Annotated in this window: 56 protein-coding genes, 1 tRNA gene and 1 riboswitch (1 of these 58 only partly in view); of the genes, 47 read left to right on the forward strand and 10 right to left on the reverse strand. The window is 63.1% G+C overall.

All coding sequences use genetic code 11. The features are described 5' to 3' along the window. From HPY58_07230 to HPY58_07310, 17 genes are all read left to right on the forward strand, one after another. Window positions 1-41, forward strand: partial view of a spore maturation protein gene (locus tag HPY58_07230; protein ID NPV29435.1) — the 3' end only. The gene continues 547 nt to the left of window position 1, outside the view; only the last 41 of its 588 coding nucleotides appear in the window; its start codon lies off the left edge, out of view; the stop codon is at window positions 39-41. Beyond that, window positions 42-572: a spore maturation protein gene (locus HPY58_07235; GenBank protein NPV29436.1), complete on the forward strand. Its 531-nt coding sequence runs from the start codon at window positions 42-44 to the stop codon at window positions 570-572. 223 nt (window positions 573-795) lie between these two features. Continuing rightward, on the forward strand, window positions 796-1,617 hold the full coding sequence (locus HPY58_07240) for a phosphate ABC transporter substrate-binding protein (protein NPV29437.1): 822 nt from the start codon (window positions 796-798) through the stop codon (window positions 1,615-1,617). 129 nt (window positions 1,618-1,746) lie between these two features. Continuing rightward, on the forward strand, window positions 1,747-2,640 hold the full coding sequence (gene pstC, locus HPY58_07245) for a phosphate ABC transporter permease subunit PstC (protein NPV29438.1): 894 nt from the start codon (window positions 1,747-1,749) through the stop codon (window positions 2,638-2,640). Beyond that, on the forward strand, window positions 2,637-3,497 hold the full coding sequence (pstA, locus tag HPY58_07250) for a phosphate ABC transporter permease PstA (protein ID NPV29439.1): 861 nt from the start codon (window positions 2,637-2,639) through the stop codon (window positions 3,495-3,497). Before pstC ends, pstA begins: the two co-directional genes overlap by 4 nt. A gap of 71 nt (window positions 3,498-3,568) precedes the next feature. Beyond that, a riboswitch (cobalamin riboswitch) is annotated at window positions 3,569-3,941 on the forward strand. A gap of 137 nt (window positions 3,942-4,078) precedes the next feature. After that, entirely contained in the window at window positions 4,079-4,780 is a 702-nt protein-coding gene (locus HPY58_07255; GenBank protein ID NPV29440.1) for an energy-coupling factor ABC transporter permease, read from the forward strand. Beyond that, complete coding sequence (locus HPY58_07260; protein NPV29441.1) at window positions 4,777-5,097, forward strand: cobalt transporter; 321 nt, start codon at window positions 4,777-4,779, stop codon at window positions 5,095-5,097. The genes HPY58_07255 and HPY58_07260 overlap by 4 nt, the downstream gene beginning before the upstream one ends. A 9-nt stretch (window positions 5,098-5,106) precedes the next feature. Beyond that, window positions 5,107-5,907 (forward strand): cobalt ECF transporter T component CbiQ, encoded by an 801-nt coding sequence (cbiQ, locus tag HPY58_07265; protein ID NPV29442.1) that lies wholly within the window; start codon window positions 5,107-5,109, stop codon window positions 5,905-5,907. A gap of 850 nt (window positions 5,908-6,757) precedes the next feature. Continuing rightward, window positions 6,758-7,915, forward strand: coding sequence for a cobalamin biosynthesis protein CbiD (cbiD, locus tag HPY58_07270; protein NPV29443.1), 1,158 nt, complete (start codon window positions 6,758-6,760; stop codon window positions 7,913-7,915). A 71-nt stretch (window positions 7,916-7,986) separates the two neighbouring features. Beyond that, window positions 7,987-9,225 (forward strand): precorrin-6y C5,15-methyltransferase (decarboxylating) subunit CbiE, encoded by a 1,239-nt coding sequence (gene cbiE, locus HPY58_07275; protein ID NPV29444.1) that lies wholly within the window; start codon window positions 7,987-7,989, stop codon window positions 9,223-9,225. Then, window positions 9,218-9,943 carry a precorrin-2 C(20)-methyltransferase gene (cobI, locus tag HPY58_07280; GenBank protein NPV29445.1) on the forward strand — a complete coding sequence of 242 codons (726 nt, stop codon included), beginning with the start codon at window positions 9,218-9,220 and terminating at the stop codon, window positions 9,941-9,943. Before cbiE ends, cobI begins: the two co-directional genes overlap by 8 nt. A 93-nt stretch (window positions 9,944-10,036) precedes the next feature. Beyond that, a complete protein-coding gene (gene cobM, locus HPY58_07285; protein NPV29446.1) occupies window positions 10,037-10,816 on the forward strand; it encodes a precorrin-4 C(11)-methyltransferase in 780 nt (259 codons plus the stop codon). Window positions 10,817-10,820: 4 nt separating this feature from the next. Further along, the gene (locus tag HPY58_07290) at window positions 10,821-11,933 is read left to right on the forward strand and encodes a cobalt-precorrin 5A hydrolase (protein ID NPV29447.1); all 1,113 of its coding nucleotides are present in this window, start codon (window positions 10,821-10,823) and stop codon (window positions 11,931-11,933) included. Beyond that, the gene (gene cobJ, locus HPY58_07295; protein ID NPV29448.1) at window positions 11,897-13,435 is read left to right on the forward strand and encodes a precorrin-3B C(17)-methyltransferase; all 1,539 of its coding nucleotides are present in this window, start codon (window positions 11,897-11,899) and stop codon (window positions 13,433-13,435) included. Before HPY58_07290 ends, cobJ begins: the two co-directional genes overlap by 37 nt. A gap of 51 nt (window positions 13,436-13,486) precedes the next feature. Further along, window positions 13,487-14,536, forward strand: coding sequence for a precorrin isomerase (locus HPY58_07300; GenBank protein ID NPV29449.1), 1,050 nt, complete (start codon window positions 13,487-13,489; stop codon window positions 14,534-14,536). A 19-nt stretch (window positions 14,537-14,555) separates the two neighbouring features. Further along, window positions 14,556-16,115: a cobyric acid synthase gene (locus HPY58_07305; GenBank protein NPV29450.1), complete on the forward strand. Its 1,560-nt coding sequence runs from the start codon at window positions 14,556-14,558 to the stop codon at window positions 16,113-16,115. Continuing rightward, entirely contained in the window at window positions 16,112-17,545 is a 1,434-nt protein-coding gene (locus HPY58_07310; protein NPV29451.1) for a cobyrinate a,c-diamide synthase, read from the forward strand. Before HPY58_07305 ends, HPY58_07310 begins: the two co-directional genes overlap by 4 nt. Before the next feature lie 81 nt (window positions 17,546-17,626). On the opposite strand, the gene HPY58_07315 is transcribed toward HPY58_07310, so the two are convergent. Beyond that, complete coding sequence (locus tag HPY58_07315; protein ID NPV29452.1) at window positions 17,627-18,058, reverse strand: aspartyl protease; 432 nt, start codon at window positions 18,056-18,058, stop codon at window positions 17,627-17,629. Between the two features lie 285 nt (window positions 18,059-18,343). Between HPY58_07315 and HPY58_07320 the strand changes: the two genes are divergently transcribed. Both HPY58_07320 and HPY58_07325 read left to right on the forward strand, forming a co-directional pair. Then, window positions 18,344-19,414: an Ldh family oxidoreductase gene (locus HPY58_07320; protein NPV29453.1), complete on the forward strand. Its 1,071-nt coding sequence runs from the start codon at window positions 18,344-18,346 to the stop codon at window positions 19,412-19,414. Window positions 19,415-19,539: 125 nt separating this feature from the next. Continuing rightward, a complete protein-coding gene (locus HPY58_07325; protein NPV29454.1) occupies window positions 19,540-19,815 on the forward strand; it encodes a hypothetical protein in 276 nt (91 codons plus the stop codon). Between the two features lie 44 nt (window positions 19,816-19,859). Here HPY58_07325 and HPY58_07330 read toward each other — a convergent pair whose 3' ends face one another. Continuing rightward, window positions 19,860-20,228: a helix-turn-helix transcriptional regulator gene (locus tag HPY58_07330; protein NPV29455.1), complete on the reverse strand. Its 369-nt coding sequence runs from the start codon at window positions 20,226-20,228 to the stop codon at window positions 19,860-19,862. A gap of 216 nt (window positions 20,229-20,444) precedes the next feature. Between HPY58_07330 and HPY58_07335 the strand changes: the two genes are divergently transcribed. The 7 genes from HPY58_07335 (at window position 20,445) to HPY58_07365 (ending at window position 25,667) form a co-directional block, all read left to right on the forward strand. Continuing rightward, window positions 20,445-21,161 carry a hypothetical protein gene (locus HPY58_07335; protein ID NPV29456.1) on the forward strand — a complete coding sequence of 239 codons (717 nt, stop codon included), beginning with the start codon at window positions 20,445-20,447 and terminating at the stop codon, window positions 21,159-21,161. Between the two features lie 27 nt (window positions 21,162-21,188). Then, window positions 21,189-22,244, forward strand: a complete 1,056-nt coding sequence (selD, locus tag HPY58_07340) for a selenide, water dikinase SelD (GenBank protein NPV29457.1) — start codon at window positions 21,189-21,191, stop codon at window positions 22,242-22,244. Between the two features lie 7 nt (window positions 22,245-22,251). After that, window positions 22,252-22,836, forward strand: a complete 585-nt coding sequence (yedF, locus tag HPY58_07345) for a sulfurtransferase-like selenium metabolism protein YedF (GenBank protein NPV29458.1) — start codon at window positions 22,252-22,254, stop codon at window positions 22,834-22,836. A 72-nt stretch (window positions 22,837-22,908) separates the two neighbouring features. Then, window positions 22,909-23,808, forward strand: coding sequence for a mechanosensitive ion channel family protein (locus HPY58_07350; GenBank protein NPV29459.1), 900 nt, complete (start codon window positions 22,909-22,911; stop codon window positions 23,806-23,808). Next, entirely contained in the window at window positions 23,789-24,013 is a 225-nt protein-coding gene (locus HPY58_07355; protein ID NPV29460.1) for a DUF951 domain-containing protein, read from the forward strand. The genes HPY58_07350 and HPY58_07355 overlap by 20 nt, the downstream gene beginning before the upstream one ends. 4 nt (window positions 24,014-24,017) lie before the next feature. Continuing rightward, window positions 24,018-25,094, forward strand: a complete 1,077-nt coding sequence (ychF, locus tag HPY58_07360) for a redox-regulated ATPase YchF (protein NPV29461.1) — start codon at window positions 24,018-24,020, stop codon at window positions 25,092-25,094. A 120-nt stretch (window positions 25,095-25,214) separates the two neighbouring features. Next, window positions 25,215-25,667 carry an EamA family transporter gene (locus tag HPY58_07365; protein NPV29462.1) on the forward strand — a complete coding sequence of 151 codons (453 nt, stop codon included), beginning with the start codon at window positions 25,215-25,217 and terminating at the stop codon, window positions 25,665-25,667. Window positions 25,668-25,727: 60 nt separating this feature from the next. On the opposite strand, the gene HPY58_07370 is transcribed toward HPY58_07365, so the two are convergent. Next, complete coding sequence (locus tag HPY58_07370) at window positions 25,728-26,705, reverse strand: hypothetical protein (protein ID NPV29463.1); 978 nt, start codon at window positions 26,703-26,705, stop codon at window positions 25,728-25,730. A gap of 182 nt (window positions 26,706-26,887) precedes the next feature. Here HPY58_07370 and HPY58_07375 point away from each other — a divergent pair, with 182 nt between their 5' ends. The 3 genes from HPY58_07375 (at window position 26,888) to HPY58_07385 (ending at window position 27,942) form a co-directional block, all read left to right on the forward strand. Beyond that, the gene (locus HPY58_07375) at window positions 26,888-27,178 is read left to right on the forward strand and encodes a 30S ribosomal protein S6 (protein NPV29464.1); all 291 of its coding nucleotides are present in this window, start codon (window positions 26,888-26,890) and stop codon (window positions 27,176-27,178) included. A 41-nt stretch (window positions 27,179-27,219) separates the two neighbouring features. Next, window positions 27,220-27,642, forward strand: a complete 423-nt coding sequence (locus tag HPY58_07380; protein ID NPV29465.1) for a single-stranded DNA-binding protein — start codon at window positions 27,220-27,222, stop codon at window positions 27,640-27,642. A gap of 72 nt (window positions 27,643-27,714) precedes the next feature. Next, window positions 27,715-27,942, forward strand: a complete 228-nt coding sequence (locus tag HPY58_07385; protein ID NPV29466.1) for a 30S ribosomal protein S18 — start codon at window positions 27,715-27,717, stop codon at window positions 27,940-27,942. A 201-nt stretch (window positions 27,943-28,143) separates the two neighbouring features. On the opposite strand, the gene HPY58_07390 is transcribed toward HPY58_07385, so the two are convergent. Continuing rightward, a complete protein-coding gene (locus tag HPY58_07390; GenBank protein ID NPV29467.1) occupies window positions 28,144-28,536 on the reverse strand; it encodes a hypothetical protein in 393 nt (130 codons plus the stop codon). 144 nt (window positions 28,537-28,680) lie between these two features. On the opposite strand from HPY58_07390, the gene HPY58_07395 reads away from it, so the two are divergent. From HPY58_07395 to HPY58_07440, 10 genes are all read left to right on the forward strand, one after another. Further along, window positions 28,681-28,956: a hypothetical protein gene (locus HPY58_07395; protein NPV29468.1), complete on the forward strand. Its 276-nt coding sequence runs from the start codon at window positions 28,681-28,683 to the stop codon at window positions 28,954-28,956. 225 nt (window positions 28,957-29,181) lie between these two features. Then, window positions 29,182-30,894 (forward strand): methyl-accepting chemotaxis protein, encoded by a 1,713-nt coding sequence (locus HPY58_07400; protein ID NPV29469.1) that lies wholly within the window; start codon window positions 29,182-29,184, stop codon window positions 30,892-30,894. 249 nt (window positions 30,895-31,143) lie between these two features. Beyond that, window positions 31,144-32,853, forward strand: a complete 1,710-nt coding sequence (locus HPY58_07405; protein ID NPV29470.1) for a recombinase RecJ — start codon at window positions 31,144-31,146, stop codon at window positions 32,851-32,853. Continuing rightward, on the forward strand, window positions 32,850-33,302 hold the full coding sequence (locus tag HPY58_07410) for a 50S ribosomal protein L9 (GenBank protein NPV29471.1): 453 nt from the start codon (window positions 32,850-32,852) through the stop codon (window positions 33,300-33,302). The genes HPY58_07405 and HPY58_07410 overlap by 4 nt, the downstream gene beginning before the upstream one ends. A gap of 33 nt (window positions 33,303-33,335) precedes the next feature. Then, complete coding sequence (lonC, locus tag HPY58_07415; GenBank protein NPV29472.1) at window positions 33,336-35,285, forward strand: ATP-dependent protease, Lon family; 1,950 nt, start codon at window positions 33,336-33,338, stop codon at window positions 35,283-35,285. Next, window positions 35,285-36,700, forward strand: coding sequence for a replicative DNA helicase (gene dnaB / locus HPY58_07420; protein NPV29473.1), 1,416 nt, complete (start codon window positions 35,285-35,287; stop codon window positions 36,698-36,700). The genes lonC and dnaB overlap by 1 nt, the downstream gene beginning before the upstream one ends. A gap of 205 nt (window positions 36,701-36,905) precedes the next feature. Further along, window positions 36,906-38,315 (forward strand): NAD(P)/FAD-dependent oxidoreductase, encoded by a 1,410-nt coding sequence (locus tag HPY58_07425; protein ID NPV29474.1) that lies wholly within the window; start codon window positions 36,906-36,908, stop codon window positions 38,313-38,315. Between the two features lie 63 nt (window positions 38,316-38,378). Next, window positions 38,379-39,692 carry an adenylosuccinate synthase gene (locus tag HPY58_07430; GenBank protein ID NPV29475.1) on the forward strand — a complete coding sequence of 438 codons (1,314 nt, stop codon included), beginning with the start codon at window positions 38,379-38,381 and terminating at the stop codon, window positions 39,690-39,692. A gap of 13 nt (window positions 39,693-39,705) precedes the next feature. After that, window positions 39,706-39,945, forward strand: a complete 240-nt coding sequence (locus HPY58_07435) for a hypothetical protein (GenBank protein ID NPV29476.1) — start codon at window positions 39,706-39,708, stop codon at window positions 39,943-39,945. Then, window positions 39,936-40,011 (forward strand) — tRNA-Lys (locus HPY58_07440). The genes HPY58_07435 and HPY58_07440 overlap by 10 nt, the downstream gene beginning before the upstream one ends. 89 nt (window positions 40,012-40,100) lie before the next feature. Here the strand turns inward: HPY58_07440 and HPY58_07445 are convergent. Further along, complete coding sequence (locus tag HPY58_07445) at window positions 40,101-40,928, reverse strand: site-specific integrase (GenBank protein ID NPV29477.1); 828 nt, start codon at window positions 40,926-40,928, stop codon at window positions 40,101-40,103. Next, on the reverse strand, window positions 40,925-41,320 hold the full coding sequence (locus HPY58_07450; protein ID NPV29478.1) for a hypothetical protein: 396 nt from the start codon (window positions 41,318-41,320) through the stop codon (window positions 40,925-40,927). Before HPY58_07450 ends, HPY58_07445 begins: the two co-directional genes overlap by 4 nt. A 176-nt stretch (window positions 41,321-41,496) precedes the next feature. Between HPY58_07450 and HPY58_07455 the strand changes: the two genes are divergently transcribed. Then, window positions 41,497-42,219, forward strand: coding sequence for a CfrBI family restriction endonuclease (locus HPY58_07455; GenBank protein ID NPV29479.1), 723 nt, complete (start codon window positions 41,497-41,499; stop codon window positions 42,217-42,219). Window positions 42,220-42,481: 262 nt separating this feature from the next. Here HPY58_07455 and HPY58_07460 read toward each other — a convergent pair whose 3' ends face one another. Beyond that, window positions 42,482-42,862: a DUF5615 family PIN-like protein gene (locus HPY58_07460; protein NPV29480.1), complete on the reverse strand. Its 381-nt coding sequence runs from the start codon at window positions 42,860-42,862 to the stop codon at window positions 42,482-42,484. Further along, window positions 42,859-43,098 carry a DUF433 domain-containing protein gene (locus HPY58_07465; protein ID NPV29481.1) on the reverse strand — a complete coding sequence of 80 codons (240 nt, stop codon included), beginning with the start codon at window positions 43,096-43,098 and terminating at the stop codon, window positions 42,859-42,861. The genes HPY58_07460 and HPY58_07465 overlap by 4 nt, the downstream gene beginning before the upstream one ends. Window positions 43,099-43,374: 276 nt before the next feature. On the opposite strand from HPY58_07465, the gene HPY58_07470 reads away from it, so the two are divergent. Further along, complete coding sequence (locus HPY58_07470; GenBank protein NPV29482.1) at window positions 43,375-43,797, forward strand: hypothetical protein; 423 nt, start codon at window positions 43,375-43,377, stop codon at window positions 43,795-43,797. A 2-nt stretch (window positions 43,798-43,799) separates the two neighbouring features. After that, window positions 43,800-44,552: a sensor domain-containing diguanylate cyclase gene (locus tag HPY58_07475; protein ID NPV29483.1), complete on the forward strand. Its 753-nt coding sequence runs from the start codon at window positions 43,800-43,802 to the stop codon at window positions 44,550-44,552. Window positions 44,553-44,559: 7 nt separating this feature from the next. Here the strand turns inward: HPY58_07475 and HPY58_07480 are convergent, their stop codons facing one another. Continuing rightward, window positions 44,560-45,333: a response regulator gene (locus HPY58_07480; protein NPV29484.1), complete on the reverse strand. Its 774-nt coding sequence runs from the start codon at window positions 45,331-45,333 to the stop codon at window positions 44,560-44,562. Between the two features lie 499 nt (window positions 45,334-45,832). On the opposite strand from HPY58_07480, the gene HPY58_07485 reads away from it, so the two are divergent. From HPY58_07485 to HPY58_07505, 5 genes are all read left to right on the forward strand, one after another. Further along, window positions 45,833-47,944, forward strand: coding sequence for a diguanylate cyclase (locus tag HPY58_07485; GenBank protein NPV29485.1), 2,112 nt, complete (start codon window positions 45,833-45,835; stop codon window positions 47,942-47,944). A gap of 218 nt (window positions 47,945-48,162) precedes the next feature. Next, window positions 48,163-49,179 carry a histidine kinase gene (locus HPY58_07490; GenBank protein ID NPV29486.1) on the forward strand — a complete coding sequence of 339 codons (1,017 nt, stop codon included), beginning with the start codon at window positions 48,163-48,165 and terminating at the stop codon, window positions 49,177-49,179. A gap of 93 nt (window positions 49,180-49,272) precedes the next feature. Then, entirely contained in the window at window positions 49,273-51,378 is a 2,106-nt protein-coding gene (locus tag HPY58_07495; protein ID NPV29487.1) for an EAL domain-containing protein, read from the forward strand. Between the two features lie 43 nt (window positions 51,379-51,421). Continuing rightward, the gene (gene malQ, locus HPY58_07500; protein NPV29488.1) at window positions 51,422-53,503 is read left to right on the forward strand and encodes a 4-alpha-glucanotransferase; all 2,082 of its coding nucleotides are present in this window, start codon (window positions 51,422-51,424) and stop codon (window positions 53,501-53,503) included. 95 nt (window positions 53,504-53,598) lie between these two features. Next, window positions 53,599-54,690, forward strand: coding sequence for a tetraprenyl-beta-curcumene synthase family protein (locus HPY58_07505; GenBank protein ID NPV29489.1), 1,092 nt, complete (start codon window positions 53,599-53,601; stop codon window positions 54,688-54,690). A 50-nt stretch (window positions 54,691-54,740) separates the two neighbouring features. On the opposite strand, the gene HPY58_07510 is transcribed toward HPY58_07505, so the two are convergent. Then, window positions 54,741-55,763: a polyprenyl synthetase family protein gene (locus HPY58_07510; GenBank protein NPV29490.1), complete on the reverse strand. Its 1,023-nt coding sequence runs from the start codon at window positions 55,761-55,763 to the stop codon at window positions 54,741-54,743. Window positions 55,764-55,875: the final 112 nt, after the last annotated feature.

Here is a 55,875-nt window from a genome sequence, read left to right on the forward strand (position 1 = left end):
GGTGCTGCCGGCGGTGGGCGAAGAGGCGTGGAGGCTTTTGAATGGGCGTTTTGACGGCGCTCTCTTACTGGATGCTCTTTCTTTTTATCGGCGGGGTCCTGCTGGCTGCCTCCCTGCGGGGGGTTAAAGTCTACCGGGTCTTTTTAGAAGGGGCGGCCGAAGGGTTTGCCCTGGGCGTCCGGATCCTTCCTTACATCGTCGGGATTTTTGTGGCGGTAAACGTCTTCCGGGAGGGAGGCGCCCTGCTCTGGCTGACGCGGCTCCTTGCGCCGGTGCTCAAAATCCTTGCCCTTCCCCCTCCGGTTTTCCCCCTGCTTCTCGTCCGGCCGCTGTCGGGCCCCGCCTCCCTGGGGCTGGCCCTGGAGATCTTCGCCCGGGAGGGGGTTGACTCCCTGGCGGGGCGGACTGCAGCCGCCGTGTACGGCTGCACGGAAACGACCCTCTACGTGCTCGCCCTCTACTTTGCCTCCGTTGGGGTGAAGCACCCCCGCTACAGCGTGGTCGTGGGGCTCCTCGCCGATCTCGCCGGTTTCCTGACGGCAGTCTGGCTCTGCAGGGCGCTGTTTGGCTGAAAAACCCCCCGAGAAGCCTTTCCGAAAAAGCTCCCTCGACGCCTGGCTGAAAGCGAGCAGGCCCGTCCGCGGGAAAAGGGGGTTTTACAAATTTTACAAAACCTTAACAAAGTTTTATTAAAACCTTTACACGGGGACAACGAACTTTTAACATTCAGCCTGTATCATCTTCTCAGGCGGGCATGCAGTATACTCAAAGAGAGGGTTGAAGGAGGATTTCAGGATGAGATCTGTGGTGCAGGTTAAGTGGGTGGCGCTGCCTCTCGCGGTTTTCTTTGTGCTTGGGGCCGCGGCGGGGTGCGCGAAGCGGACTCAAGGGTTGAGCGGCTCCATCAGCATCGCGGGTTCGACTTCGGTGCAGCCGCTCTCCGAAGAGCTGGCAAACGCCTTTATGGAGAAGAACCCGGGTGTCAGAGTCATTGTTGCCGGAGGCGGTTCCGGTGCAGGCATTAAGGCCGCCCAGGAGGGAACCGCAGACATCGGCTCCTCCTCCCGGGAGCTGAAACCCGAGGAAAAGGGCACTGTTAAGGAATTCATGATTGCGAAGGACGGAATTGCAGTTGTCGTCCACCCCGGGAATCCCGTGAAAGAGCTGACCCTGGATCAGGTGCGGAAGATCTTCGCCGGGGAGATCACCAACTGGAAGGATGTCGGAGGAAAGGACGCGGCCATTAACGTTTTTACCCGGGAAGAGGGGTCGGGAACGCGTGGCGCCTTTGAAGAGATTGTGATGAAAGACAGGAAGATCAGCGGCAAGGCCGCCGTTCAGCAGTCGACCGGGGCCGTCCGGACCGCGGTTGCCGGAGATCCCAACGGGATCGGGTACATTTCCCTGGGGAGCGTCAACGAAGCGGTGAAGGTCCTCGCCGTTGATGGAGTAAAGCCCGGCAAGGAGACGGTTCTCGACGGCTCCTACAAGATTTCCCGTCCCTTCCTCTACCTGACGAAGGATGAGCCTGCCGGTCTGACCAGGGCGTTTATCGATTTCGTGCTCGGCCCCGAGGGCCAGGCAATTGTGGGGCAGGAATTCATCCCGGTCAGGTAGCACTTAAAGATGCGGGCTTGTAAAAAATACATTTCCCCGCCTGGGGGAAAGCAGCCTCCTGCTTTCCCCCGCAAGCTCTGCTTCAGGCAGGGACGCCCGGGACTGTTGAGGAAATTCAGGAGGTTGAAAATGAGGCGCCGTTTTTGCGAACAGGTTTACCCCTTCTTGCTCCTTCTCTGCGCCTTTACTTCGATCGTTGTGGTGGTGCTGGTAGGGGTTTTTGTCTTTCTTGAGGGGTATCCGGTGCTCCAGAAAACAGGTTTTTTTCCTTTTCTCTTCGGCCAGAGGTGGCTCCCCAGAGAGGAAGTATTCGGGATTCTCCCAATGGTTGTGGGCACCCTTGCGGTGACCTTCGGCGCTCTCCTGCTGGGGGTCCCTCTTGCCCTGGCGACGGCGATTTTTCTGGCCGAGTTTGCCCCTCCCCTCGCCGCCCTCTGGACGCGCCGGGCGATTGAGCTTCTGGCAGGAATTCCCTCGGTTGTTTACGGCCTTTTCGGAATGACGGTGATTGTGCCCCTGGTGCGCTGCGCTGCCGTGAACTGGTTTGGCCCCTGGCTTGCCCCGGAGATGAAGATGGGGTACGGGATTGTCGCAGCCTCCCTGGTCCTTGCCATCATGATTCTCCCGACGGTTGTAAACATTTCGGAGGATGCCCTCCGCGCCGTTCCCCGCGAGTATGCCGAAGGCTCCTTTGCCCTTGGTGCAACCCACTGGCAGACCATTGTGCACTGCCTGCTCCCGGCGGCGCGCTCCGGGATCACGGCAGGCGTTATGCTGGGGATGGGGCGGGCGATCGGCGAAACGATGGCCGTTTTAATGGTGGCCGGAAACGCCCCGGCCCTGCCGCGCTCGATCTTTTCCCCGGTGCGCACCCTGAGCGGGAACATCGGGCTTGAGATGGGGTACGCCTCGGGCTCCCACGCCCAGGCCCTCTTCGCCACAGGGGTTGTCTTGTTTCTCGTGATCATGCTCCTGAACAGCTTTGCCCTGCTGCTCACGGGAAGGAGGGCGAGAACGGCATGATCGGGGCGAGGGCCCAGGAGAGGCTGGCGAAGATCGCCGTCTGGACGGCGGCGATGCTGACGGTGCTCGTTCTGATTCTGATTCTCGGCTACATTCTGGTTCAGGGCGCGGGCCGGCTCAGCCTCTCCTTCCTCCTGGAGAACCCCCGGCGCATGGGGAGCGAGGGAGGGATCTTCTCCCCGCTGGTCGGCACCCTTTACTTTACGCTTCTCACCATCCTCCTGGCAGCCCCGGTGGGGGTGGGGGCGGCCATTTTCCTCACCGAATACACCCGCCCCGGGCCTTTCGTGAAGGCAGTTCGCTTCGCCACCGATGCCCTTGCGGGGATTCCTTCGATCGTCATCGGCCTCTTCGGCTTTGCCTTCTTCGTCGTTCTGCTCAAGCCCTACACCGGGGGCTGGTCGATTCTCTCCGGCGCCCTCACCGCCTTCTGCATGATTCTCCCGACCATCGTCCGCACCGCCGAGGAGGCAATTCAAGCCGTACCCGACAGCTACCGGGAGGGGAGCCTTGCCCTCGGCGTGAGCAGGTGGCAGACGGTTGTCTGGGTTGTTTTGCCCAGCGCCCTGCCGGGAATCCTGACGGGGATTCTCCTGAGCGTGGGCCGGATTGTTGGGGAAACCGCTCCTCTCCTCCTGACCCTGGGCGGCTCGCTCCTGCTTCCCCATACCATCTTCGATCCCGCAAGGACGCTTTCCATGCACCTCTACCTTGTGGCGATGGAAACCGGCTGCTTCCCGGTGGCTTTCGGGACCGGAGCGGTTCTCATCTTCGTCATCCTCTCTTTGAACATTTTCAGCTACCTGCTCGTCCGGCATCTGGTCAGGCGGGCGGGCGGGGCCCTGCACGGAAAATGATGATTTTTTTGGTCTGGAAGCAGGAGATCGACCCTGCAGGGCGAATAGATTTCATACGGCAAATTATATAGCAAAAAAAACAGGGAACAGGTGCCCTTTGCACGGGCTGAAAAGGGAAGTCCGGACCCCTGCACTCAATGAGAATGCAGCTCTTTTAATATGCTTGCAGCCCAACGCACCTGGAAGTCGATGCAGGTCCTGGTGCGCTGCGTTGAGTGCGGGGGGAAAGGCGCGGTCCCGCCACTGTGAGGGGGAGCCTCTCTACAAAAGCCACTGCCTCACACTCAATGCAGCTTGGGCAGAAGGACGGATTCTTGCCGCAGCCCAAATTCGTGCTGCAGCAAAACTGTTTTATGTCTCGAGCACCGCTGAGTGCGGGGTGGGAAGGGGTAGAGAGGGCGAGGAACCCGAGCCAGGAGACCTGCCTGTTTCCTCACACCGAAACCCTACGCGCGATAGGGAGGTGGGATGGATGGCGCTGTCGATCTGCCTCAGTCCGTAGGGCTGGGGCTTTCAATTTCTGCGCTGAATCAGATGCCGGGTTGAACAAGTGCTGGATCACTACAAAGGAGGCTTTAAAAATGCACATTGCCGAAGGAATGCTGCCCCTCGGCTGGGCGGCTGCCTATTCAGGGGTTGCCGTGCCTTTTCTGGCCAGGGGGATTTGGGATTACGTGCGCCTCGCGGCGCGGGAGCCCTCCGTCAGGCAGATGGTGGGGGCGCTTACGGCAGCGGTTTTTATTATTTCCCTCCTGCCGGTTCCCGTCCCGATCACCGGCACCTGCTCGCACCCGGGGGGAACCCCCCTTGCCGCGATTCTGGCCGGCCCCTGGCTCGCGACGGTGATGGCCTTCATCGCCCTGCTTTTTCAGGCGCTTTTTCTTGCCCACGGCGGCCTCACCACCCTGGGGGCGAACACCCTGACGATGGGGCTCTTCGGGGGGCTGGTGGGCTACCTGGTTTTCCGGGGGCTGCGGCGGCTCGGCCTTAACCTGACCTGGGCAGCCGGCTGCGCGGGTTTCCTGGGGGATTTGAGCATTTACGTGGGAAGCTCTTTCCAGCTCGCCCTCGCCATTCACGGCACCACACCCTGGCCCCGGGTCTGGGGGGTTATCTTTGCGGCCTACCTTCCCACCCAGCTGCCCCTCGCCCTGCTGGAGGGGATCTTTACGGGGCTGGTGGTCGGCTACGTGGCGGCCCGCCGGTCGGATCTGCTGGTCCGGCTCGGCTATGCCCTGGCGCCGTTGCAGGCCCCGGTTCCGGAAGGAGGGAAGCCCTCGTGAGCAAAAACCGGATTGCCCTGGTCCTGCTGGCGGGAATCGCGGCGCTGCTGCTGGGAGCCGTTTTTTACAGCAGCCACGAGTTTCCGGGTGCAGACGAGCAGATCGGCGCGGTTGCAGAAAAGTACGCCCGGGAGGTGGGAGTTGGGGAGCATCCTCCCCTCATCAACACCGACCGGGGAGACCTGCTCCTCTTCCTTTTCGCCCTTTCGGGGCTCACGGCGGGGTTTTACCTGGGCTACCAGTGGCGGGAGCTTTTCGGCAGGGAGGGAGCGGACGGGGGCTCCTGCGGGGGCCTGTCGGCCCCGGGAAGGGAGTAGTGGTTTGCGGTGGAAGAGTTTTTTGGAGATGAGCAGAAGAGCCTTTTTTGGGAAAAGGTGGACGCCAGGGCGAAGCTTTTCCTGGTCGTGCTTTTGCTGGGGATCGTTGTGAGCGCAAGAAACTTTTGTGCTCCGGCAGCCTGCTGCCTTTTCATGCTGCTGCTCCTCTCCTTTCAGGTGCCCCTGCCTCTTCTTCTGCGGCGGCAGCTGCCGGTTCTCTTGATGGCCTTCTTTCTCTTCGTGACCCAGGTGTTCTGGTACGGCACAACCCCCCTCTTTAACCTGGGCTGGGGCGGGGCGGCGCTGACCGGCTACCGGGAGGGGATCGAACGGGGGGTTCTCCTGGCGGCGCGCCTCCTGGGAGGCTTTTCTCTGCTTCTTTTCCTGAACACGACCACCCAGGTGAAGGATCTCCTGGCGGCAGCCCGGTGGTTCCGGGTGCCGCCTCCCTGCCTGGAAATCGCAGTTTCCGCCTACCGGGCGGTGCACCTCCTGGCGGAGGAGATCCCCCTTGTCTACCGCGCCCAGCGCCTCAGGTTAAACTACGTCGGGTGGCGCCGGGGGCTGCGCAGCATCGGGATGCTGGGGGGAATTGTTCTCACGCGCGCCCTCGACCGGGGCGAGGCGCTGGCCCGCGCCCTGGAGAGCCGGGGGTGCCGGGAGCTCTGGCCGGGAGCGCCGGGAGAAGGGAGGGGCGCGGCCGGGGCAACCCTTCTGGTTTTGGGGCTGGGGGCCTGCCTGGGCCTTGCCCTGATCCTCCTGGGATTCTGCCAGCCCAGCCCCGGTCCCGGGCCTTGCAGGATTTTTTGAAAAAACTGAGGAATCAAGGTGAAGGATTTTGGAGGTTCAGGATCGTGCTTTTTTAGAGGTGCAGGATGCCTGGTACCGTTACCCCAACGGCCGGACTGCCCTGCAGGGGATCAACCTGGAGCTTTACCGGGGGGAGCTTGTGGTCCTGCTGGGCGCCAACGGCTCGGGAAAAACAACCCTTTTGATGCTGCTTCAGGGGCTGCTTGCCCCGAGCCGGGGCCGGGTCTGCCTGGAGGGCCGGCCCCTCCTGAAAATCCCCGAGGCGGTGCGCTTCCGGAGGATCGGCCTGGTTTTTCAGGACCCCCGCGACCAGCTTTTTGCCCCCACCGTCTACGAGGATGTGGCGATGGGCCCGGCCAACCTCGGCCTCCCGCAGGAGGCGATCAGGGAGCGGGTGAGGCAGGCCCTGGAGGCGGTGGAGATCTGGGACCTCCGGCAGGCGGCACCCCACCAGCTCAGCTTCGGGGAGCAGAAGAGGGCGGCCCTTGCCGGCATCCTCGCCCTGGGCCCGGAGGTGCTCCTGCTGGACGAACCGACTGCAGGCCTCGACCCCGCTGCAGCCAGCAAGATCATGCACCTCCTGCACGGCCTGAATCAGAGGCAGGGGCTGACGATCCTGATGGCAACCCACGACGTGGATCTCACCCCCCTCTGGGCGGACCGGGTAATTGTCCTGGAGCAGGGGCAGCTTCTCGCCGGGGGGAGCCCGGCCGCCGTCTTCCAGGATCCCGCCCTGGTCCGGGCGGCGCGCCTCCGCCTCCCCCGGGTTGCCCACCTTTTTGAGATCCTGGCCCGCGAGGACAGGGTCGCCCTCCCGCGCCTCCCCCTGACCATCGGCGAGGCGCGCCAGATGCTGACCGGGTACCGGCGCGCGGGGGGGAAGCTCCTGCGCCGGGGGTATACCACCGGCGCCTGCGCGGCTGCCGCGGCGCGCGCCGCAGTCCTCGCCCTGCGGGGAGAAGAGCCGGAGGTTGTTGCCATCACCCTGCCCGGCGGGCGGGTCGCCCGCCTTCCGGTGGGGGGCCTGGAGCGCACCCCGGACGGGGCGACCGCCTGGGTGGTTAAAGATGCCGGGGACGACCCGGATGTGACCCACGGCGCCCGGATCGAGGCCACCGCCAGGTTTCAGGCCGGGGGGATCACGGTCCGGGGCGGCCCGGGCGTCGGCACCGTGACCAGACCGGGCCTTGCGGTTCCGCCGGGCGGGTCTGCCATCAACCCGGTGCCGCTTCAGATGATCAAGGAAAACGTGGCTGCAGTGCTCCCCCCCGGGCAGGGCGCGGAAATCGTGATCAGCGTTCCGGACGGGGAGAAGCTGGCGCGCCAGACCCTCAACCCCCAGCTGGGGATTGTCGGCGGGATCTCCATTCTGGGGACAACGGGGATCGTTGAGCCCATGTCCGAGGAGGCCTTCAGGCTCGCCCTTGTTCCCCAGATCCAGATCGCCCGCGCCGCAGGAGTGGAGACCCTCCTCCTCACACCGGGGCGCCGGGGAAAGAGCCTTGCCCAAAAGTTTGGGGTTCCACCGGAGGCGGTGGTGCTGGTGAGCAATTTTCTGGGCTTTATGCTGGAGGAGTGCGCCCGGCACGGCCTCCGGCAGGTGGTCTTATGGGGTCATGCCGGGAAGCTGGCGAAGGTTGCCGCCGGGGCCTTTCACACCCACAACCGGACGGCCGACGGGAGGGGAGAGGTCGTGGCTGCCCTTGCGGCTGCAAGGGGAGGGGGGGCGGACCTGGTGCGCGCCCTCCTGGACTCCTCGACGGTTGAGGGGATGGCCGCCCTGCTGGCGGAGGCCGGCCTGGAGGGGGTCTGGGGGGACCTGGCAGCACGCGCCAGCCGGCGCGCCATGGCCTACACCCGGAACGCCCTGCAGGTGGGAACGGTTCTTTTCTCCTGCCGGGGGGAGGTGCTGGGCTGGGACGAAAACGCCGCCGCGCTCTTTGCCGGGGCGGGCTGGCGGCTGCCCGGCGCCTGCCCGCGTCAAGAACGGGGCGAAGTGGTGCGGTAAAAGCAATGGCGGCGCATTAAGCCGGAAAGAGATGGCAGAGGAGGCTGGTTGTCCTGGCTTATCCGGTAACTGTGGTGGGAATCGGGCCCGGGAGCAGAGAGTATCTCACCCCTGCGGCCGAGGCCGCCGTCGCGGCAGCGGAGGTGCTGGTGGGGGGCGGGCGCGCCCTCAGCCTTTTCTCCGGTTTGGGAAAAGAGTGCTACCGCATCGGCCGCAGCCTGGATGAGGCGATTTCCTTCATCGAAGCAGCCCGGCGGGAGCGGCGGGTGGCCGTGCTTCTCTCCGGCGACCCCGGGTTTTTCAGCCTTCTTCCCCGCCTTCGGGCGCGCCTGGGGGAGGCCAGCCTGAGGGTGATTCCCGGGATCAGCTCCCTGCAGCTGGCCTGTGCCCGGCTCGGCCTGAGCTGGGAGGACTTCTGCTTTGTGAGCGTGCACGGCCGCGGCCCGGAGGGGCTGGCGGCGGCCTGCGCTTCTTCCAGGGTGGCGGTGCTCACCGACCCCTCCTTCACCCCGGCGCTTGTCTGCAGGTATTTTCTGGAGCGGGGGAGGAGGTTCCGGCAGGTCTGGGTGCTCACCGATCTGGGGCTGCCGGGCGAGATGGTGACCGCAGTGAGCCTTGAGGAGGGAGCGCAGCTTCCGGGCCGGGGGAACAGCGTCGTGATCCTGCTCGGGGAAGAGGCGCCGCAGGGTTCCGGGCAACAGGAGTGGCCCCGGATCCTGACGCCGGGGCTGCCGGACGAGCTTTTCGTCCGGGGGGAGGCGGCGATGTCCCAGGCGGAGGTCCGCGCCCTCACTCTTTGCAAAGCCCAGCTGCGGAAGGGAATGGTCGTCTACGAGATCGGGGCAGGCACCGGGTCCTGGACGGTGGAGGTGGCGCGCCTGATCGCTCCGGGGCAGATTTTTGCGGTTGAAAAGAGCCCCGCCGCCCTCGCCCTGGTGCGCGCCAACCTGGAAAAATTTCAGATTTCCAACGCCGTGCTGGTGCCCGGGGAGGCTCCCGCGGCGTGCGCCGGCCTTCCCCCGGCGGACCTTGTCCTGGTCGGGGGGAGCGGCGGGAGGCTCCGGGAGATCCTGGCTGCCGCAAGGGGGTGGCTGCGCGGGCAGGGGCTGCTCGTGATCACGGCCGTTACCCCTGACACCTTCGGCACCGCCTGGCAGGTCCTGCATGAAGGCGGGTGGCAGGAGCAGGAGGCGGTGCTGGTCAGCCTGGCGCGGGTTGCCCCCCGGGGGAGGGTGCAGATCTGGCAGGGGGAAAACCCCGTTTTCATCCTGCGCGCCCGGAGGCAGGAAGGAGGCTCAAGTAATGCCTGAAAGGGGGAAGCTTTACGGCATCGGGGTGGGCCCCGGGGCCCCGGAGCTGCTGACCCTCAAGGCGGCCCGGATCTTGCAGGAGGTCGCGGTGGTTTTCGTCCCCCGGGGAGATAAGGGGGAGCAGAGCCTGGCCCTGCACGTCATCAGCCCCTTGCTGCGCCCGGGCCAGGAACTGCGGGAGGTGACCTTCCCGATGACCAGGCAGCGCCGGAAACTGGAGGCGGCCTGGCGGGAGGCGGCGCGAACCGTCGCGGCGGTGCTCGACGCGGGCCGGGATGCCGCCTTCGTCACGCTGGGTGACAGCACCCTCTACAGCACCTGTTTTTACCTGGGCGAAGCCCTCCGGGCAATGAGGCCCGAACTGGAGGTGGAGGTGGTTCCCGGGGTCACCTCCTTCAGCGCGGCGGCCGCCCTCCTGAACCGCCCCCTGGCCTGCGGCCGGGAGGGCCTGGCGGTGGTCCCCGCCACGAAGGGCCGTGCCTTTCTCCGCCAGGTGCTGGCTGCCTTCGAGAATGTCGTCATCCTCAAGGCGGGGCCGGTGCTGGAGGAGTTGCGGGATCTCCTGGCAGAGGCGGGCCGCCTGGAGGAGGCCGCCTATGTCTGCCGTGCGGGGATGCCCGGGCAGGTCCTGGAGGAGAACCTGGCTGTGGCCGGGGAGCTTCCGGAGGACTACTTTTCCCTGATCCTGGTGCGGGGTTGTTCGAAAACCGATTTCTGAGCTCCGGTGCCCGGCAGTGTGGGCTTCTCAGCGAAGGGAGTGGCCTGCCTGGAAACAGGCTGAGCGCCGGACTGTTGGCGAGGAGGATGCATTGTGGCCGAGCAGGGACGAAAGGGGATTGTCTATTTTGTAGGAGCGGGGCCCGGGGACCCCGAACTGATCACGGTGAGGGGCCTGCGCCTCCTCCAGGAGGCGGATCTGGTTCTTTACGCAGGCTCCCTGGTGAACCCGGCGCTGCTCCAGCATGTGCGGGCAGGGGTTCCCTGTTACGATACGGCGGGCCTGACCCTTGAGAAGATCGTCGGGTTGATGGCAGAAGCGGCTGCTGCGGGAAAGAGGGTGGTGCGCCTCCACTCGGGGGACCCGGCTCTTTACGGCGCCCTGCAGGAGCAGCTCGATGCCCTTGCGGCGCGGGGGATTTCTTTCGAGATCGTGCCCGGCGTGAGCTCTTTCCTGGCGGCGGCAGCCCTTTTAGAGCGGGAACTGACGGTCCCCGGGGGGACCCAGACGGTGATCCTGACCCGCCAGGGAGGGAGGACCCCCGTCCCCCCTTCCGAGTCGCTCCGGGAGCTGTCCCGCCACCGGGCCACCACCTGCCTTTTTTTGAGCGCGCACCTGCTTCCCCAGGCGGTGGAGGGCCTGAGGGCGCACTTCCCCCCCGAAACGCCGGCCGCCGTCGTGGCGCGGGCATCCTGGCCCGACGCCCGCGTCGTTCGGGCGACTCTGGGGGACCTGGAGGCAAAGGCGCGCCAGGCAGGAATTTCCAGGACGGCGCTGGTCTTCGTCGGGGACTTCCTGGCGGCGCGGGGGGAGCGCTCCCTCCTCTACGACCCGAATTTCGAGCACGGCTACCGCGCCCGGGGTAAGGGGTAGGGAAATGGCGGGGGAGGTTCTGCGGCAGGGAGCAGGAGAGGTCGGGGATCTTGCCGTTGTCGCCCTGACCCCGGCCGGGAAGGCCCTCGCGGGGAGGCTGGCGGCGGCCTGGAACGAGGCCGGGGGAAGCGCCCGCGTCTACCACCCCTCCTCCTCTCTCGGCAGCCTGGTCCGCACTTTATGGGGCCGGCACGAGGGGCTTGTCTTTGTCATGGCCGTGGGGATTGTGGTCCGGGTGCTTGCCCCCCTGCTGAGAGACAAGTGGCGCGACCCTGCGGTTGTGGTGGTGGATGAGGGAGGGAGGTTTGCCGTCAGCCTGCTCGGGGGGCACTGGGGGGGAGCCAACGGCCTTGCCCGGCGGGTGGCCGCCCTGCTGGGGGCGGTCCCGGTGGTCACCACCGCCACCGATGTGCAGGGAAAAACTGCGGTGGACCTCCTGGCCCGGCAGTGGGGGTTTCTCCCCGTCCCGCGGGAGGGGGTGAAGGCGGTCAACCGCGCCCTGCTGGAGGGGAAGCGGCTCGTTTTCTACACCGAGTGGCAGCTCCCCGCAGAAGGGGAAGCGCCGCCTTTTGACAGGGTGCGGCCTCTCCGGGAAGGCCCGGGGCCCGGCCCGGGCAACCCGGAGGAGGTTCCCGTTTTTGTGACGAGCAGGGAGGTCTCCCCCCTTCCCGCGGCCGCCTGCTGCCTCTGCCCGCCCAGCCTCGCGGCGGGGATCGGCTGCCGGCGGGGGGTTTCCGCCGGGGAGATCGAGGCCGCCCTGGCCGAGGCCTGCCGGCGGGCGGGGCGGCGCCGGGAGAGTCTGGGGGTGCTTGCTACCCACAGCGCAAAGCTGAACGAAAGAGGGCTGCGGGAGGCGGCCCGGAGCCTGGGGGTTCCCCTCTTCTTTTTCACTTCACAGATTCTGCAGGGCATCCTGGACCGGGTGCCCGGCCTCCGGGATGTGGAGTTTGTGCGGAGGCAGATGGGGGTGGGAAATGTATGCGAAACAGCAGCCCTGGCGGCAGTCCCGGAGGGGACGCTCGTTTTGCCCAAGCTGAAGCTGGGGAGGGTTACCGTTGCCCTCGCCGAGGCCGGCTTGCTGTGGTCGGCATCGGGCCGGGAGATGCGGCGGATTTGAGCCGCCGCGCCCGCGAGGTCCTGCGGGAGGCGGAAGTAGTCGTGGGGTACCGTCCCTACCTCCGCCTCCTGGAGGGGGTTCTCCTTCCGGAGCAGGAGCAAGTGGGGAGCGGGATGCGGGAGGAGGTGGACCGCGCCAGGCGCGCCGTGGCGCTTGCCCTTGCCGGCCGGAAGGTGGCGGTGGTGAGCAGCGGAGACGCGGGGATTTACGGGATGGCCGGCCTCGTCCTGGAGGTGCTCCTGAGCACGGGGCGGCAGGATCAGGTTGACTTCCAGGTGGTGCCCGGGATCACCGCCGCTTCAGCCGCGGCGGCGCTGCTGGGAGCGCCGCTGATGCACGACTTTGCGGTGATCAGCCTGAGCGACCTCCTGACCCCCTGGGAGGCGATCTTGAGGAGGATTGAGGCCGCGGCGCGGGGGGATTTTGTCGTGGTCTTTTACAATCCCAGGAGCAGGAAGCGGGCGCACCAGCTGCTGGTAGCAAGGGAGGTTCTGCTCAGGCACCGGAAGCCGGAAACGCCGGTCGGGGTTGTTACAGGTGCGGGGCGGCCCGGGCAGCAGGTAGTGCTCACCGACCTGGCGCGCCTCCCCTCGGTTGAGGTCAACATGCAGTCCCTGGTGCTGGTGGGAAACAGCCAGAGCTACGTGAAGGACGGGTACCTGATCACTCCCCGGGGCTACCCGCTTTCCGGCCGCTCCGCCGGGGGCGGTGCCATCCTTGTGCTGGCGGGGACGAGGGAGGGAAGGGAGCTGGCAGTAGCCCTCGCGGCTGCCGGTCACAGGGTGATTGCCAGCGCCGCCACTCCTTACGGAGGGGAACTCCTCCGCAGGCCGGGGCTTTCCGTCCGGCAGGGGCCGCTCGACGCGGCCGGGCTGCGGGAACTGATTGAGGCGGAGGGGGTGGAGGGGATCCTCGACGCCACCCACCCCTTTGCCCTGGAAGTCACCCGCCTCGCCCGGGAGGCCGCCTGCGCCTCGGGCATTTCCTACCTGCGCTGGGAACGGCCCTCTGTTTCCCTCCCGGCGGCCGATCCTCTCGTCCACCGGGCGCGGGATTGGGAGGAGGCGGCAGAATGCCTTGCCGCCTCGGGAAGGGAGAGGGTTTTTCTTGCCGTAGGGGTGAAGCCCCTTTCGTTCTTCCTGACCCACCCCGCCCTGCAGCACTGCCGCTTTCTGGTGCGGGTGCTTCCCGTGCCCGGTTCTCTCCAGGCCTGCCTGCAACTCGGCCTGCGGCCGGATCAGATCATCGCCCTCCAGGGCCCCGGGACGCAGAAATTCAACGAGGCCCTGCTGGAGGAGTACCGGGCCGAGATCCTGGTGACCAAGGAGAGCGGCGCGGCCGGGGGGGCCGGGGAGAAAATTGCGGCCGCCCGCGCCCGGAAGATTCCGGTGGTTGTGGTAGAGCGCCCGCCTGCCGCCTCTGGTAATGGGGAAAGCTGGAGAACTGCCGCCTCCCCGGAGGAGGTGCTCCGCTGGGCGGCCGGTTTGAGGCGCGGGGAATGAGTGCTTTAGCGCGACCTTGCGGATTTGGCGCGATCAAAGGGGGAATTGAAGTTGAAAAGAGGAGTTCTGCTCCTCGGCCACGGCAGCCGGCGCGCCGCGGCGAACGCCGGGCTGGAGGCGCTGGGGGGTCTTGTTCAGGAGAGCCTGGGGCTTCCGACCCTCCCGGTTTTCTTTCAGTTCGGCAGGCCCACCCTGGCTGAGGGGGTCGCCCGGCTTGCCTCCGAGGGGGTTCAGGAAATCATTATCGTCCCGGTTTTTCTCTTTCCCGGCGTGCACCTTGAGAAGGATGTGCCGGAGGCGGTTGCCGGCCTGGCGGCGCGGTACGGGGAAGAGCCCCGGCTCGTGCTGACGCCCAGCCTGGGCCCCGATCCCCGCCTCGCGGAGATCATCGTGGAGAGGGTGCAGGCGGCAGGCTCCCTTTTGCCCGGCGGGGACGGCGCCGGGGGGCCGGCGGGGGCGCAAGACCTGACCGACCCCGGGGCGATTGCGGCCCGGAGCCGCGAACTGATCGAGGAGCTTTTAGGGAAGGAGTTTTTTCAAAGGAGGTTCCCCGGCCCGGAGGGGGAGGTGGTGCGGAGGGTGGTCCACGCCACCGGAAACCCCCATACCGCCTACCTGCTCCGGTTTCACCCCGGTGCGGTGCAGGCAGGGATCGCTGCCCTGCGCCGGGGCGCCCTGATCTTCACCGACGTCCGGATGGTGAAGATGGGAATCAGCAGGGCGGCGCTGCGGGAGCTGGGAGGAAGGGTTTTCTGCCCGATCCACCACCCGCGGGTGCGCGCCCTTGCGGAGGCGCGGGGGATGACCCGCGCCCTCGCGGCAGTGCGCCTCTTCCGGGAGCACCTCAGGGACAACATCGTGGTAGTGGGAAACGCCCCGACGGCGCTGGCCGAGGTGATCCGGCAGCTTGAGCAGGGCTTCCGGCCGGCTTTGATCGTCGGGACTCCCGTCGGCTTCGTCGGGGCGGCCGAGGTGAAGGCGCGCCTGCAGGCTCAGCAGGTGCCCTACCTCACGCTGGTCGGCCCCCAGGGGGGAAGCGCCATCGCAGTGGCGATGGTCAACGCTTTAATCGCCCTCGCCCGGGGCCGGGCGGGGCTGTAGGAAGGATTGGTGTGGGCAAATGGCAAGAGCGATCATGGTGCAGGGAACGGCGTCAAATGTCGGGAAGAGCATCCTTGTCACCGCCCTCTGCCGCATTTTTCGCCAGGACGGCTACCGGGTCGTCCCCTTCAAGGCCCAGAACATGGCCCTGAATTCCTTTGTCACGGCAGACGGAGGGGAGATGGGGCGCGCCCAGGTCCTGCAGGCCCAGGCGGCGGGGCTTGAGCCTGCCGTTGAGATGAACCCCGTTCTCCTTAAGCCCACCGGAAACGCCGCCTCCCAGGTCATCGTGCTGGGCAGGCCGGTGGGGAACATGAGCGCCCGGGACTACCACCTGGGGAAGAACCTGGAGCTTTTAAAAGTGATCGAGGGGGCCCTGCAGCGGCTCCACGCGGAGTACGAGATCATCGTTCTGGAGGGAGCCGGGAGCCCGGCCGAGGTGAATCTCAAGGAGCGCGACCTGGCCAACATGCGGGCCGCCCGGCTGGCGGGGGCGCCGGTGCTCCTGGTGGCGGACATCGACCGGGGAGGCGCCCTCGCCGCGGTTGTGGGAACCCTCGCCCTCCTGGACCGCGAAGAGGTGGAGCAGGTGCAGGGGATCGTGATCAATAAATTCCGGGGGGACCGCTCCCTGCTGGAGCCCGCCCTGGCGTTTCTGGAAGCCAGGACCGGGAAGCCGGTGCTGGGCGTCCTTCCTTACCTGCGCGAGCTTCGCCTTCCCGCGGAGGACTCCGTCTGCCTGGAGGAGGCCGGCCCCGCAGGAGAGGGCGAGATCGAGATCGCGGTGCTCTACCTCCCCCGGATCTCCAACTTTACCGACTTCGACTGTCTTGCCCTCGAACCGGGGGTCCGCCTCCGGTACGTGAAGGATGGGGAGCCCCTGGGAACACCCGATCTGGTGATCATTCCGGGGACGAAGAACACGGTCGAAGACCTTCTCTACCTGTACGAAACGGGTTACGCCGCTGCGGTGAGAAGAGCCGCAGGGCGGGGGGTTCCGGTCTGCGGGATCTGCGGGGGCTTCCAGATGCTGGGCCGGGAACTGCGGGACCCCGAGCACACCGAGTCCTTCCGGGATGAAATCCCCGGACTGGGGCTTCTGGATGCGGTGACAACCTTCAGCAGGGAGAAGGTCCTCGCCCAGGCCTGCGGGGAGATCTGCGGCGGCGGGCCCCTCTTTGCGGAGCTTGCCGGGCTCCGGGTTACGGGATACGAGATCCACATGGGGCGGACGGTGCTGGGGGAGGGGGCGCGCCCCCTTTTGCGGGTGCTCGAGCGCCGGGGAAGCAGCGAAGCAGGGTTTGACGGGGCGGTCGCGGCCTCGGGGCTGGTCTGGGGGACCTACTTCCACGGCATCTTCGACAACGACCTTCTGCGCGCCCACCTGCTCCGCTGGCTCCGCAGGCGCCGGGGGCTTCCCGAGCGGGCCCGGGAGAGAGAAGGCTCCCGCCTGGAGCGGGAGCTGGACCGGCTGGCCGAAGTGTGCCGCGCCCACCTGGATCTGGAAAAAATTTACGCTCTGCTGGGGCTGCCGGGGCCGCGTCTCCCCCGGCCGGGCATGCGGGGTGAGCCGGAATGAAAGACAGGCCCCGCGTGATGATCGCCGCAGTCCGGAGCGGAGCGGGCAAGACCAGCGTCGCAACCGGGATCATGGGCGCCCTTGCCAGGCGGGGGTGCCGCGTTCAGGGCTTCAAGGTGGGGCCCGATTTCATCGACCCCAGCTACCACACGGCCGCTACCGGGCGCTGGGCGCGCAACCTGGACACCTGGCTCCTCCCCCCGGGGCGGGTGAGGAAGCTCTTCCGGGCGGCGACGGCAGATGCGGACCTGGCGGTGATCGAGGGGGTGATGGGCCTTTTCGACGGGCTGCGGGGGAGGGGGGAAAGAGCGAGCAGCGCGGAAATCGCCAAGCTGCTGGGCTGCCCCGTCGCCCTGGTGGTGGATGCGCGCGCCCAGGCGCGCAGCGCCCTCGTGGAATTCCTGGGCTGCCGCGCCCTGGACCCCGAACTCCCCCTTGCCGGGGTGATCCTCAACCGCGTCCAGGGCCCCCGGCACCTGGAGATGCTGCGGGAAGGCTTTGAGGAGCGGGAGATCCCGGTCCTGGGCGCGATCCAGGAGGGGAGCCTCCCCCGCTTCGCGGAGCGTCACCTCGGCCTTGTCCCCGTTCCGGAGCAGCGGGGGGTGGAGGCCGCGCTTGCCAGGCTTGCGGAGGTGGTCGCCCGGCAGGTTGACCTGGAGGGGATCTTACGGGTTGCCCGCGCCGCCGGCGGCCTTCCGGCCGGGGCCGGGAGGGAGGAGCAGGTTCCTGACGAAGAGGAGGGCCCGGTCCGGTTCGCGGCGGAAGGCGGCCCGGGTGCGGTGCGGATCGCCTATGCCTGGGACGAGGCCTTCAACTTTTACTACCGGGATGGGCTTGATGCCCTCGCGGAGTTCGGGGTCGAACTCGTGCCCTTCAGCCCCCTGCACGATTCCGCTCTCCCTCCCGGGATCGGGGGTGTCATCATCGGGGGCGGTTTCCCCGAACTCTTTGCAGAGCAGCTCGCCGCGAACCGGAAAATGCTGGAGAGCCTGCGGCTTGCCCACAGGCGGGGGCTTCCCATCTACGCGGAGTGCGGGGGGTTCATGTACCTCTGCGAAAGGCTCGTGGATCAGGAGGGCCGCTCCCACGCCCTGGCGGGGCTCGTGCCGGGCGTCTGCCGGATGGAGAAGCGCCTCGTCGGGATGGGCTACGTGACGGCGCGCGCCCTCGCGCCCAGCGTTCTCTGTGAGGCCGGGGAAACCCTGCGGGGGCACGAGTTCCACTACTCCTCTTTTGCGCCCCGCACCGCGCCCTTCCCCTGGGCCTTTTCCTTCATCAAAGGGGAGCAGGAGGAGAGGCCCGACGGCTACGCCCGGGGGAGCCTCCTTGCCTCCTACCTCCACTTCCACTTTGCCTCCTCCCCGCGGGCGGCGGCCCGCTTTGCCGCCGCCTGCCGCGCCCGGCACTCGGATAAGTTAACTCCTGCCTGAGAAAGCTCCAAAATTATGGGTTTATTTGGTTGCCACAAATCCTTTTGCGAACTGCTGAGTGCCGGGGCGCCTCCCGCGATCTTAGGTGCGGCCTGCCGGTTTGTCCGGTAGCTGTTGCAGAACTCCGCATTCGAACAGGTGGGACCGGCAGAGCTTTGCCGGCATCAAGACCATCTTCATCGGTTGGAGGGTACGGGTAAAGGGATTTAAGATAAGCCCCAAGTTCTCCAGGGTGACCACGCCCAGCAGGGGTTCATCCCCCTCCTCCCCTAAGATAACCGGGCTGTGGCCTTCTCCTTGGGGCAAGATAATATAGCATTCAGAAATATTTCTTTCAATATTGGTGCCATCAGCAAGGACGAAGGTCGCCTTACGCTTCGGTTTAAGCTCTAAGGCCTGCCAGACATCTGGAGGAAGAAGAGAATAAGTCGCTCCACTATCCACCAGGAACCGCACCTCCCGGGTAATCCCGGTGGGGCCTACTGCCTTGCCTTCAATATGGATAAGACCCATCGCAAACCTCCTTTCCCCTTCTTGTTTCCCCTGGAGAATTATCCCTTTCTGCTATCATACCAGATCAAAGCATAACGCACCACTTGCCACCTGTTCCCTGGCCATTGGGCGTTTTTTGCAAAAGGCGGCCAAACGGAATTATGAGCACTGTGCTGCCGAATTTGCCGGATAAACGAAGCCGCAGAGCGGGCTTCAGGCTTCAGGAGGGCAGCAGCCCGGACGTGCTGTTAGCGTAGCAGGGTGCGCGGGGGGCGGCTTTGTGGTAGAATCGGGGGTGGGAAGGAGATGAAGGAATTGGCTCAAGAAAAGGCCCAAGAGGTTTTTCCTGCCGGGACCCTCGAAGCCTTTGCGCGCCGGGTGCTGGAGGCCGCCGGGGTGGACGCGGAGGAGAGCAGGGTGGTTGCGGAGAACCTGGTAGCCGCGAATTTGCGGGGGATCGACTCCCACGGGGTGGTCCGCCTCCCCCTCTACGTGGCGCGCCTGGAGGCGGGGCTCGTGGCGCCCCGGACGAAGCTGGAAATTGTGCGGGAGGCCCCCGCCGCCTGCGTGCTGGATGCCCACAACGGCTGGGGGGCGGTGGCGGGCCGGGCCGGGATGCAGGAGGCGGTGAAGCGCGCCCGCCGCGCCGGGGTCGGGGTTGCGGTGGTAAGGCGCTCCAACCACTTCGGGATCGCGGCCTTTTACGCCCAGCCGGCGCTCGCGGAAAACATGATTGGAATCGTTCTCACCAACGCCTCGGCGGCGATGCCCCCCTGGGGCGGGAGGGACCCTTATTTCGGCACAAACCCGATCTGCGTGGCGGTTCCGGCCGGGCGGGAGAGGCCGGTGATTTACGACGGGGCGACCAGCGTGGCGGCCATCGGCAAGATCGTTCTGGCGGCGAAGAAAGGAGAAAAAATCCCCCCCACCTGGGCGACCGACCGGGAGGGAAGGCCGACCACAGACCCTGCTGCGGCCGTGTCGGGGGCGCTGCTTCCGATGGGGGGGTACAAAGGCTACGGGCTCGCCCTGATGGTTGACGTGCTTTCCGGGATCCTGGCCGGCGCGGCCTTCGGCCCCTACGTCGGCAACCTGCGGCGCCTGGAGGCTCCCCAGAATGTGGGGCACTTTTTTGCAGCCCTCAACATCTCCGCCTTCCTCGAGCTGGAGGAGTTCTTCGAGGGGATGGAGCGCCTCGTCGGGGACGTCAGGCAGGCGCCCCGCGCCGCCGGGGAGAGGCGGATCTACCTGCCCGGGGAAATCGAGTGGGAATGGGAGGAAAGGCGGAAGAGGGAGGGGATCCCCGTCCCTGCGGAGGTCCTTGAGGAGCTGCGCGCCCTCGGGGAGCGCTACGGGGTCCCCCTGCAATCCGCCTGAGGCAGCCAGGGGCGGCCCGGAGGCGCCCCGCTGGAGCGCCCCAAAGCCGGGCAGGGTCCGGTCTTGAAGGGAGGAAAAGCCGCATAAAGATTAGGGATCGAATTTTTCGCGAGGGGGAGAAGCCCTTGGAAAGGCCTATGGAGGCCCTCCAGACCCTGGTCTTTATGTCGGTTGTGGTGGAATTTCTGGTGGCGGTTTTCCGGCACCTGGTGAGCAAAAAGGGGAGCGATCTCGTATCGATCCTGGTGGGAATCACCCTTTGTTTCGCTTACGAGGTCGGCATTTTCTCCAGCCTGGGCCTCCGGACAAAGTACCCCTTTATCGACTACTTCTTCTCGGGCATCATCATTTCCCGGGGCTCAAACGCCCTTTCCGAACTTTTTAAGCTGCGCCACAGGTGAGGGAATTCTGTTTCAGGCAAAGGCGAGAGGACGGGAGGGCGGGTTCAGGTTTCGGCGTCCCTGCCGTCCAGAAACCGAAGGATCAGCCTGATGAGATCCAGGCAGAGCCGGATTTCGGCAGGGCTGCGGCCCTGCAGGAGGGTTTTCACGGCGGCCAGGTCGTCCGGTGCGGGGTTTTCTGTCGTTTGGTAGGGAACAGGCTCTTCTAGAAGGTAGTGCAGGTCTACGTTCAGGGCTGCCGCCAGGTTCTTTAAGGTGCGGAGGGAGGGCATCTTGTCTCCGCGTTCTACCTGCCCGACGTAGGAGTAGTGGATGTGGGCGCGTTCGCCCAGCTCTTCCTGGGTCAAACCCAGCTGCTGGCGCAATCTCCGGATCTTTCTTCCAAGCTGGCTTGATCCTCTTTTCGTCGTCATGCAATTTCCTCCTCTTCGCAATATACTGCGGGAGAAGGGCTGAAGTGTAAAGAAACTAAAGGTATTTTTTCCTGGTTTATAGGTATTAACCGGCCTGTTTTCAGGGTGCCGCCGGCGGTCCGGCTGGCGGCATTGACATCTCCCGGCAGTTCGGTTAAGCTAGAGCCAGGCGTGGAGCCTGCACTGGCAGGTTGCCGGGAGGGAGGAGGATTTGCCTTGAATCTTTTGGATGCGGTGATCTTGCTGCTTCTGGCGGCAGGCGCCTGGGGGGGCTGCCGCCGGGGCCTGATCGGCACGGCCGGCGGCCTGCTGGGCTTTTTTGGAGGAATCTGGCTGGCCGGGAGGTGGTACCTCCCCCTGGCAGAGTTTCTGGGTGAGCGGCTGGGCCTCGAAGGGCTCCTGGCCCGGGCTCTCATCCCTTTTTGCGCAGGCGTTCCCGGGGGCGGGTTCCCGGCGGGCGTTCCTGCCGGGGGAAGCGGGCCGCCCCAGACGGCTTTCCCCCACTTTCTCTGGGAGCCCTGGCTCGGTCTGGCCTCCGGTGTCGGGGGAGTTGCCCTGGCGCACCTGCTTGCCGGCACCCTGGTGAAGCTGGGCGCCTTTTTCCTGATCTGGGCGGTTTTCAGCAACCTGGTGGGGTTCCTTGCGGCCCTGCTCACAAGGATCGCCCACCTCTTTTTCCTGGGGGGGATCAACCGCCTGGGGGGCCTGGGCCTGGGGCTTGTGAACAGGCTGCTGGTGCTGGTTGTGGTGATCGGGATGCTGAACCCCCTCGTGCTCAGCCTCGCCTCCGGCCTGCCGGCCGCAGGGGGCTGGGGAGAGGCCTTTGTCAGCGCCTGGCGCACCTCCCTGCTCGTCCCCTATTTCACGCAGGGCTGGAATGCAGCCGCCCCTGCCCTCGAGTTTCTTTTTAAAAGATCTGAAAGCGGGATTTAATTTAAAGAGTGAGGCGAGGTGAAAGAGATGGAGGAGAGAAGGCAGATCAGGTTGACAGGCTTCACGCGGGCTGCCGGTTGAGCGGCAAAACTGGGGCCGGGCGCCCTGGCGGAAATTTTACAGGATCTTCCGGTGTTTGAACACCCGGATCTGCTGGTGGGCTGCGGAACTCCTGATGATGCCGGCGTCTTCCGGATCCGTCCGGACCTCGCCCTCGTCCAGACGGTGGACTTTTTCACACCTGTTGTGGACGATCCGTACCTCTTCGGGCAGATCGCTGCGGCAAATGCCCTGAGCGATATTTACGCGATGGGGGCGGCGCCCCTCACCGCTCTGAATATCGTGGCCTACCCGGCCTGCGCCCTGGGGACGGAGCCCCTGCGGGAGATCCTCCGGGGAGGGAGCGAAAAGGTGGCCGAGGCGGGCGCGGTGGTGCTGGGGGGGCACTCCGTCGAGGACCAGGAGCCGAAGTACGGGCTGGCCGTGACGGGAACCGTTCACCCCGATGAGATCATCACCAAGCAGGGAGCGGCGGCCGGGGATTGTCTCGTCCTCACGAAGCCCCTCGGGATTGGGGTCCTGGTGACCGCCCTTAAAGGAGAACTGCTGGGTGCCCGCGAGGAAAAGGCCCTGGTCGAGGTGATGGCCGCCCTGAACGCCGCCGCGGCGCGGGCGATGCGGCAGGTGGGGGTGAGCGCCTGCACCGATGTCACGGGTTTTGGGCTGCTGGGGCACCTCCGGGAGATGGCCTTGAGCAGCCGGGTTGATGTGGAGGTCGACGTCGGCTCTCTGCCCCTTCTGCCCCGGGCGCGGGAGCTGGCCGGGGAAGGGATTGTCCCTGGCGGAGCCTACCGGAACAGGGAGCACTTTGCCCCCTTCGTGGAGCTTGCCGGAGAGGTTGCGCCTGCAGAACTCGACCTCCTCTACGACCCGCAGACCTCCGGGGGGCTGCTGATTGCCGTTCCTGAGCCGAAAAAGGACGAGCTGATCGCCGCCCTGCGCCGGGAGGGGGTGCTGCGCCCCCGGGTGATCGGGCGTGTCGCCGGAGAGGGGACGGGAAAGATTCTGGTGAGGGGGAAGTGAATAAAAAATGGAAAAAAAGGCTGAGTTCGTGGACGCGCGGGGCCTGAGCTGCCCGCAGCCGGTAATTTTAACACGCAGGGTGCTGGAAAAAGGAGGCCAGAGGGTCACGGCGGTTGTTGACAGCGAAGTGGCGCGGGACAACATTGTCAAGATGGCCCGCGCCCTCGCCTGCGAAGTAGAGGTAGAGCGGGAGGGCTCCGACTACTACATCCACATCACAAAACCGGAGGACCTCGCTCCGGAGCTGGACCCGCGGGAAAGCCTCCTGATCCTGGTGACCTCCGAGTCCCTGGGCCGGGGGAGCGAGGAGCTGGGCAAGCTCCTGATGAAGAACTTCTTCTATACCCTCACGGAACAGGGAGGCCTGGGGAAGGTTCTGATCTTCCTGAACAGCGGCGTCCACCTGACCTGCACCGGTTCTCCGGTGCTGGACTACCTGTACGAGCTGGAGCAGGACGGCGCCGAGGTCCTTTCCTGCGGCACCTGCCTGGATTATTACAGGCTTCGGGACCGGCTGGGCGTGGGGGAGGTCACCAACATGTACACCATTCTCGAGTACCTGCAGAAAATTCCCCGCGTCATTTACCTCTAGGGCCGGGAAAGGTTCCGGCAGAATCAAGGGGCCTGGAAAAAACCTCAAAGGAGCCAGTGGATGGAACAGGGGATGTTAAGCTTCAAGGATCTCTGGGACGGACTCCTGGGCTCTTTTTCCTGGGTGGAGTTCAGGGGATTTCTGGCGGCGCTCCTCCGGGTTGCGGTCATCATCGGGGGCCTGATGCTGGCAGGGCGGCTCGGCAGGCGCCTGATTGAGGGGATCCTGCGGCCGGAGCGGATCCCGGGTGCCTGGGACGAACGCCGCATTCATACCCTGCGCGGGCTTGCCCGGAGCGTGCTGCGCTACACCCTCTATTTCGTGGGGGGATTGATGCTTCTCGACGAATTCGGCGTGCCCACCGCCTCCCTCCTGGCGGGAGCGGGAATCGTGGGCCTGGCCGTTGGCTTTGGGGCGCAGAATCTGGTCCGTGACGTGATCACCGGATTTTTTATCCTCTTCGAGGACCAGTATGCTGTTGGCGATTACGTCACCGTGGCCGGGGTGACCGGAACCGTGGAGGAGATCGGGCTGCGCCTCACCAAGGTCAGGGAGTGGACGGGAGAGCTCCACATCATCCCCAACGGGGAGATCAAGCAGGTGACCAACCACACCCGCGGGGGAATGGGGGTGCTGGTGGAGGTGGAGGTCGCCTACGAGGAGAACCTGGCGCGGGTGATCGAGGTGATCGAGCGCCTCTGCCGGGAACTTGCGGAAGAAGAGCCGGACGTGGTTTTGGAGGCGCCCCGCGTGCTGGGGGTTACCCGGCTGGGAGAGTCGGGAGTTACCCTGCAGGTCTTCGGGAAGGTCAGGCCGATGCAGCAGTGGGCCGTGGCGCGGGAGCTGCGGAGGCGGATTAAAGAGGCGTTTGATGAGGCCGGCATCGAAATTCCCTACCCGCGCAGGGTAATCCTTACCGGAGTACAGGGAGGGGCAGGAAGTGGTGCTTCCGATGCGGTTTCACCTCGGTGATGTGGTGCGGATGAAAAAGCCTCACCCCTGCGGCGGCTACGAGTGGGAGATTATGCGGGTGGGGATGGATTTCCGGATCCGCTGCCTGAAGTGCGGGCGGCAGGTGATGCTCCCCCGCCCTAAATTTGAAAAGGGCGTCAAGGCGATCGTGAAATCCGCCATGCTGGAAGATGTGCAGGATCAAGACGGAGAGGGAAAGAGGTAGATAGATGGCCTTTTCTGTTGGTCTGGTAGGGCTTCCCAACGCGGGCAAGTCCACCCTTTTCAATGCCTTAACGGGTCTGCAGGCTCATGTTGCTCCCTACCCCTTCAGCACCGTAGACCCGAACCGGGGGATCGTCCCCGTTCCGGATCCCCGCCTGGCGGAGCTGGCGCGCCTGCTGGAGCCGGAACGGGTCGTTCCTGCCACCGTTGAGTTCGTGGACATTGCCGGGCTGGTGGAGGGGGCGAGCCGGGGGGAGGGCCTGGGCAACAGGTTTCTTGCCGCGATCCGGGAGATGGATGCCCTTGTCCATGTGGTGCGCTGCTTCCGGGGGGAGAACATCCCCCACCCTTACGGTGAGCCTGACCCCAGGCGGGATGTGGAGCTGGTGGAGGTGGAGCTGGCGCTGGCCGACCTGGAGACCGTGGCGCGGCGCCGGGAAAAGGTGGCGCGCGCGGTTAAGGCCGGGGAAAGGGGGGCGCGGGAGGAGGAAAGATTTCTGGAAGCCCTGGCCGCCCACCTTGCTGCCGGAAAGCCCGCCCGGTCGCTGCCGGAGGCGCGGGAGGAACTCCTCGCCCCCCTCTTCCTCCTCACTGCGAAGCCGGTGGTCTATGCGGCAAACGTCAGGGAGGAGGAGAAGGAGGGGGGCCCCTGCCTCGCGGCCGTCCGGGAGGTGGCGGCGGGGCGCGGGGCGCCGCTGGTGGTGCTGGACGCCCGGTGGGAGGCGGAGCTTGCGGAGCTTCCCCCGGAGGAGCAGGAGCTTTTCAGGGGCGGGGAAGAGTCGGGGCTTGTACAGCTGGTGCGCGCCTGCTACACGCTGGGGAACTTCATTACCTTTTTTACGGCCACCGGCCCCGAACTCCGGGCCTGGACGATTCCGGCAGGGAGCCGCGCCGTGGAGGCGGCGGGAAAAATCCACTCCGATTTTGCGAGGGCCTTCATCCGGGCCGAGGTCGTTTCTCTTGCAGATCTCCTGAGAGCGGGGTCGCTGGCTGCCGCCCGCGAGCAGGGGCTCCTGCGGCTCGAGGGCCGCGACTATCTGGTGCAGGAGGGGGACCTCATCCACTTCCGCCACCACGCCTGACGCCTTCCGTGTCCGTTCCCGTCTGGCGGCAGGCAGTCCGGCCGGTCTTCAGCGCGCGTTCCTAAGGAACGCAGGTTGTGGCTGTTAAAATGCAAGTTCTAAACTGCGTCTTCTCCCCATATGTTTACTCGGGAGGAGAACGCCTTGGGTCTCTTGCTGGCGTTGTTGGCTATGCTCTGCTGGGGGCTGGCACCGGTATTGGGAAAGCTGGGGCTGTTCCGCGTGCACTCCATTACAGCTCTGAGCATCCGCACTATTTTTGCCGCCGTCCTCATCCTGGGCTGGAATCTGGTTTTTGGTCGTTATGAACACTTCCATGCCATTCCCCTCAGAAGCTTCATCTTCATCATCCTGGAGGCGCTGCTGGCTACCCTGGTAGGGGATCTTGCCTACTTCATGGCCCTCAAGCGCGCGAACATCAACCAGGTAACCCTCATCATGTCCTCTTCCCCCCTTGTAACCATGCTTGCCTCTTGCGCTCTTCTTGGGGAGCGCGTTACCTGTCTGCAGGTGGCAGGCGCCCTCCTGATCATCGGCGGGTTGGTGCTGGTGGGGCTGGAACCCAGAATTTAGTTCGGGGCGGGCCGGGAAAACCCGGGTCTTTGCCTTGCGCTAGAGGAGCGGCCCGGCCTTTTACCTGCCCCGGACCGGGCTGCGTTCAACAACGCGGGGACAGGCCCGGTAGCAGTCGGTGCCCAGATCCCGCCGGATGATCTTGCCGTCTGCCGTCTTAATGGTCAGCCAGGAACGGACCACCACCCCTTCGTGGCCGGGAATGACCTCTCTTTCCGTCCCGGGCGGCAGCGAGGGGTTGTACTGGACCCTGGTCCAGAATTTTGAGCGGCTCAGGGTTTCGTGGTGCCAGGTGACCAGAGGCGGCCTCTTCTGGCCGTAGACGGCCATGTACAGGGTGTCCCCTACCATGTCCGCCCAGATGAGAATGGGGCCTCCGCTGGTGTTTTTGAACCGGAAATCGTAGGCTCCGTAGGCTACCGTGGCATCCTGGCCCGGGGGCACGTAGGGCACGGTCATATAGTGGGGGTGCCGCTCCACCACCTGGAGGTCGCTGAGGATCACCACGTTGTAGAGCAGGGAGGCGATCTTGCACACTCCTCCACCCACGGCCGGCACGATGCGGTTGCCTGCGTACATGGGGCCGTTCTTGAAGCCCCGCTCCCTCGTGTAGGGGCCAAGCCGCCTGTTCATGGAAAAAACCTCGCCGGGTGCAACCACCGTCCCGGCCAGCATTTTCGCAGCCAGGTCAATGTTGTAGGCCTCGTCCATGATGGGATCGGGAAGCCTTGCCCGGTAGGCAGCCATGAGCAAAGGAGTGTTGTGTTTCTTTTTCAGAGCCTCCACCTGCTTGTTTCCTGTCCAGGGCAGGGGTTCACGCACCGCGCCGCCCGGCGGGGCTTCGGGAACCAGCGCCTGCATCTTGCCCTCGCGGGGCGCACCCTTGCCGTCCCATAGACGCGCCAGGAAAGCCTTTCCGGGTCTGGTTTCGGCGAAGAAGATGGCCCCCGTAACCACCGCCATGGCCAGGCCGGCCGTCATGAACCATTTTATGCGCAAGATAAACACTCCTGCTTCGAACCTTCTCGGCAGTCTCATCCGGGTGCCGGGCAAATCAAGACGCCATCTTTAAATTCCCTCCTGCAGCCGGAAAATATACGCCTGTCAGAGGCAAGCCGCCCTCTCGGGCGGGTTGTTTTTGGGGGGCGGATGTGGTATAATCCCACCGTACATCCCTGCCCCTGCGGGGGCCGCAAGTCCAGAGGGAGGAGGTGTTGGCTATGCGCGCCTACGAAGCACTTTTTGTTTTGAGGCCGGATCTCGAAGAGGAGGCAACAAATGCCGCTGTCGAAAAGTTCACCAGCCTCATCCAGCAGAACAAAGGCGCCGTCGAACAGGTCAGCCGCTGGGGCAAAAAGCGGATGGCCTACGAGATCCAGGATTTTCGGGAGGGTTTCTACGTCCTGATTCTCTTCCAGGGGGAGCCTGAAACGGCGAAGGAGCTCGACCGGGTGATGCGCATCTCCGATGAGGTGCTGCGCCATTTGATCATCCGCCGGGAGGTGGCGTAGAGCCACCGGGCGGTTTTCAGGATTGGGGAGGGGGAAAGGCCTTGTTTTTGAACCGGGTAATTTTAATCGGGCGGCTCACCCGGGAGCCGGAGCTCCGCTTTACCCCCTCGGGGGTGGCGGTGGCCAACTTCACCCTGGCGGTGGACCGGCCCTTTGTCAACAGCCAGGGGGTGCGGGAGACCGATTTTATCCGGATCGTCGTCTGGGGGAAGCAGGCGGAAACGTGCGCCAATTACCTGGGGAAGGGGCGCCTGGTGGCCGTGGAAGGGCGGCTCCAGGTCCGCACCTACCAGACCCCGGAGGGCCAGAACCGCACCGCTACGGAAGTGATCGGGGAAACGGTGAGGTTTTTGGACCGCGCCCGGGAGGGAGCGGGTGCGGGAGCTGTTCCGGAGCCCGACCTGGGGTTCCCTGCAGAGGATCTCGGGGGCGACGGTTTCGAACCCGGAGAACCCCCGTTTTAGGACCCGCTTTTTGGAGCTGTTCCTTTTTTGCTCAGGCCGGTATTTTCAAGTGTGCATTTAGGAGGTGGAATCTTGCGGCGCGAGCGCGGGAAGAAGAGGAAAAAGGTCTGCAGTTTTTGCGTGGATCGGATCGATTACATAGATTACAAAGATGTCTACAGGCTGCGGAAGTACATCACGGAGCGGGGGAAGATTTTGCCGCGCCGGATTTCCGGAAACTGCGCCGGGCACCAGCGCCAGCTGACGGTGGCGATCAAGCGGGCGCGGAATGTCGCCCTCCTGCCTTTCACCGTTGAATAAAGAAATTGAGGGGAGCCTGCACAGCAGGTTCCCTTTTTTTTACAGACTTTTTTGAGCTGGCCCTCCGGCGGAGACCCCGGATCCGCCTTCGCTTTCCCGCAGCCTCTTCCCGGGCGGACCCGCCCCGGGCGCGCGAACGCCCAACCCTTTACGGGCTTTTCGCGCCCGGGAGCCTGAGAAGGGTTGAGGTGTTTTTGTCTTTCACCCGGAGGATGCCCCACATGCCGAGTTCCACATCCCAACGGATGAGGCCGGAGCGGTACATGAAGTCACCCGGGGTTCCTGCCGGGCTGATTCCCCCCGGATTTTTGCCGACAGCCTTTCCCCCACCGTGATTGCACCCCTGACGGCTACCGTTTGGGAATAGAGGTCCTCCGGCAGCTGCCGGTAGTTGTGGGCGTGCAGGACGAAGCTGCGCGCCCTCGGTTTGTCTGCCGGCATGAGGAGGCGGATTGTAACGGGGTCCCCGGCGATAGCCTCGAACACCGGTGTCGCCGGGTCGGGATGGAAGAGGGAGCTGAAGACCTTGTGGACCTCGGGAACGGCTTTGAGCCTGTTCTCGAAGGGCTCGCTCCGGTAGTTGATGGCCTTCATCCCCTGGTCTTCGGGATCCAGTTCCTCCTCCGGTTCGGGAGGGCTGCCGCGCCGCGACCCGGGCGGCGCAGCTCACGGTGATTAGGTATTATTGCCTAAATAATTTGCAAAAAATTTTAAGACAGCAGCAGGAAAAATAGGGGCTTGCGTCGAACTGAAAATAGCAGTTCTGGCATGGTTTTCCACTCTCAGGGATGTCCAGAGGTATTTCGAGATATCCGGCATTTTTTCGGACATGCGGGATCTGTTGGGGTCCCACGGGCTGATAAGGGGGCGCTTGATGGCTGGCACACTTCTTGCATCAATCAATCAATCAATCAATCAATCAATCAATCAATCAATCAATCAATCAATCAATCAATCAATCAATCAATCAATCAATCAATCAATCAATCAATCAATCAATCAATCAATCAATAATCGTTTCTACTGACATCAATATTTGTTTAAGCAGAGCGGGGTTTTCCGCGCCTCCTCATGCAAGAAGCGGTTAGGGTAAGCCCTAACTTTTTTGTTTTGTCCGGGATGCTCCGGACGCTCATTCATGGAGGGAGGTGGAAAAAAGCCCAACTTGCCCGGTTTTCTCAGGGGGGTCGTTAATTTAATTTAAATTAAAATCCAGAATAAAATGAGGAGGGGTTTGGAATGAAATGGTTTTTAAACCTTAAAACCGCGGCAAAATTGATTACAGGGTTTATCATCGTGGCCTTGTTCATAGGTGTTGTGGGTTTGATTGGCATCAGGAACATGCAAAAAATAAATGAAAGCGGGAAGGCTATCAATAATGACGGGTTGGTGCCGATGGAAATTCTCACGACCATTCAGAAAAACCTCTTGAAAGCCCGCTCTGATATGTTGATCATTGCGTATAGTGGCAGTGCATCAGACTTTTCCCAGGCACAGGCGGATCTTGAAAGTATTACCGAAGAAGACCAGAGGCTGGAGAAGGAGTATGCAGGCACCGGGTTGACCCCCGAGGAAAAGCAGCTGTGGAGTGAATTTGAAGGGCACATAAGCCAGTATCGCTCCCTGCGCGAGAAGGTGATCGGGTTCGCCCGGGAAAACAAACGGGAAGAGGCCATTCTTGCATATAAAGAAATTTCTGGAGTCATCGACGAAACCGAGGGAACCCTGGACAAATTAATCAACTTGCTCAAGAAGAGAGCCGGTGAAATTAACGCCGCAAGCGAGGTTTTATACGCACGATCCGTTAAGTCTATGATTTTTCTCGCCGGCCTGGGCTTCTTGCTTGCAATAATCTTTGGGGTTGTGATCAGCCAGGTGATTACCCGCCCCTTGAAGCAGGGAGTCGCCTTTGCCGAGGCCGTGGGCGCCGGAGACCTTTCGCAGAAGATCGACCTTGATACAAAAGACGAGCTGGGAGCCCTCGCCCAGGCCCTGAACAATGCTGTTCAAAACGTGCGGAATCTGATCGCCGAGGTGATGGATAATGCAGGCAGCTTGAGCGCCTCCAGCCAGCAGCTCTCCGCGACGGTGGAGGAGATCTCCGCCCAGACCCAGAACATCAACGCCCGCGCCCAGGAAATTGCAGCAGGGACGGAGGAGACCAGCGCCTCGACCGAGGAGATGAGCGCCTCAGGGCAGGAAATCGTGAAGGCCATCAGCCAGCTCGCCAGGAAAGCCGAGGAAGGAAGTCTTACGGCAAAAGAAATCGAATCACGGGCCGGGGAAATGAAAAAAGGCGCGGAAGAATCCAGAGAGATTGCCAGATCCCTGTATGGTGAAAAACAGGCCTCGATCCTGAAGGCAATCGAAGAAGGAAAAGTGGTTGCGGAAATCGGAAAGATGGCCGGAGTTATTTCGGAAATCGCAAGCCAGACCAACCTCCTGGCCCTCAATGCCGCCATTGAGGCCGCCCGCGCCGGGGAGCAGGGCCGGGGCTTTGCCGTCGTCGCCGAAGAGGTGCGGAAACTGGCCGAGCAGTCGGCGGCAACCGTCTCCAGCATCCAGACGGTGATCAGGCAGGTCCAGGAAGCGTTCAGGAACCTCTCCGAAAATGCCGGGGAGCTCTTGAAATTCATCGACGAGAAGGTCACCTCTGACTACGAAGTCCTGGTCCAGACGGGCATCCAGTACCAGCAGGACGCCGGGCTCGTGGCAGGCCTCGTCTCCGACTTTGCCGCCGCCACCCAGCAGATGATGGCGTCCATTGAACAGGTTAACAGGGCCATTGAGGCCGTGGCCGCCTCCGCAGAGCAGGCCGCCTCCGGCTCGCAGGAAATCTCGCTCAGCGTCACGGAAACGGCAAAAGCAATTGAAGAGGTGGCGAGGGTGGCCCAGGAGCAGGCGGGCCTTGCCCAGCGGTTGAATGCAATGGTGCAGCAGTTCAGAACTTAATCTATAGCTTAATTTATTCTGCTCATCAGGGGAATTGGAATTTAATTAAGGAAACTGTATTTTATGGGAGCCGTGCCGGCCCCCATTTTTTCTTGCACCTCGATCGCCCCCGGGCCGCAGGAAAGCAGCCCGCGTCAGGAATATTCTCCTTGAAGCGGAACCAAAATACCAGCGAAAAGGGTTGGTTCCCGGCAGGAATCGAAGAAGGAGTTGCCGAACTCTAAAAAAAACGAGAAAGCGGGGGATTGTGTGGAATCGAAGTTCTACCGCAACTATAAACGGCTTTTTTTCATTGGGACGGGAGCCTTGCTCGCCTTTACAAGCCTCGCCCTGGCAAGCTATTATCTGATGCTGGGGATTTTCGGTTTTCTTTTGACCGTTGGCGCGATGTACGGGCTTGCATATTTAGATAAAAAGGAAGACGCCGCCCGGGAAAGGGAAATGAGGGAGGAGCTCGCGCATTGCGAAGAGGAGCTTTTCGCCGCGCCTCCGCCCGAGGCCGGGCTTGCCCTTGCCCTCCTGCAGGTCGACGACTACGACGAGGTTTTTCAGGGGATGATCGAGGAGCAGCGCCCTCTGCTGGTGGCAGAAGTAGACAAACTCCTGCGGGAGTGGGCGCGTTCGCTCAAGGCCTACCTGCGCAAAGACGGGCGCGACCGGTACCTCCTGCTCCTTCCTGCAAGGGAGCTTGCCTCCCTTGAGGAAAGAGGATTTCCCATCCTGGACCGGATCCGGGAAGTAAAAGCGGGGAACACCCTTCCGGTGACCCTGAGCATTGGAGCCGGAAAAGGGGGAGGGGGAGACCCCGGGGCGCTGGGGCAGCTTGCTCAGCAGGCCCTTGACCTCGCCCTGGCGCGGGGAGGGGATCAGGCTGTGGTGAAGGACCCGGACCACACCTGGTTTTACGGGGGGCGGACCGAGGCGGTAGGCAGGAGGAGCCAGGTGCGCGCCCGGCTTGCCGCCACCGAACTGGACGGCCTTTTCCGGCAGTGCGGCCTGGTGGTGGTCATGGGACACGCATGTATTGACTTCGATGTCCTGGGGGCGGCCCTGGGCCTGGCGGAAGCGGCGCAGCATTACGGCAAAGAGGTGCGGGTTGTGGTGGACCACCCCGGCGGGACCATCGAAAGGCTCCTGGAGGCGGTTGCCGGGAAGCACCCGGGGCTGCTGGGGAAGGGGAAGGAAATCGGGGAAAAGGTAGGCTCCCACACCCTCCTCCTGCTGGTAGACGTGCACCGCCCCGAGATGGTGGCCTATCCCCCGCTCCTGAGCCGGGCCGGCTACATCGGCGTGATCGACCACCACCGGCGCGGTGCGGAGTTTCTGGAGCGGGCCAATTTTGCCTATCTGGAACCCGGGGCCTCTTCTGCCTCCGAGCTTGTGGGAGAACTGATCCGCTACCTCCCGGAGGAGGTGACGCTGTCTCCCCTTACGGCAACGGCGCTGCTGGCCGGCCTGATCGTCGACACCAAGCAGTTCACCTTTGCGACCAGCGCCCGCACCTTCCAGGCCGCCGCCCTGCTGCGGGAGGCGGGGGCCGATCCCGCCGTGATCAGGTCTCTCTTCAGGTCAGGTTTGCCGGCGCTCCTCTACCGGGCGCAGCTTCTGGAAAACGCGGAAATTCTCGAGGGGCGGTACGCCCTCGCCTGGCACGAGCAGGAATTCCCCGAGGCCCAGGTGGCGGCGGCGCGCGCCGCCGAGACCCTGCTGGAGGTTGAGGGGGTGGCTGCCTCCTTTGTGCTGTACCCCGCGCCCGGGGGGACCGCGATCAGCGCCCGCTCCGCAGGCGAGGTGAACGTCCACCGGATCATGGAGATGCTTGGGGGAGGGGGGCACTTCACCGTTGCCGGGGCTTACCTTGCGGGGAGCGACCTCAGGTCGGCCCGCACCCGGCTGGTGGAAGCCCTCAGGGCCGCGGGCGAAAATGCGGGAGGAGAAGCGGGGGGAGAAAAGCCGTGAAGGTGATTTTAAGGGAAGATGTCAAGAACCTGGGCAAAAAAGGGGATGTCATCGAGGTCGCAGAGGGCTACGGGCGCAACTACCTGATCCCGCGCGGGCTTGCTGTACCGGCTTCGGAGGGAAAGCTGAAAGAGGCGGCTCTGATTCAGGAGGGGCGCGCCAGGAAGGAGGCCCGCGCCCGGCAGGAGGCCGAGGCCGCTGCTGCAAGGCTGAAGGGCCTCACTTTAACCATTGCGAGCCGGGCCGGCGAGGGCGGCAGGCTGTACGGGGCGGTGACGAGCCGCGACGTGGCGCGGGAGCTGGAGAAGCTCCTGGGCCGGGCTGTCGACAGGCGCAAGATCGAGCTTTCCGAGCCGATCAAAACCCTGGGCACGTTCCCCGTGCTGCTCCGCCTCCACCCCGGGGTCGAGGTGGAGATTAAGGTGAGCGTGGTCGCGGCGAACCCTTAAAGAGCGCCGCAGTAGAAGGGAGGGAGGCTGGAGATGGCGAGGGCAGGCAAGAAGGGGCTGCTTTCCTGGAAGGCTCCGGATGGTTCAAAGGAAGGAGAGGCAAAGGAGCAGGAATTAAGGAGGCAGGTGGCGGCCCTTTACGCAATTCTCAGTGATCTCTACGGGCCCGAAAAGCTGGTTCTCCGGGCGAGCAAGCTGGGGATTCTCGAAGCGATGCGCTCTCCCCGGCTGCCCCGGCAGGTGCTCGCCCTCCAGAAGCTCGTCATGGGGGACCCGACCCTTGAAAGGACCCCGCTGCCTGACGAGATTCCCGGCCTGTTGAAGGAGCTGGAGGAGGAGCTCGCCCAGGTCGTGGCGCGGCGGATCGTGGAGGAGGATATCGAGAAAAAGATCGCGGAGAAGATCCAGGAGCGCCACGAGCAGTATTTGAAGGACATGAAGGTTCAGATCCTCAAGGAAAGGGGAGGGTCTGAGAACGCGGCAACCCTGAAAAAGCTGGCGATTTTAGAAAAAATGAACCAGGTCCAGCTCAACGCCCGTGTGGCGGAGGTGCTCCGCCCCCGCACGCCTGCCGAGATCATCGGGCAGGAGCGGGCCGTAAGGGCCCTGATCGCGAAGCTGGCGGCGCCTTACCCCCAGCACATCCTCCTGTACGGCCCGCCCGGCGTCGGGAAGACTTCGGCGGCCAGAATCGCCCTTGAATATGTGAAAACGCTGGGCGGGAGCCCCTTTCGCCCCGACGCCCCTTTCATCGAGGTGGATGGGTCGACCCTGAGGTGGGACCCCCGGGAGGTGACCAACCCCCTGCTGGGTTCGGTGCACGACCCCATCTACCAGGGGGCGCGGCGGGATCTGGCGGAAAGCGGAGTTCCCGAGCCCAAGCTGGGGCTGGTTACGGACGCCCACGGCGGGGTGCTGTTCATCGATGAAATCGGGGACCTCGACCCCATTTTGCAGAACAAGCTCCTGAAGGTGCTGGAGGACAAGCGGGTCGTCTTTGAGTCTTCTTATTACGAGCCGAACGACCCCCACGTCCCTCAGTACATCAAAAAGCTCTTCGAGGAGGGGGCGCCGGCCGACTTCGTGCTGATCGGGGCGACCACCCGCGAGCCGGAGGAGATCAACCCTGCCTTTCGCTCCCGGTGCGCCGAAATCTTTTTTGACCCCCTGACCCCCGAGGACATCCGGCAGGTGGTCTGCCAGGCCGCCCGGAAGCTGGGCGTGCTGCTGGAGCCCGGGGTTGCGGAGGCGATCTGCGAGTACACCCGCGAGGCGCGGAAGGCCACCAGCATTCTGGTGGATTCATATGCGATGGCCTGCTACCGGGAGAGGCAGGAGCAGCGCCGGAGGAGGCGGGTCCGGATCGGGCTTGAGGACCTGCAGGAGGTCCTCTACGTGAGCAGGCTGACCCCCTTTGTGACCCGGCGCGCCGCGCCGTGCGGGGAGATCGGAAAGGTCTTCGGCCTGGCCGTTTCCGGCTACATCGGAACGATCCTGGAGATCGAGGCAGTTGCCTTTCCGGCGGCGCGGGAGCGCCAGGGAAGCGTCCGGTTCAACGACGCCGCAGGAGTTATGGCGAAGGATTCGGTTTTCAACGCCCTTGCCGTTTTCAGGAAGGTTACGGGAAAGGATGCCGCCGATTTCGACCTCCACATCAATATCATCGGCGGGGGAAGGGTGGAGGGGCCCTCCGCCGGCCTGGCGGTTTTTCTCGCCCTCTACAGCGCGGTGGAGGGGGTTCCCCTGCGCCAGGATGTGGCGGTGACCGGGGAGCTCTCAATCCAGGGCCGCGTCCGGGCGGTCGGGCAGGTTCCCGAAAAGGTCTTCGGAGCGCGTCAGGCCGGGATCGAGAAGGTGATCGTGCCCCGCGAAAACGCCCTGAATCTCTCCCGGGACTGGGGGGTGGAAGTAGTTGCCGTTGGCGAGGTCGTTGAGGCCCTTCCCCATGTCTTGTACACGCCGGGCGAGGGAGAGGATGCTTGATGGAGCTCCTTGACCGCCTCCCTCCCTACAACCTGGAAGCGGAGCAGGCCGTGCTGGGCGCGCTGCTTCTCGCCCCGGACAGCTTTCTCTCCATCGCGGAGATTTTAAAGCCCGAGGACTTCTATGGAGAAGGGCACCGCGACCTCTTCCGGGTCCTCCGGGACCTGGCGGAGGCCGGCCGCCCGGTGGATCTGGTGACGGTCGCCGAGGAGCTCACGAAGCGGGGGCTCCTGGAAAAAATAGGAGGAGCAAGCTACCTTGCCTCCCTTGCCGGCTCCGTTCCCACCGCAGCCAATATCAGGTACTATGCCCAGATTGTGGCGGAAAAGGGGCTGTTGCGCTCCCTGATTTCCGGCTGCACCCAGCTGGCGGCGCGGGGCTACGAAGAGGGTGTGGAAAGCGAGCGCCTCCTCGACGAGGCGGAGCGGATGATTCTGGATTTAAGCATGCGCCGCCAGACCCGGAGCTACCGCCCCGTGAAGGACCTGCTCCTGGAGGCCCTCGAAAAGATCGAACACCTCTACCAGCGCAAGGGGGAGGTCACCGGCCTCCCGACGGGTTTTACCGAACTGGACCGCCTCACCTCCGGCCTTCAGCCCAGCGACCTGATCTTGCTGGCAGCGCGCCCCTCGATGGGAAAGACCTCTCTGGGCCTGAACATTGCTCAGAACGTGGCCTTAAAGGCGGGGGTACCGGTCGGGATCTTCAGCCTGGAAATGGCGGGGGAGCAGGTGGTGCAGCGCCTTTTGTGCGCGGAGGCGCTGGTGGACCAGCAGCGCCTGCGCACCGGCTTCCTCACCGAGGAGGACTGGCCGCGCCTCGTCCGTGCCGCCAGCCGGCTGGCTGAAGCGCCCATCTTTATCGACGACACCCCGGCGATTTCCCTGCTGGAGCTGCGGAGCAAGGCGAGGCGCCTCAAGATCGAGCACCAGGTCGGCTTTCTGGTGATCGACTACCTGCAGCTGATGCAGACCGGGAGGCGGATGGAAAACCGGGTGCAGGAGATCTCGGAGATCTCGCGCTTCCTGAAATCCCTCGCCCGGGAGCTGGACATCCCGGTGCTCGCCCTCTCCCAGCTGAGCCGCGCCGTGGAGCAGCGGGGGGAGCGGATCCCGATGCTCTCCGATCTCCGGGAGAGCGGGAGCCTGGAGCAGGACTCCGACGTGGTGATGTTCATTTACCGGGATGATTACTACAATCCTCATTCCGAAAAAAAGGGGATTGCGGAGATCATCGTTGCCAAGCAGCGCAACGGGCCGGTGGGAACTGTGGAGCTCGCCTTTTTGAAGGAGTTTACGAAGTTTGTCAACCTCGAGAAGACGCCGCTGCCTCCCCCGGGTGGGGAGGAAGAGGAGGACGAGCGGGAGGCTCCTCCGGCCCCCCCGCCCCAGAAGCCCGGCAGGAGGCGCGCCTGACCCCGCCCAACCCCTGCTTTGCTTGACATCAGGACCCGCTTCTGTTAAGATTACATTGCCAGGATCTGTCGGTTTGGTGAAGCATCCCGCTTTTTTTATTTTGTGCTTTTGTTTTGCGCTTTTTTCTTCAACGTTTCCTTGTTTTGGAACCGGTTCGACCAGGCAGTTGGGCAGTTGTGTCCGGGAGAAGGGGGTGCCGCGCGCGATGGCAGAAACCGGGGCAAAATACGATGTGGTAATCGTCGGTGCGGGTCCGGCAGGGATTTTCTGCGCCCTGGAGCTGGTCAGGCGGGGTGCGGGCCTCAAGATTTTGATGCTGGAAAAGGGGGAGGACCTCCAGAAGCGAACGTGTCCGGCGCGCACGGAAAAATCCCCCTGTTTCGGCTGCCCCGCCTGCTCCATTGTTTCGGGATGGGGCGGGGCGGGGGCTTTCAGCGACGGGAAGCTCGCGCTTTCCACCGAGGTCGGCGGGGCGCTCGACCGGTACCTGGACCGGGAGGAGCTTGAGGAGGGAATCAGGTACATCCACGAGGTTTATCTTGAGTTCGGGGCGCCCCGGGAGGTCCACGGGCTCGAAAATCAGGAGGAGATTGCGGCCCTCCAGCGGCGCGCCGCCCTTGCCGGCCTGCGCCTGATCCCGGCCCCGGTGCGCCACCTGGGAACGGGGCGCACCCAGGCGATCTTGCAGGGCATGCAGGACTACCTCCTGGAGCGGGGTGTGGCGATCCAGACCAGGCGCCCGGTTGCCTCTCTGCTTGTCCGGGACGGGGCGGCGAGGGGGGTCGTGACCGAAGACGGGGAAGAGATCGCGGCCCGCTACGTCGTCTGCGCTCCGGGCCGGCGCGGTGCGGAGTGGATGGCCGGCGAGGCTGCCCGCCTCGGGCTGAAAACCGCAATCAACCCCGTTGACATCGGGCTCCGGGTGGAGCTGCCCGCCGTTGTGATGGAGCCCCTCACCAGGCTGACCTATGAGGCCAAGTTTGTCTACTCCTCCCCGACCTTTGAGGACCAGGTTCGCACCTTCTGCATGAACCCCTACGGGGAAGTGGTGATGGAAAACACCGACGGGATCCTCACCGTAAACGGCCACAGCCACGCCGAAAAGAAAACCGAGTACACGAACTTTGCCCTCCTCGTGAGCAAGAGCTTCACGGATCCCTTTAAAGAGCCGATCGCCTACGGCAAGTACATCGCCCGCCTCGCGAATCTGCTGGGGGGCGGCGTGATTGTGCAGCGGCTGGGCGACCTGATGGCAGGCCGGCGCTCCACGCCGGAGCGGATCGCCAGGGGGCTTGTGGAGCCCACGCTGAAAGAAGCCACACCCGGCGACCTCTCCCTGGTGCTTCCCTACCGCCACTTTCTGGCGATTCTTGAGATGCTCAAGGCGATGGACCAGGTTGCACCCGGGATTTACTCCCGGCACACCCTCCTGTACGGCGTGGAGGTGAAGTTCTACTCCTCCCGCCTTGAGGTGAACAGGAACCTGGAGACCGGGGTCTGCAACCTCTTCGTTGCGGGGGACGGGGCGGGGATCACCCGCGGACTCGCCCAGGCCTCCCTGAGCGGGGTGGTGGTGGCGCGGGAAATCGCCCGGCGCGCCTGTGCCGGGGTTTAACTCCGGCCTGGGACCGGGGAGGTACAGAGAAAAAGATGCCAGAGCGTTAGGAGGCAGAGGAGCATGCCAGGTATCGTGATTGTGGGGGCGCAGTGGGGCGACGAAGGAAAGGGAAAGGTCACCGATTATCTTGCCCGCCGGGCCGATCTTGTTGTGCGGTATCAAGGGGGGAACAACGCAGGCCACACCGTTGTCGTCGGCTCCCGGGAGTTTCGCCTCCACCTGATTCCCTCGGGGATCCTTTACCCCGATAAAATTTGCGTGATCGGAAACGGGATGGTGATCGATCCGGAGGTTTTATTCCAGGAGCTGGACGCTTTTCGCGCCCAGGGCCTGGAAACCGCCCGCCTTTACATCAGCGACCGGGCGCATCTTTTGCTGCCGTACCACCTGCGGCTGGACGAGCTGGAGGAAGAGAGCCGGGGAAAGGAGCGCATCGGGACCACGAGGCGCGGCATCGGCCCCGCCTACGTGGACAAGGTGGCGCGGAGCGGGCTCCGGGTGGGGGAGCTGCTGGAGCCGGACTGGGAGGCGCGCCTTTCCCAGATGGTCCGCGAAAAGAACCGGATTTTCGAGCGGCTCTACGGGGTGCCGGGGTTTAAGCCGGAGCAGATCGTTGCCTGGCTGGAGCCTTACGTGGAGCGGCTGCGCCCCTATCTTGTTGACACCTCCCTGGTCCTCGCCGAAGCCCTGGCGGAGGGGAGGAACATCCTCTTCGAGGGCGCCCAGGGAACCATGCTCGACGTCGACCACGGCACTTATCCCTACGTGACCTCTTCCAGCCCCACCGCCGGGGGGGTATGCACCGGGGCGGGTGTCGGGCCCACCGCAGTCAGCCTCGTGCTCGGGGTCTGCAAGGCCTACCTGACCCGGGTCGGGGAGGGGCCCTTCCCGACGGAATTGAAGGGGGCGCAGTGCGACGAAATCCGGGAGCGGGGGAGAGAGTTCGGAACCACCACGGGCCGCCCTCGCCGCTGCGGGTGGCTCGACCTGGTGATGGTCCGCTACGCGGCGCGGGTCAACGGCCTGGGAGGCCTCATCATCACCAAGCTGGATGTTCTCGACTCCCTGCCCGAGATCAGGTTGTGCACCGCCTACCGCGCCGGGGGAAAGGTGATTACGGAGTTCCCTGCCAGCTTGCGGGTGCTCCAGGAGTGCGAGCCGGTTTACGAAGTCTTCGAGGGCTGGCAGCAGGATACCTCGCGGGCGCGGCGGGAGGAGGAGCTGCCCCCGGCGGCGCGCCGCTTCCTGGATCGGATTGCCGTGCTCACGGGGATTCCCGTTGTGATGGTTTCTGTGGGGCCGGACCGGGAGCAGACCGTCGTCCTCCGGGACGTCTTCTTCTCCCGACGCGAAACGGTCTCGCAATCGTTGTAGTTGCGGATTCCGGATGTTAAGCGGCTTGCCTGCCGGTTTGGATAAGCAGGCTACGGGCGTGCTGGGCAGGCGGCGGCCCGGCCGTCTGGTTGGGGAGGCGTGCAGGTGCGTTGCCGACATGGTTGGAGCAGGCGGCTGCCTTGCCGGTTTACCGGCTCCCGGTTTCGCCCGGTTTCGCCAAAAGGGTGTTGACAGAAACGGGGCTTCTGTTGTAACATATGGCTGGAACAACTCACAAGAGGTGGGCCATTAGCTCAGCTGGTAGAGCACCTGACTTTTAATCAGGGTGTCGGTGGTTCGAGTCCACCATGGCTCACCAGAAAAATCAAGGCTTCCGGGGTTGGAAGCCTTTTCCTTTGGTTAATTTTACTGCAATTTTACTGCAACCGTCTTTGGATTGCAGTATTTTTACCGGTTGACAGCTTCAATTTTTAAAATCTGACTCATCTTTTCCACGGCCTTTTTCTTGGTCTTTTCCGCTATCTTCCCGTAAACATTCGCTGTAACCACAATACTGGCATGTCCTACTAACTCCTGGATATTCTTTAAATCTTCGCCCTGTTCTAGCAGCAGGCTTACGAATGTATGCCTCATAGCGTGGGGTTTCTTGTGGGGAATACCGGCAGCTTTAAGAAGATTGCTGTACTGCCGGTGGAAGTTCCTTGGCCAGAGCGGTCTACCATCCTCACTACAAAAAACCAGGCCGTTATCCTGGTATCCCTTGCCGAAAAACAGTTTTTCTTCGTTTTGCTTAACCTTATGCGCTTTCAGGACTTTAATTATATCTTCCGTCATGGGGATCGTCCTCTGCGATTTTCTCGTTTTTGGTTTCTGAAATTCTAAAACATATTTGCCTGTTTCGTTTTTGACTTCAACAAGGTTGCGCTTTATCTCAAAATTACCACTCCTGAAGTCTATATCTTCCCACTTCAGCCCCAACAGTTCCCCCCGCCGCAGGCCAGTTGCCAAACACAGGTAGTATGCCGCAAACAAACGTTTCCCTTTTATGCTGTTCAGAAATTTAAGTGCTTCTTCCTGGGTGAAGGGGATAACCTCTTTCTCTTCATCCGCCGGTGGCAGTTCTGTTGCATCCGCCGGATTTCGAGCTATTAACTGTTCCTTGACGGCTTGTGTTAATGCAGCCTTTATGATAGTTCTGGTTAATTCTACTGTACGCCGTGAAAGGGAAGTTTGTTGGGTCTCTTTTTTATACTGCGCCTTTCTTCCTTCTTTCAACATTTTTGCGAAAACCTCTGTAAATCGCTTGCCTGTAACTGCCGCAAGGGGATAAAGCCGATATTCGGCTTAATATGCACTCGGATAATGTATTCATAGTTTTCGTATGTTGTTGGCCTTACCTTCATCTTTTTGTAGCTCTCAAGCCATGTAGCAAGCCACTCTCCCAATGTTATCTTGTTCGGTTCTATAAATGCCCCAATCTGCTGTTCATAACGAGCCTTGGTGATTTTCTCGTTTACCTCTGCCCATGTTTTACCGTAGAAAGTCTGCCGCTTCGGCTTGCCGGTTGACGGGTCATAGCCGATGGTTATCTGCGCTGCCCATCTCCCATCAGGCCGCTGGTAAATCGTTCCCTCACCGTTGCTGCGCTTCTTGCGTTTCACTCTCATCCTTCTTCCCCCTAAAACTTCGTTACGAGAAATACCGTCAGTGTGATAACTGCCAGTACCGGTGGCAGCAGCCAGCCGTATTCCTTCATAAGCCGCCTCATTTGCTGTCCCTCTCTTTCTCTTTCTCGTCCGGCACATAAGCTAACAAATCTCCCGGTTGACAGTCCAGCGCGTTGTTGACAGGGGGAACATCCGCAAAAGAAGTTTGCCTGGATTTAGGCAAGAAAAATATAGAGGCTTTAAAATTATTATTGAAAGAATACGAAGGCGGTGAGAATTTATATCAGATTAAGGTAATAATTGAAAAAGACAATACTCAAATTGAATTAGATAATGTTGAAAGTTTATTTTTAGTTAATATAATCACCGCAATGAAACTAACAATTCAAGGTGGAGCTTGGAGTGAAGTAGGCAAAAAGACTGAGAAGGGGTTATTATATGCAATATTTCGCTTGTTAAAAATTCCAGAAGATAATTATATTTTAATATTTGACGAAATGAAGAAAAAAGGATTAGTTGAGAACAGAGAAATTGATGCCATAGTCTTTAGTAAACATAAGGAACCCATAACTGTTGAGCTAAAGTTACTCGGAATTGGCAATCCAGAAATAGGGGACGAAGCGCTTGCTAGAAAGGTAAGTTTATTTTTAATTGATAGGTTAACAGAGATGATGAAGGAAGAATCTGAAAAAATAGGAGTGAAAGTAATTGAGTTTAGGCAGGATAATCCCCTGATGGAAATCTATAAGTTTTTTGCTTCAAAAAATGTAGATTGTAGCCAGCCAGAAAATATGTCGTCTGAGGAATTAGAAGCCGAAATAGATGGAATAATCCAAGAATGGAGAGAAGAAAAAGAAGCTCTAACCGTTATTAAAAAATTAAAAGAGTGGACAAAATGAGAACCGCCAAGCCGAACTGTACCGTTGCTTCGTAACCTTACCCTTCGAGTCGTCAATCACAGCAGTTTGTTCTACCTTAAAAAATCCCTCCTTTTTTCATTTCTCTACTCAAGCCGGAAGCATTCCCGGCGTGATCGTAAAAGAAAATTCAGGCCCTCTCCCATTACAGCGAGAGAAATGACTCCAGCTGAAAGGAGGTACCACCTTTGGAAGAGAAAGATTTTCGTGAGTGACCGCCCCCTGCTGGGCGGCCCCGCAACCTTTAGGAGAGGGCGAACGGGAGGCGGCGCACTCTGAACTTCCGCTCCGTCACTGAGATCACCGCTCCCTCTTTCAGGTCCCCCTCTACTTGGGGCAGGACGCGTAACAGCAGCCTGGCCACGGCTGGTGGTTCCGGCCTGGCGAGGCGCAGGGAAACCACGCTCGGCCCGGGCAGGTTCGTTAGGGCGAGGAGACCGGAAAAGTCCAGGTCCTGGGTAATAATCACCATCCCGTTCTGCCGGGCGTATCTGAGGATCTCCAGGTCCCCCGCGCTGGGCGGGAGAACCTCGGTGACCCGCACCACCTGGTAGCCCTCCCTGCGCAGCAGCTCGCAGGTCAGGGGGGAGATGTGCACGTCGGCCAGGTAGCGGAGCCCGCTCAAGGGCCGGCGGCCTCCTGGGGGAGGGGCTGCGTCTGTTCGGCGGCGAGCCAGGCGGCGTAGGCAAGGCTTTGCCTGATGTCTTCCTCCTCCAGCTCAGGGTAGGCCTTGAGAACGGCCCGGGTGTCCATGCCTGAGGCCAGGAGCCTCAGGACGAAGGCCACTGTGATCCGCATGCCGCGGATAGTGGGCTGCCCCATGCAGACTTCAGGATCGATCTTGATACGGTCGAGCTTCACCGGAGAAGCCTCCTTCCGGTTCTCTTAGTTCTTCGCCGCGCCGGAGCCTTAGCCGAAGCCTTAAAGGCTCTCGGGCTCCGGCGGGTCGGGTTCCCCAGTGGTTACATTATACCACACCGGTAGGCGGCCTGACCAGGGCGCCGCTGGAGATTCGACAGTTTCTGCACAATTTGGGGCCACGGCACCAACTTCTTTGCCCTGGGCAGGAAAAGCGTCCCCGGTAATGAAATTAAGTCTTAACGCGAGACTGTGCGAATTGGGGGTATTTGAAAGGAAGTGCCTCAAGGAAGCGAAATTCGGGAAGAAAATGTTCATGATGCCTTAAAAAAACTGTACAACTCCTTCGACGAGATCCTCGCCCGCCTCACCGAACGCGAGCAGCAACTGCGAACCGACCTCGAAGACTTAAGAGAAAGGGAGGCGGCCCTCAGTGCCTCCTACGCGCAGGAGTACATGCGGAGGGAACGGCTCCAGGAGATCGTCAAGCTCACCGAGATCCTCCACAACATGACCAGTGAAGAGGAGATCTGCAAAGCAGCCGCGAGGTTTCTTCACAAAATATATCCTAACACAGCAGTGCGCTTGCTCTGCGCTTCGAGCAGCAGGACAAAGATGGCAGTGGCAGGGCAGGGAGGTCTGGGGGCCACGGTGTTGTTCCCGAAACCTGCTGCATCGCGCCTCTCGAGTGCCTGGCTGTGAGAATGAGCAAGCCGGTGGTTAGCTTCACCCGCGAGGAAGGGATCTTCTGCCGCCTGCTGGGTTCTTGTGAAGAAGCCTTAGGTCACATCTGCATACCCCTGTTCTCCGAAGGAACCGCCTTCGGATGCCTGAGTTTGATCATCACGCAACTCGAGGGGTCCGTTTTGGATTCAGAAGAGATCGAGATCATCAGCCTCTTTGCTCACCATGTGGGGCTTGCCGTCAGCAACAGGCGCCTGCTCAGGTTCGCCGTGAGGGAATCCTTCACGGACCAGCTCACAGGACTCCCCAACCGCCGCTACGCCATGGAGATGCTGAACAGGGAAGTGGAGCGCGCTGCGCGCTACGGCGGGAACTTCTGTGTGGTTATAGTGGACATCGACAACTTTAAAGTCGTCAACGACACCTACGGACACAACGAAGGGGACCGCGTCCTGATTCTGCTTGCCGAGACGGCGCGGCGCTGCCTCAGGAAAACCGACATCGCGGCGAGGTTCGGGGGAGAAGAGTTCCTTTTCATTTTCCCCGAGACCACGCTGGAAGGCTGCCTGAAAGTTGTGGAACGCTTCCGGGCAAGCTTCTGCGAAGCCACCATGTCGGGCATTCTGAAAGCCGGCGGGATTACGGTAAGCGCAGGAATAGCCCGGTACCCTGAAGACGGAAGGACTTCACTCGCGCTTCTGGAGGCGGCCGACCGCCGCCTTTACATGGCCAAAGCGAACGGGCGCGACCGGGCCGTCTGGTCGGACGCCTGAAGCCGGGTTAAGCCTGCGTTGCCTTCGAGAGCTCGGCTCTGGCGCGCTCGAGGAGCTCCTCGCCGTCCTGGCCGTGCTCGGGAAAGGCGGCAGGGGCAAACTTCCAGGCTGCTCCTCTGTCTGCCGTCGCGATCCAGCTCTCGAGCTTCTGCATGACCACCTGCGCGCCGTTGAGGTCGGTCACCGGAAGCACGGCGACCAGGGACCTCTTGCTGAGCGGGAGCACGGCGTCGATCGTGCGCAACTGCCTTTGGGCCTGCTCTGCCAGTTCCCTCACCTCGGCGCCGGGCCCTCCTTCCCGGCGCCCCAGCACGATCGTCAGAGGAGTGCTCCCGCGCCGGGCGCGGTTGATCTCGAGCCTCATGACCTCGTAGAACCTCTCAAGGGGGGTTTTCTCCTCCTGCCCTTCCCTTCGGCCGGGACCGATGAGCTTCCTCACCCTCTGCACAAGCTGCTCTTGCTCGAAGGGCTTGCAGAGGTATTCCACCGCCCCGAGCCGGATTGCCTCCCTTACCGCTGAGGAGGTCACGGTGAGCATCATTACCGGCACATAGGCGTACTCCGGGAGGCCTTTGAGGGCCTCCAGGGTGCGGAGCCCGTCCATGCCGGGAAGATGGATGTCCATGATGATCAGGTCGAACGGCCTCTGGCGCAGCCTTATTTTCGCGAGCACTTCCTCCCCGCTCGCGAGTTCTGTCACTGCGTATCCTTCCTCCTCCAGCACCCTCTTCACCATGAGCCTGGTGAGGGAGGAGTCCTCAACAACAAGGATCTCCTTCATTGCAAGCTTTCACCTCGCGTGAATCATCCCGCCGTCCTTTGCCGGCAGTTTGACGGGAAAAATAAAAGCGCTGGCCTCGACGTCCGCCTTGCCGGTCAGGCCTTTTGAGGCTTGCCGTCCGGCAGGGCACGCGGGGCGCGGGGCGAGGCAGAAGCGGGGGCGGCTTAACAAAGGCCGGGATAAATTTAAGGCTTGTTGTCTCCAGCTCCTCGCCTTTTTGTCGTAAAAGGAGATTCGGCGGAAGGAAGGAAAATCCTGCTTCTTCAAGCAAAAAACGACGCTTTCCCGCTGCCGCCTTCCGCCCGGCCGGAGCCGCCCGCCTGCCGGCTGCCCAAAGAGGAAAAACAGCCTTTGCAGCGAATGAAACCAGTAGCGTCTGCGCGCTCGCAAGAAGGACTTCTTTGACCGGAAAGAAAGGGTGGTGAAGCTTGCGTTTGGGATTCGCCGGCTTCGGGTTCGACCTTCGGGGTGTTCCTCAGAAGACTGAAGGGGGGGGGTGGTGATCCGCTCAAGCGAGCCCGGGAAGATGCGTCTCGGCCTCTGGTTAACGCTCTTCTCTGTGGTCGTTTCCCTGGCCCTCATCCTCCTCAGCATGAGGCAGGTGCTCAAGGGGCTTGGCAAGATGCATGTCCAGGTCCAGAAGATCGTGGCGGCAAGCGACCTCTACACCCACCTCATCGCCCAGTCCTACGCCATCAGAGGCTATATGCTCTACCGGGATGCCCCTTACCTGGAAGAGTTCCGCTCCTGGTCCCGCAGCAACGAGAGAGAGATAGAGGAACTGCTGAAGATCGTCCGCCCCGCACGGAAGCCCCTGGTCAGGGGAGTCCTGGAGCGGCATGGAAAGTACGTGAAGATGTGTGAAGAGGAAATCATTCCCAGGGTGCAGAGGGGGGACGTTGAGGGCGCCGCCCGGATCGCCTGGGAGGGCGGGGCCGTGGCCCTCCTGCGGGAGATGCTGGACGCCACGGACAGGCTCCGGGAGATGCGGATCACAGATACCCACGCCCTTGTGGATCAGACCGTGGGCCAGGCCCGCCGTGCCCTGGTGTGGGGCTGCGGGAGCGGGCTTCTGGGGCTCCTCGTTGTTTTGGGCGGGGGGGCCTTCATGGTCAGGAGAATGGTGATGGAGGGCCTGGTCTACAGGTTGATGCTTCTGAACATCACCAGCGCGGTCGCCGTCCTCAGGCGCAATGGTCTGGTCCACTACGTCAACCCTGTAGCCGAGAACCTCTTCGGCCTGGAGTCGAAAAAGGTGGTGGGAAAGCCCTTTCTCTCGGTTTTTGCCGGTCGTATGGAGGCGAGGGGTGATTCCCGCACTCTTCCGGTCCAGGAGTCCCTGGCATCGGGCAATGCTTTTTGCGCGGAGATCGACTATACTTCCCCTGACGGCAGGAAGCTGGCCTTCCTCGTGGACTGCCTGCCGCTCCTGGAGGAGGGGGGGAGAAGCCACGGGGCGGTTCTCATTTTCCGGGATGTCACAGAGTTCCGGAGGAGAGAGGAGGAGCTTCAGGATCTGGCCGTGCGGGACGGCCTTACCCTCCTCTTCAACCACACCTACCTCACCCAGGCCCTTGAGCGCGAGGTCAGATCCGCCCTCGAGAAGGGGAGGGGTCTGGCGTTCATGATGGTTGATGTGGACAACTTCAAGAGCTACAACGACCGCTTCGGGCACCCCCAGGGGGACGACGTGCTCCGGAGGCTGGCGCGTCTTCTCGAAGAAAACGTGCGGAGCACGGACATCGTCGGCCGCTACGGCGGGGATGAGTTTGCCGTGATTCTTCCAGGGGCGGGCCCGGAAGAGGCGCTTGAGATCGCCGAGAGGCTGCGCCGCGCGGTGGCCGCATACCCCTTCCCCTACCGGGAGTTCATGCCGGACGGGAGGGTGACCGTTTCCGTAGGGGTGGCCTGCCTTCCCGATGACGGCACTACCGCCGCCGACCTGATCAGGCACGCCGATGAGGCCATGTACAGCGCCAAGCGCGTCTCCAAAGACAGGGTCGATGTCTACCAGTCGGTACTCAAAGAGCTTGAGGCCGACTGGCCGGAGGAGCGCGCCCTGATCCACTCCATCTCGATGTTCCTTGCCGCTGTCAATGCCTGGGACTGGTATACCTACGGCCACTCCGAGCGGGTGACCCGCTACGCCGTGGCCCTGGCGCGGGGGTTGGGCCTTAATGCCGAAGAGACGAAGAAGATCAAACTGGCCGCCTTCCTGCACGACGTGGGGAAGGTGAAGATACCGGCATCACTTCTCAACAAGTCGGGGCTGCTCGACCCCGAGGAGCGCGAGGCGCTCAAGCGCCACCCCCTGGTCGGCGCCGAAATCGTGGGGCAGATTAAGGCTCTGGAGGATGTTGCCCCTGTTGTGCGCCACCACCACGAGCGCTGGGACGGCAAAGGCTACCCTGACGGCCTGGCGGGAGAGGAGATCCCCCTCGGGGCGAGGATCATCGCCCTGGCCGATGCCTTTGATGCCATGACTTCTGACCGGCCCTACCGCCGGGCGAAGTCCTCCCCGGAGGCGCTGGCCGAGATCGAGAGAGAAGCCGGGCGCCAGTTCGACCCGCGCCTCGCCGGGATCTTCCTGCGCCTGTTTCGCAGTGTTTGACGGGCCCTACCGGTATGGTTTTCAGGGCGGTCCCGGCCCCGAATTTGGCGGGGCGGGTTGGCGCCGAAGGCCTGAAGGCGGAAGCACTGTTGCTTCTTGTAAAAGGAGGCTTTTAAATTGTGTTTGGGCGCGTCGTCTTCTGGAAACCCAGAAATCGCGAGGATTGGAAGCGGGTCCTGACGAGCCTTTCCGGCAAGGACTTGTGCGGGATCTTTTTGCTGGTCGGCGAGATGACCCCGTGGGACTTCCAGGAAATCAGGCCGTTGTTCAAAGAGCTGGGCGTGCCCGTGTTCGGCGGCGTTTTCCCGGGGATTATTTACGGCGGCTCGTGGTACACAGAAGGAGTTCTCGGCTGCGCCGTTGAGCGCCCGGTTTCCGTGAAGGTGATCAGGGACCTCGGCAGCTTCGCGGGTTTGCCGGAAGATCGAGAGTTAACCAGGACGGCCGAAACATTTCTGGTAATCGTTGACGGGCTGACAGGCGGCATCTCTTCTTTCCTCGATGTGCTGTTTGAAACCTGCAACAGGCAGGTAAGTTTTATCGGGGGCGGCGCCGGCAGCCTCGGGCCGGAACGGAGGCCGGTGCTGTTTGCCGGGGAGGACTGTTTTGCAGGAGGTGCGCTGTTGGTGGGTGTGGAGGGCCCCATGGGCGTGGGAGTGAGCCACGGATGGGAGCCCATGTACGGACCCCTTGTGGCCAACCGCACGAGGGGCAATGTCATAGTTGAGCTTAACTGGCAGCCTGCCTTTTTAAAGTACCGGAAGATCCTGAAGGAGAAGGCGGGCAAAACCATCCGGCCCAAAAATTTCTTCGAAATCGCGAAGTGCCATCCTTTTGGAATGGTGAAAATTGACGAGAGCATTGTGGTCCGCGATCCCCTGAGGCTGGAGGGCCATGACATTGTGCTCGTCGGCGAAGTCCCTCAAAATTCTGTTGTGATGATTTTAAGGGGGGAGCCGGCAAGACTGATAAACGCTGCAAGGGAGGCCGCAGGCAGGGCTTTGGCGTGTTTCAGGGAGCAAACAGGCGGTCCGGGGCGGAGCGCCCTGGTAATTGACTGCATCTCGCGGGTGCTCTATCTCGGCAGCGGCATGGCGCGGGAGCTGGCGGCCATTTGCAGCAGTTTCCCGCCGGACTTGCAGGTGTTTGGCTTTCTCAGCATAGGAGAAATAGCCAACAGCGGGGACAGGTATCTCGAGTTTTACAACAAGACAACCGTGGTAGGGGTTGGGTAAGGCTTGGACAGGGAGATTGTCAATCTCATCAAAAACCTTTCTCTTTCTTACGAAATTGCCCTGGCCGTAGGCAGCAGCCTGAACTTGAGGGAGATGCTCAACCAGGTGCTCAAGACCATCATCCATAAGAGCGGCGCCTACCGGGGCGTCGTCTGGTTGTGGAACAACGGAGCGCTGGAGTGTGCTGCCGCCGCGGGTTTCTCCGCGCGAGGGATGGATTATCCTGCGGCCGGCAATGCCCTCAAGCGCCGGTTGAGATTTCTTTTGCAATCAGGGCGGCCGCTGGTCAGGACGGAGGGGGATCGCGGCTTCAGGGAGCTCTGTGTGCCGTTTACAGGAAACGAGAAAAAAGTGCTGCTGGTTCCGGTCGGCAGGCTGGCGTTGGTTCAGCTGTTTTTCACCTGCGAGGACGCCCCCGGCGGAGAGCTGGCGGGAATTCTTTCCGGCATCGCCCCGAAGCTGAGCAACGCCATTCTGTCCTGCCTCAACTACGAAAAGCTGCTGGCTCTCGAAAGAGCCGAGCGATACCACTCGGAAATGAGATACCAGAACCTTGTAGACAACCTGGACGTGGGGATCTACATCAGCACCGTTGACGGGAAGTTCCTTGAGGTGAACCCCGCTTTCTTGAGAATATTCGGCTTCAGCGACCGGCAGGAGCTTTCCGGTTCTTTGTGGCCGTCCTTTTTTGTAAATCCAAAAGAAAGAGAGCGGTTCATGCATATTATCGCCGATAAAGGCTACGTCAAGAACCTGGAAGTCCTTTTGAAGCGCAGGGATGGCGCAAACTTCTGGGCTCAGGTAACGGCCGTCCGCAAATTTTTCCAGAGAGACAGGACTCACACCGTGATCGGGATTGTGGAAAACATCAATGAGCGCAAAAAAATTGAGGCGCAGCTCAAGTACCTGGCCACGCACGACCCTTTGACCAACATCCCCAACAGGTACGTCCTGGAGAAAGCCCTCAGGCGCGCGGCAGCCAGGGCAAAGCGAGGAAAGAAGGGCGCCCTGCTCCTTATCGACGTCGACAACTTCAAGCTGATCAATGACACCCTCGGGCACGCTGCAGGCGACGAACTCCTGATTGTTCTGGCGAAAATCTTAAAGGGCAACCTGCGCAGAGGCGACCTTATCGCCCGCCTGGGGGGAGATGAGTTTGCCGTACTGCTGGAGGGGGTGGCCTTTGAGGAGGTCCTGGTTGTGGCGGAAAAGCTGCGCCGGGCGGTAGACGAGGGCGAGCTGAGCCTTTATGGGGAGAGCGTCAATCTGAGCATCAGCATCGGGATCGTCATGATCGACGGGACGCTGGATTACCAGAAAATCCTTTCCCGCGCCGATACTGCTCTTTACGCGGCCAAGGAAGAGGGGCGAAACAGGGCGATCATCCTGCAGCCCGACGAGGATGTGGGGGAAAGGCTTTCTGAAGTCAACAGGCTGATTGCCCTCATCAAGAACGCTTTAAAAGAAGGGCGGTTTGCGCTGTTTTACCAGCCGGTGATCAGCCTGGGCGAGGGGAAAATCGTTCACTACGAAGCCCTTGTCCGCCTCCAGGGTGATGGGGGAGAACTGATCGATCCCCAAGTGTTCATCCCCGTTGCCGAGCGCTTCGGCCTGATGCCGCAGATCGACCGCTGGGTGGTGCAGGCATCCTTAACGGTTCTGCAGAAGCACCCCGACCTCAGTCTTTTTGTCAACATTTCCGGGGTGAGCCTGGGAGATGCCGCCCTGCTGGAGTTCATAGAAGAAATGCTCCGCAGGAGCGGCGTTGAGCCCTCCCGGATCGGTTTCGAGATCACCGAAACCGCTGCCGTGAGAGACCTGATGAGGGCCGACCGCTGGATCCGCAGGCTGAGCAGCCTGGGCTGCCGCTTTGCCCTCGACGACTTCGGGATCGGTTTTTCTTCCTTTTCTTACCTGCGCATCATCCCGGTCAACTACCTCAAGATAGATGGGTCTTTTATCCGCGACGTGGATAAAGAGCCTACCCACCGCGTCCTGGTCCAGGCCATCAACACCGTCGCCCATACCCTGGGAAAGAAGACCATCGCCGAGTTTGTGGAGAGCGAAGATGTCCTGAAAACACTGCGGGAGCTTGGAGTGGACTGCGGCCAGGGGTACTTCCTGGGCAGGCCTGCCCCTCTTCCCGCAGGAATGATTCTTCAGGAGACTGTTCATACAAAGCCGGAAAAAAGGGGATAATACTGACGCCCGGCAGGTAACGGAGGTTTGGAGGTGGAGCACCATTGCAGGAAAGCAGCTTCAACTGCTTTGCCGGCTTGCCCGGCTCTACGGCGTAGAGACCGCCTACTGCGACGCTGCAGGCCGCCTGCAAAGGGCGGGCCCGCACTCCCTCCTTGCCGCGCTCCGCGCCCTGGGGGCGCCTGTGGAGCGGATGGCCGATGTTCCCCAGGCGCTCCGGGAGCGCAGGGAGGAGCAGTGGCGGCGCTGCTGCGAGCCGGTGGTTGTGGCCTGGGACGGAGAGCCGGTCAGCCTCGAGCTGAGGCTCCCTGCAGGCCGGGCGGGCAGGCGCGCCGGCTGCTGCCTGAGGCTCGAGAGCGGCGAGGAGCGGCGCTGGAGCTGCGACCTGGCCTCCCTGCCCGTGCTCCGGGCGGCAGCGGTGGAGGGCAGGAGGTGGGTGGCCAGGCTGCTTTCCCTGCCCCCGGGGCTGCCCTGGGGGTACCACAGGTTCGCCCTGGAGCTTCCCGCCTGCTCGTGTGAGACGCTGGTGATCAGCGCCCCGCGCCAGGTGTATACCCTCCTCTCTGCAGGGGCAGGGAGGATCTGGGGGGCCTTTCTCCCCCTCTACGCCCTCACTTCGGAGCGGAGCTGGGGCGCCGGCAACTTTACGGATCTGGAAAACCTTTGCCGCTGGGTCCAGGCGCTGGGGGGCGGCATGGTCGGCACGCTTCCCCTGCTGGCCGCCTTTCTGGATGAACCTTTCGACCCGAGCCCCTACGCCCCGGTCAGCCGCCTTTTCTGGAACGAGTTCTACCTGGACGTCGCCCGGGTTCCGGAGCTTGAGGAGAGCCGGGAGGCGCGGGAGCTGCTGGGGTCTCCGGAGTTCCAGAGAGAGATCCGGGAACTGCGGGACGCTCCCCTTGTCGATTACCGGCGCGGGATGGCGGCCAGGCGCAGAGTGCTGGAGCACCTGGCGCGCTCTTTCTTTTCCGGGGGTTCTGCCGGGCGCAGGAGGGCCGAACTCCGGCGCTGGGCGGCGGAGCACCCTCATGCGGAGGACTACGCCCGCTTCCGGGCCGCCGGGGAGCAGCGGCGCACCTGCTGGCAGGACTGGCCCGAACGGATGCGGGAGGGGGGCCTCCGGGAGGGGGATTACGACCCGGACGCCGCCCGCTACCACCTGTATGTGCAGTGGCTCGCCCACGAGCAGCTCCAGGCCGCCGCGGAGCAGGCCCGGCGGCGCGGGGCGGGCCTTTACCTGGACTTCCCTGTAGGGGTTCACCGCGCCGGGTACGATGTCTGGCGCGAGCGCGCCGCCTTCGTCCTGGAGGCCAGCATCGGCGCCCCGCCGGATCCCTTTTTCGCAGGGGGGCAGGACTGGGGGCTTCCCCCTCTCCACCCGGAGGGGATCCGGGAGCAGGGCTACCGCTACTTTATAGCCTCCCTGCGTCATCACCTCCGGTATGCCGGTGCCTTGCGCCTCGACCACATCATGGGGCTGCACCGCCTCTTCTGGGTGCCCGGCGGCCTCCCGGCACGCGAGGGTGTTTACGTGCGCTACCGTGCCGGGGAGTTTTACGCCATTCTGGCTCTGGAGTCCCTGCGGCAAAAAGCCCTGATCGTGGGAGAGGACCTGGGCACCGTGCCCTGCCAGGTCCGGGCGGCCATGGCCCGGCACGGGGTCTACCGGATGTATGTGCTTCCCTTTGAGCTTGCCCGGAGCCCCGCGGGGGAGGCCCCCGGGGAAGTCCTGCGCCCTGTTCCTGCGGATGCCCTGGCGTGCCTGAACACCCACGATATGCCTCCCTTTGCCGCCTTCTGGCAGGAGAGAAAGGAAGGCGAGCGGCTTGCCCTGTCTGCCTTCCTGCAGCGCGCGGGCTGGCTGGAAGCCCCCCGGGCCGGCACCGGGGCCGCACTCAAAGCCTGCCTCGCCCATCTGGCCGCGAGCCGCGCCCCGATCCTTCTGGTCAACCTGGAAGACCTGTGGCTGGAAACGGCTCCCCAGAACGTCCCCGGCGCCGGGGATTACCCCAGCTGGCGGCGCAAGGCGCGCCTCTCTTTCGAGGAGTTCGCCCGCCTGCCCGGGGTGGCGGAGCTGCTCGGGGAAATCAGCGCTCTGAGGGCGGGCAGGTCCGGCAGGGGCTGAAGGCTCCGGCAGAGGCTGAAGGCCCTGCTGTGAAAAGAGGGTGTTTTCAAGGAGGTGGGAGCGGCATGGGCAGGGAAACTGGAGCGCGGGCAGGGATGCCGGGGCCTTTTTCGCGCTTGGAGAAGCCCGGGATCTTCTCCCGCGCCAGGAGCCTGGCGCTGGTGATCAGGTTTGCAGCCTGCGTTTTCCCGGAGGTGGACCGGGAGCTTGCGCGGTGGCGGAGGCTGCTGGAAGAGGCGGGCGACCCGGAGCTCCGACGCCAGGGCCTTGCCAGCATCGCGAAAAAGCGCTTCCACGCCCAGGGGGGAAGCGTCTACGCCCTTTACGGGGCCGCCGCCCGGAGGCTGATCCCCTTTTTCGTCGCCTTCCAGACCATCAGCGACTACCTGGACAACCTCTGCGACCGCGCCGGGTGCTTCGATGCCGCGGCCTTCCGGCAGCTCCACACTGCCTACACCGGCGCCCTCGACCCTGCGGGAGGGCCGGGGGACTACTACCGGCTTTACCCCCACCGGGACGACGGGGGGTACCTGGCGGCGCTGGTGGCGGAGTGCCGGGAGGCTTTGCGCCGCCTTCCTTCCTACGGTGCGGTGAGGGAGGAGGCCCTCCGCCTCGCCCGCCTCTACAGCGACCTCCAGACCTTCAAGCACACCTGCCTCGAGCGCCGGGAAGGGCTCCTCAGGGAGTGGTTCGCTGCTCATGCGGCTTCTTATCCTGATCTGGACTGGTGGGAGTTCGCGGCAGCCTCCGGGTCCACCCTGGGGATCTTCGCCCTCTGCGCCGCAGCAGCGCGTCCGGGCCTGACCGCTGCGGAAGCCCGCGCCATTGCCGCGGGCTACTTCCCCTGGATCTGCGGCCTCCACATCCTGCTCGACTATCTTATTGACCAGGCCGAGGACCGCGCCGGGGGGGACCTCAACTTCGTGTTCTACTACCCGGACGCCGCTGCCTGCAGGGAGCGCCTCGCCTTCTTCTTCCGGCGCGCCCTCGAGGAGGCCGCCCGCCTTCCGGATCCCCTCTTCCACCTCACCGTGGTCAGGGGGCTCCCCGCCTTTTACCTTTCCGATCCGAAGGTCGCGGCTCAGGAGCTGGACGAAGACGCCCGTTTTCTCCTGGAGCTGGGGGGAAAAGAGGCGCTCTGGATGCACCGCGCCTGCCGCTTCCTGCGGAGGCTCGGCAGGATCTGAGGGCCGGGCTCTCCTTGGGCCTGCCGGGCGGGGCTTGCTGCGCCTGCCCCTCACGACCCTCTGTTCAGGATCTCTTCTGCCAGGCCAAGCAGGGCGGCGCGGGCGGGCTGCGCCGGGAGGCGCGCCAGGCAGGACTTTGCCTTTTCTGCGAACTCGGCGGCTCTCTGGTAGGTGTAGGCGAGGGCGTGCGTCTCCCGGAGGGCCCGCCGGATCCGGGCAAGCGTGGCGGGGCCGCAGCTTCGCTTTGCGAGGACCTCCCGCACCTGCTCCCCGCGGCTCCCGTCCTGCAGGAGGTAGATCACGGGAAGGGTGAGGATCCCCTGGGCGAGGTCGGTGCCTGCCGGCTTGCCCAGGGCTTTTTCTTCCCGGACGAGGTCCAGCAGGTCGTCGATGATCTGGAAGGCGATTCCCAGGTTGCGGCCGAATTCGATCAGACAGCCTGCGGTTTCCGCCGGGGCGCCCCCTACCAGGGCCCCGGCGCCGCAGCAGGCTCCCAGCAGGGAGGCTGTTTTCTTTTCGATCCGGGAAATGTAGTCGTTTTCTGTAACTGCGGGGTCGAAAAGGGTGGTTGCCTGCTCGATTTCCCCCTCGCACATGGCACGCACGGCGTCTGCCATCAGGGTGAGCGCCTCCGGCCCCGCCTCCCGGGCGAGGAGGCCGAAGGCCGTGGCGAAGAGGAAGTCCCCCGCGAGGACGGCGGCATGGTTCCCCCAGAGCGAGTTGATGGTAGGCCGGCCGCGCCTTGTGCTGGCGCCGTCGAGGATGTCGTCGTGGATGAGAGAGGCGGTGTGAATGAGCTCCGCGGCGACCGCAACACTGAGGAGGGGCTCGCAGGCGCCGCCTCCGCTGCTCTCGCACCCGCTGCCTTCCCCTTCGCTGCAGGCGCTGCTGCACCGGCCGGAGAGGATCACCAGCAGGGGGCGGAGGCGCTTCCCGCCCGCCCGGATCAGGCGGCCGGTGCACTCCCCGAGCAGGCCCCTTTGAGAGGCCGCGATCTGGAGCAGCCTTGCCTCGACCTCCTGCAGGATGGGGCCCGCCAGCGGCGCCCGGGAGGAAGTGGAAAGAGGCACCATGGAACATCACTCGTTTCCGGTTTTTGGGCCGCTTGCTTCACCGGCTCCAGTTTTATGTTTGCCGGGTTCCCCTTTTCTTATCCCCTCTTGCTTCCCGCATTTTTCCGCATCT

It is taken from the genome of Bacillota bacterium (assembly GCA_013177945.1).
Classification (GTDB): Bacteria; Bacillota; DSM-12270; order Thermacetogeniales; family Thermacetogeniaceae; genus Ch130.

Bases quoted from the DNA above. Each gene is read 5' to 3' on its own strand.
- HPY58_07235 (NPV29436.1), top strand. From the start codon at position 42: ATGGGCGTTTTGACGGCGCTCTCTTACTGGATGCTCTTTCTTTTTATC.
- HPY58_07240 (NPV29437.1), top strand. From the start codon at position 796: ATGAGATCTGTGGTGCAGGTTAAGTGGGTGGCGCTGCCTCTCGCGGTT.
- pstC (NPV29438.1), top strand. From the start codon at position 1,747: ATGAGGCGCCGTTTTTGCGAACAGGTTTACCCCTTCTTGCTCCTTCTC.
- pstA (NPV29439.1), top strand. From the start codon at position 2,637: ATGATCGGGGCGAGGGCCCAGGAGAGGCTGGCGAAGATCGCCGTCTGG.
- HPY58_07255 (NPV29440.1), top strand. From the start codon at position 4,079: ATGCACATTGCCGAAGGAATGCTGCCCCTCGGCTGGGCGGCTGCCTAT.
- cbiD (NPV29443.1), top strand. From the start codon at position 6,758: ATGCTGACCGGGTACCGGCGCGCGGGGGGGAAGCTCCTGCGCCGGGGG.
- cobI (NPV29445.1), top strand. From the start codon at position 9,218: ATGCCTGAAAGGGGGAAGCTTTACGGCATCGGGGTGGGCCCCGGGGCC.
- HPY58_07290 (NPV29447.1), top strand. From the start codon at position 10,821: ATGGCGGGGGAGGTTCTGCGGCAGGGAGCAGGAGAGGTCGGGGATCTT.
- HPY58_07305 (NPV29450.1), top strand. From the start codon at position 14,556: ATGGCAAGAGCGATCATGGTGCAGGGAACGGCGTCAAATGTCGGGAAG.
- HPY58_07310 (NPV29451.1), top strand. From the start codon at position 16,112: ATGAAAGACAGGCCCCGCGTGATGATCGCCGCAGTCCGGAGCGGAGCG.
- HPY58_07315 (NPV29452.1), bottom strand. From the start codon at position 18,058: ATGGGTCTTATCCATATTGAAGGCAAGGCAGTAGGCCCCACCGGGATT.
- HPY58_07320 (NPV29453.1), top strand. From the start codon at position 18,344: ATGAAGGAATTGGCTCAAGAAAAGGCCCAAGAGGTTTTTCCTGCCGGG.
- HPY58_07330 (NPV29455.1), bottom strand. From the start codon at position 20,228: ATGACGACGAAAAGAGGATCAAGCCAGCTTGGAAGAAAGATCCGGAGA.
- yedF (NPV29458.1), top strand. From the start codon at position 22,252: ATGGAAAAAAAGGCTGAGTTCGTGGACGCGCGGGGCCTGAGCTGCCCG.
- HPY58_07350 (NPV29459.1), top strand. From the start codon at position 22,909: ATGTTAAGCTTCAAGGATCTCTGGGACGGACTCCTGGGCTCTTTTTCC.
- HPY58_07355 (NPV29460.1), top strand. From the start codon at position 23,789: ATGCGGTTTCACCTCGGTGATGTGGTGCGGATGAAAAAGCCTCACCCC.
- ychF (NPV29461.1), top strand. From the start codon at position 24,018: ATGGCCTTTTCTGTTGGTCTGGTAGGGCTTCCCAACGCGGGCAAGTCC.
- HPY58_07365 (NPV29462.1), top strand. From the start codon at position 25,215: ATGTTTACTCGGGAGGAGAACGCCTTGGGTCTCTTGCTGGCGTTGTTG.
- HPY58_07370 (NPV29463.1), bottom strand. From the start codon at position 26,705: ATGAGACTGCCGAGAAGGTTCGAAGCAGGAGTGTTTATCTTGCGCATA.
- HPY58_07375 (NPV29464.1), top strand. From the start codon at position 26,888: ATGCGCGCCTACGAAGCACTTTTTGTTTTGAGGCCGGATCTCGAAGAG.
- HPY58_07390 (NPV29467.1), bottom strand. From the start codon at position 28,536: ATGAAGGCCATCAACTACCGGAGCGAGCCCTTCGAGAACAGGCTCAAA.
- HPY58_07400 (NPV29469.1), top strand. From the start codon at position 29,182: ATGAAATGGTTTTTAAACCTTAAAACCGCGGCAAAATTGATTACAGGG.
- lonC (NPV29472.1), top strand. From the start codon at position 33,336: ATGGCGAGGGCAGGCAAGAAGGGGCTGCTTTCCTGGAAGGCTCCGGAT.
- dnaB (NPV29473.1), top strand. From the start codon at position 35,285: ATGGAGCTCCTTGACCGCCTCCCTCCCTACAACCTGGAAGCGGAGCAG.
- HPY58_07425 (NPV29474.1), top strand. From the start codon at position 36,906: ATGGCAGAAACCGGGGCAAAATACGATGTGGTAATCGTCGGTGCGGGT.
- HPY58_07430 (NPV29475.1), top strand. From the start codon at position 38,379: ATGCCAGGTATCGTGATTGTGGGGGCGCAGTGGGGCGACGAAGGAAAG.
- HPY58_07435 (NPV29476.1), top strand. From the start codon at position 39,706: ATGTTAAGCGGCTTGCCTGCCGGTTTGGATAAGCAGGCTACGGGCGTG.
- HPY58_07450 (NPV29478.1), bottom strand. From the start codon at position 41,320: ATGAGAGTGAAACGCAAGAAGCGCAGCAACGGTGAGGGAACGATTTAC.
- HPY58_07475 (NPV29483.1), top strand. From the start codon at position 43,800: ATGAGCAAGCCGGTGGTTAGCTTCACCCGCGAGGAAGGGATCTTCTGC.
- HPY58_07480 (NPV29484.1), bottom strand. From the start codon at position 45,333: ATGAAGGAGATCCTTGTTGTTGAGGACTCCTCCCTCACCAGGCTCATG.
- HPY58_07495 (NPV29487.1), top strand. From the start codon at position 49,273: ATGCTCAACCAGGTGCTCAAGACCATCATCCATAAGAGCGGCGCCTAC.
- HPY58_07505 (NPV29489.1), top strand. From the start codon at position 53,599: ATGCCGGGGCCTTTTTCGCGCTTGGAGAAGCCCGGGATCTTCTCCCGC.
- HPY58_07510 (NPV29490.1), bottom strand. From the start codon at position 55,763: ATGGTGCCTCTTTCCACTTCCTCCCGGGCGCCGCTGGCGGGCCCCATC.